Source organism: Streptomyces sp. NPDC059010 (genome assembly GCF_042740355.1).
Classification (GTDB): domain Bacteria; phylum Actinomycetota; class Actinomycetes; order Streptomycetales; family Streptomycetaceae; genus Streptomyces.
The window spans coordinates 54,821-111,368 of record NZ_JBHYJA010000032.1 but is presented as its reverse complement, the minus strand read 5'-3'; the positions used below and the strand labels follow the sequence as shown (position 1 = coordinate 111,368).

The following is a 56,548-nucleotide window of genomic DNA, read 5'->3' as shown; positions in this document are numbered from 1 at the left end:
AGGGCGTGTCCGCGCCCCTGTTACGCAGTGTCAGCTTGGACTGAAGCACCGCACGCGTTGTACTCAGGCGCCGGACGGGCTGGTTTTGTCACCCTGCGCCGCGAAGCGCGCCTTCGCCTCGTCGACCTTTCTTCCGAAATGCACCGACGCCCACCACAGCGCCGCGAAGATCACGCCCAGCACGAACATCGTGGGGACGATGAAGCCGGAGGCGATCAGCGCGATCTGCAGCGCCCAGCCGAGGGCGACACCGCCGGGGCGGGTCACCAGGCCGCACAGCAGCACGCACAGGAACATCGCGATTCCGCTGACCGTCCACACCTGCGCCATGGACAGGTCGGGGTCCTTCATGGCGACCAGACCGGCGAAGCCGATGACGAAGAACTCGCCGATCAGCGTCGAGGAACAGAGCGTACGCATTCTTCGGACTCAGCCCTTCCCCAGGAGCAGCCGGGCTTCGCCGACCGTGATGACCGACCCGGTGACCAGCACACCGCCGCCCGCGAACTCGCCCTCCTCCTCGGCCAGCGTGATCGCGGCCTCCAGGGCGTCCGGCAGCCGCGGCTCGACCTGCACCCGCTCGTCGCCGAACACCTCGACGGCGATGGCGGCGAGTTCGTCGGCGTCCATGGCGCGCTGGGTGGAGTTCTGCGTGACGACGACCTCGGCGAAAATCGGCTCGAAGGCCTCCAGCAGCCCCCGCACGTTCTTGTCGCCGCTCGCGCCCACGACCCCGATCAGCCGGCTGAAGTCGAACGCCTCCCCGATCGCGTCGGCGGTGACCCGCGCGCCGGCCGGGTTGTGAGCGGCGTCCAGCACGACGGTCGGAGAGCGTCGTACGACCTCCATCCGACCCGGCGAGGCGACGGCGGCGAACGCCTTGCGGACCGTGTCGATGTCCAGCTGCTCGGCCCGCGCGGCACCGACACCGAAGAACGCCTCCACCGCGGCGAGGGCGACGGCGGCGTTGTGCGCCTGGTGCGCGCCGTGCAGCGGCAGATACACCTCGGGGTACTCACCGCCCAGCCCGCGCAGCGTGACCAGCTGCCCACCGACGGCGACCTGACGTGCGACGACGCCGAACTCCAGCCCTTCACGGGCCACCGTGGCGTCGACCTCCACGGCCTTCTTCAGCAGCACCTGCGCCGCGTCCACCGGCTGCTGGGCCATGATCACGGTCGCGTCCTGCTTGACGATCCCGGCCTTCTCGGTGGCGATCTCACCCGGAGTGGAGCCCAGCCGGTCGGTGTGATCGAGGTCTATGGGGGTCACGACGGCGACATCACCGTCGATGACGTTGGTGGCGTCCCAGGAGCCGCCCATCCCGACCTCCACGACGGCGACGTCGACCGGCGCGTCGGCGAACGCCGCGTACGCCATGCCCGTCAGCACCTCGAAGAAGGACAGGCGGTACTCCTGCGAGGAGTCGACCATCTCGACGTACGGCTTGATGTCGTTGTACGTCTCGATGAAGCGCTCGGCGGAGATCGGGGCGCCGTCCAGGCTGATCCGCTCGGTGATCGACTGGACGTGCGGCGAGGTGTAGCGGCCGGTGCGGAGCTCGAAGCCGCCGAGAAGGGCCTCGATCATGCGGGCCGTCGACGTCTTGCCGTTGGTGCCGGTGATGTGGATCGAGGGGTACGCCCGCTGCGGCTCGCCCAGCACGTCCATGAGTGCGGCGATACGGCCGACCGAGGGCTCCAGCTTGGTCTCGCCCCAGCGCGTCGCCAGCTCCGCCTCGACCTCGCGCAGCGCCTTGTCGACCTCGGGGTCCTCGGGGCGCGCGGGTACGTCTGCCTGCGGCTGGCCGCCCTGGGTGCGCAGGGTTCGGCTGCCGGCCTCGATGACGGCGAGGTCGGGGTCGCGGTCGGTCTCGGCTTCGATGATCTCGTCGAAGGGGTCGTCGCTCTCACTCACGGGGTCAGTCTACGGAGGGGGACTGACAGTGCGCCCAGGGAGTGGGGTGGTGCGGGTTGACGGGCGGCCAACGGTCGGTGGGGGGCGGTCGCGCAGTTCCCCGCGCCCCTGAGTGGGCAAAGGCCCCCTGTGCCACATCGCACAGGGGGCCTTCAGTCACGTAAAGCGGCTCACGCTTCCGGCAGGCGCTCCAGCTGCGCCGCGATCCGCGCGATGTCCTCCTCGGCCTTCGCCAGACGGCCGCGGATCTTCTCCACGACGTTGTCCGGTGCCTTCGCCAGGAACGCCTCGTTGCCGAGCTTGGCCGTGGCCTGGGCCTTCTCCTTCTCGGCGGCGGCGAGGTCCTTCGCGAGGCGCTTGCGCTCCGCTGCCACGTCGATCGTGCCGGAGAGGTCGAGGGCGACCTCGGCGCCGGCGATCGGGAGGGTAGCCGTCGCCGTGAAGTTCTCACCCTCCGGCTGGAGGCGCAGCAGCTGGCGGATGGCCGGCTCGTGCGGGGCGAGAGCCGTGCCGTCGAGGGTCAGGCGGGCCGGGACGCGCTGGCCCGGCTGCAGGCCCTGGTCGGCACGGAAGCGGCGGACCTCGGTGATGACCGACTGGAGCGACTCGATCTCCTGCTCGGCGCCCTTGTCACGGAAGCCGCTGTCGCCCGGCCACTCGGCGATCACGATCGACTCGCCGCCGGTGAGGGTGGTCCACAGCGTCTCCGTGACGAACGGGACCACCGGGTGCAGCAGCTTGAGGGTGACGTCGAGGACCTCGCCGAGGACGCGCTTGGAGACTTCGGCCGCCTCGCCGCCCGCCTGGAACGTCGTCTTCGACAGCTCGACGTACCAGTCGAAGACCTCGTCCCACGCGAAGTGGAAGAGGGCGTCGGACAGCTTGGCGAACTGGAAGTCCTCGTAGAAGGCGTCGACTTCGGCGACGACCGAGTTGAGGCGGGAGAGAATCCAGCGGTCCGTGGACGACATCGCCGACGCGTCGGGCAGCGGGCCGTCCACCGTCGCGCCGTTCATCAGCGCGAAGCGGGTCGCGTTCCAGATCTTGTTGGCGAAGTTGCGGGAACCCTGGACCCAGTCCTCGCCGATCGGGACGTCGACACCGGGGTTCGCACCACGGGCGAGAGTGAACCTCAGCGCATCGCTGCCGTACTTGTCCATCCAGTCAAGGGGATTGACGGCGTTCCCGAAGGACTTCGACATCTTCTTGCCGAACTGGTCGCGGACCATGCCGTGCAGGGCGATGGTGTGGAACGGCGGGGTGCCGTCCATCGCGTACAGGCCGAACATCATCATCCGGGCGACCCAGAAGAAGAGGATGTCGTAGCCGGTGACCAGGACGGAGTTCGGGTAGAACTTCGCGAGCGACTCGGTCTGTTCCGGCCAGCCGAGGGTGGAGAAGGGCCACAGGCCGGAGGAGAACCAGGTGTCGAGGACGTCGGTGTCCTGACGCCAGCCCTCGCCGGTCGGGACCTCGTCGTCGGGTCCGACGCAGACGACTTCGCCGTTCGGGCCGTACCAGACCGGAATCCGGTGACCCCACCACAACTGCCGCGAAATACACCAGTCGTGGAGGTTGTCGACCCAGTCGAAGTACCGCTTCTCCATCTCCTGCGGATGGATCTTGACCTTGCCGTCGCGGACCGCGTCACCGGCGGCCTTGGCGAGCGGGCCGACCTTGACCCACCACTGCATGGACAGGCGCGGCTCGATGGTGGTCTTGCAGCGCGAGCAGTGGCCGACGGAGTGGACGTACGGCCGCTTCTCGGCGACGATCCGGCCCTCGGCGCGCAGCGCGGCGACGATGGCCGAGCGGGCCTCCAGGCGGTCCAGGCCCTGGAAGGGGCCGTGGGCGGTGATGACCGCGTGCTCGTCCATGATCGTGATGGCCGGCAGGTCGTGCCGCTGGCCGATCTCGAAGTCGTTCGGGTCGTGTGCCGGGGTGACCTTGACGGCGCCCGTGCCGAACTCGGGGTCGACGTGGGTGTCGGCGACGACCGGGATCGAGCGGTCGGTCAGCGGCAGCCTGATGAGCTTGCCGACCAGGTGCTTGTAGCGCTCGTCGTCCGGGTGGACGGCGACGGCGGTGTCACCGAGCATCGTCTCGGCACGGGTCGTGGCGACGACGATGGTCTCGTCGCCGTCGCCGTACTTCATGGAGACGAGCTCGCCGTCGTCGTCCTGGTACTCGACCTCGATGTCCGAGATGGCGGTGAGACACCGGGGACACCAGTTGATGATGCGCTCGGCGCGGTAGATCAGCTCGTCGTCGTAGAGGCGCTTGAAGATGGTCTGGACGGCCTGGGACAGCCCCTCGTCCATGGTGAAGCGCTCGCGCGACCAGGCGACGCCGTCACCGAGGCGCCGCATCTGGCCAGAGATCTGCCCGCCGGACTCGCCCTTCCACTGCCAGACCCGCTCGACGAAGGCCTCACGGCCCAGGTCGTGCCGGGACTTGCCCTCCTTGCCGAGCTCGCGCTCGACGACGTTCTGCGTGGCGATACCGGCGTGGTCCATGCCGGGCTGCCACAGCGTCTCGAACCCCTGCATACGCTTACGACGCGTCAGCGCGTCGATGAGGGTGTGCTCGAAGGCGTGCCCGAGGTGCAGGCTGCCCGTGACGTTCGGCGGCGGGATGACGACGGTGTACGGCGGCTTGTCGCTCTTCGCGTCCGCCTCGAAGTAACCCCGCTCTACCCAGCGCTCGTACAGCGGCCCCTCTACATCGGCCGGCGCGTACTGGGTCGGCAGTTCGGTGTGGGGCGCTGTTGGCTGCTGCTGAGCGTTCTCGGTCACCCGCTCAGTTTAGGGGTGCCGCAGCGGTGTCCCGAAACGCGTTTGTTCTGTAACGGTGCGCCCCCCGATGCAACGTGCTTCACCTGCCTGCGCCAGGATGTCGGGAACACATAAACATCTGGAGGGGAACCCAGAAATGAGCTACAACCAGCCGGGCCCGTACGGCGGGCAGCCCCAGCAGCCCGGTCCGTACGGCGGGCAGCCGCAGCAGCCCGGTCCATACGGCCAGCAGCCGCAGGCGCCCCAGCCCGGCTACGGCTACCCCCAGCAGGCTCCGCCTCCCCAGCCCCAGCCCGGCTACGGCTACCCTCAGCAGCCCCCGCAGGGCGCCCCGCCCCAGCCGCCGTACGGCCAGCAGCCCGGCTACGGCCAGCAGCCGCCGTACGGCCAGGCCCCGTACGGGGTGCCGCAGCCGCCGGCTCCCGGGGGCGGCGGCAAGAAGGCGGGCATCATCATCGGCTCGGTGGCCGTCGTGGCCGCGATCGCGGTCGGCGCGTACTTCGTGCTCGGCAGCGGCAGCGGCGGCGCGGGCAACCTTGAGGACGACGGCGCGCACAAGCTGGCCGCGCCGGAGAAGGTGCTCAGCGAGTACAAGCGGATCGGCGACGGCAACGAGGCGGCCGGTGCTGACGACTCGGCGTCGGAGCTGGAGAAGAGCGGCGTCAAGAACGCCAAGAGTGTTGTCGTTGCCTACTCGACCGCGGACCTCTCGGGCTACGACACCAGCGACCCGAGCTCCGCGCCCGACCTGACCGAGTTGGCGACTGCCAAGAGCATCTCCTACGCGGGCGCCTACGGCGAGATCTCCGACCCGGAGAAGGCTCTGGACGCGTTCTTCGCGAACTTCAAGAAGGGTGCCGAGGAGGGCTCCTCCTCCGGCAGCGGCGCCGGCAAGACCGAACTGGTCGGTGAGCCGGAGGCCGTCGACATCGACGGTGCGGTCATGAAGTGCCAGGCGGCCAAGGGCCAGAACCTGATGACCAAGAAGGAGCAGACCAACTGGTTCTGCGCCTGGGCCGACTACAGCACCCTGGCCCTGGTGTCGCCGGGTGATGCCGCGGGCGAGGTCAGCAAGGACACCGCGGTCGACCTCACCACGAAGCTGCGCGCCGAGATCCGCGTCAAGGCCTGACGCCCGGCACTCGGCAATGGCGAAGGGCCCCGGTCGGTCGACCGGGGCCCTTCGTGCGTCTTCGTCCGCGGTACTACGCCGTCTTCTGCTCGCCCGATCCCCGCCCCCGCGCATCCCGCGGAATCAGCGTCGGGTTGACGTTGGAGTGGACGACGTCGGCCGTGATGACGACCCGCGCGACGTCCTTGCGCGAAGGCACCTCGTACATCACCGACATCAGCACCTCCTCCATGATGGCGCGCAGGCCTCGCGCACCCGTCTGGCGGAGGATGGCCTGGTCGGCGATGGCCTCCAGGGCCTCGCGCTCGAAGTCGAGCTCCACGCCGTCGAGTTCGAAGAGGCGCTGGTACTGCTTCACCAGGGCGTTGCGCGGCTCGACCAGGATCTGGAGGAGCGCCTCGCGGTCGAGGTTGTGGACCGAGGTGATGACCGGGAGGCGGCCGATGAACTCGGGGATCATGCCGAACTTGACCAGGTCCTCCGGCATGACGTCCTCGAACTGGTCCTTGGCCTCCAGCTCGCGCTTGGAGCGGATCGTCGCGCCGAAGCCGATGCCCTTGGCGCCGGCCCGGGACTCGATGATCTTCTCCAGACCGGCGAACGCTCCGCCCACGATGAACAGGACGTTCGTCGTGTCGATCTGGATGAACTCCTGGTGCGGGTGCTTGCGGCCGCCCTGCGGCGGGACCGAGGCCGTGGTGCCTTCGAGGATCTTGAGCAGGGCCTGCTGGACGCCCTCGCCGGACACATCCCGGGTGATCGACGGATTTTCACTCTTCCGCGCGACCTTGTCGATCTCGTCGATGTAGATGATCCCGGTCTCGGCCTTCTTGACGTCGTAGTCGGCCGCCTGGATCAGCTTCAGCAGGATGTTCTCGACGTCCTCGCCGACGTAGCCCGCCTCCGTCAGCGCCGTGGCGTCGGCGATGGCGAACGGGACGTTCAGCATGCGGGCCAGGGTCTGCGCGAGCAGCGTCTTGCCGGAGCCCGTGGGGCCCAGGAGCAGGATGTTGGACTTCGCCAACTCGATGGCGTCCTCGCGGCTTTGACCGCCGCCGTTCTCGCCGGCCTGGACGCGCTTGTAGTGGTTGTAGACGGCGACGGACAGCGCCTTCTTGGCCGCTTCCTGGCCGACCACATAGCCCTCTAGGAACTCGTAGATCTCACGAGGCTTGGGGAGTTCCTCCCAGCGCACCTCGCTGGTCTCCGCGAGCTCTTCCTCGATGATCTCGTTGCAGAGATCGATGCACTCGTCGCAGATGTACACACCAGGGCCTGCGATGAGCTTCTTGACCTGCTTCTGGCTCTTGCCGCAGAACGAGCACTTGAGCAGATCGCCGCCGTCACCGATGCGTGCCACGGTGTGCTTCCCCTTCGCCTGGGAGACGCCTGGACGTTTTCGAATCCAGCGGCTCCTGGTGCTGCCTTATGTCGACGGTACCTTGCCTGGCCCCCCGTTCGGGCCCCCCTTGGCGCGGTTCACTTTGACGTGCACCATCCCAAACCGTGCCAAGGGGCAGCAGACAATACCGGTCCGCGTCAGCGAACGTCGGCGTTGTTCATCTTCCGCGTGGAGATGATCTGGTCGATCAGCCCGTACGACAGCGCGTCCTCGGCCGTGAGGATCTTGTCGCGCTCGATGTCCTCGCGGATCTTCTCGATCGGCGTGGTGGAGTGCTTGGCCAGCATCTCCTCCAGCTGCGAGCGCATCCGGAGGATCTCGTTGGCGGCGATCTCCAGGTCGGAGACCTGACCGCGGCCGGTCTCGCTGTACGGCTGGTGGATCAGCACGCGCGCGTTGGGCAGCGCCATGCGCTTGCCGGGCGAACCGGCGGCCAGCAGGACGGCCGCTGCGGAGGCGGCCTGGCCCATGCAGACCGTCTGGATGTCCGGCTTCACGAACTGCATCGTGTCGTAGATCGCCGTCAGCGCGGTGAAGGAGCCGCCCGGGCTGTTGATGTAGACCGAGATGTCCCGGTCGGGGTCCATCGACTCCAGGCACAGCAGCTGCGCCATGACGTCGTTGGCGGAGGCGTCGTCGATCTGCACGCCGAGGAAGATCACGCGCTCTTCGAAGAGCTTCGCGTACGGGTCGTACTCGCGGATGCCCTGCGAGGTGCGCTCGACGAAGCGGGGGATCACGTACCGGGACTCGGCGACGGGGCCCGCGTACTCGGCGCGCGTGCGGTCGTACAGGCCGCTGCCGGGGAAGTCGTTCACTGTCTGTCTCCTAGGGGCTGTGGCGGTCGGCTGAGGGCTGTCCTGGGGCTTCAGGCCCCGGTGCCGCCGCCGCCCGGGATACCGGCAGCCGTGGTGATGACGTCGTCGATGAGGCCGTACGCCTTGGCCTCCTCGGGGTCGAACCAGCGGTCGCGGTCCGAGTCACGGGTGACCTGCTCCACGGTCTGGCCGGTGTGCTGGGCCGTGAGCTCGGCCATGCGCTTCTTGGTGTGCAGCAGGCGCTCGGCGTGGATCTTGATGTCCGAGGCCGAACCGGCGAGGCCGGCGGAGGGCTGGTGGATCAGGATCTCGGCGTTCGGCAGCGCGAAGCGCTTGCCGGGGGTGCCCGCGCTGAGCAGGAACTGGCCCATCGAGGCGGCGAGGCCCATGGCGATCGTCATCACGTCGTTCTTGATGAACTGCATGGTGTCGTAGATCGCCATGCCGGCCGTGATCGAACCGCCTGGGCTGTTGATGTAGAGATTGATGTCCTTGTCGGGGTCGGCCGCGGCAAGGAGCAGCAACTGTGCGGTGATCTTGTTCGCGATGTCGTCGTCGACCGGCTGGCCGAGGAAGATGATCCGCTCGTTGAGCAGCCGGTTGTAGACCTGGTCGCCGAGACCACCGCCGATGGAGGGTTCGCCGGCGGCGGAGGGCATCAGATTCGTCACGTATCCACCTGCTCGTCTTACGACGGCGCCGGGCCGTCTCACGTGTTCTGCGTGGGCAACGGGGACTCCCCTGCCCTCATACTCATGGACCCTAACGCGGTGGTCCTGTGCTGCAATCCCGGTTCTGCGGGTGTTCGCCGGGGGCGTAGCGCCACAGGGGCGTCGGTGCACGGACGTACGAAAGAAGGGCCCCGGGGATTTCGCCTCCCCGGGGCCCTTCCTACGAGCTGTGCGGCGCCGTGGGCTCAGCCCTCGGACTTCTCCTCGGCGGCCTCGTCGGCGGTGCCCTCGGCGGCCTCGACCGTCTCGGTGGCCTGCTCGACCTCGTCCTCGTCGTCCAGGTCGATGACCTCGCCGTTGGTGTCCTTGACCGTGGCCTTCTCGACCACGACGGCCAGGGCCTTGCCGCGGGCGACCTCGCCGACCAGCAGCGGAACCTGGCCGCCCTCGACGACCGCCTGGGCGAACTGGTCGGGGGACATGCCGGAGGAGGCGGCGCGGCGCATGAGGTGCTCGGTGAGCTCCTCCTGGTTGACGTTCAGCTTCTCCTGCTTGACGAGCTCGTCGAGGACGAACTGCGTCTTGATGCCCTTGACCGCGGCTTCCTTGGTCTCGGCGTCGAACTCTTCCTCGGTCTTGCCCTGGATCTCCAGGTACTTCGCGAGGTCGAGGCCCATCTGGCCGAGCTGGTGGTGCTCAAGGTTGTGCTTGCGGGTGTTGATCTCGTCCTCAAGCAGCTTCTCGGGGACGGGCACCTCGACCAGCTCAAGCAGCTTCTCCAGGACGCGCTCCTGGGCCTGCGTGGCCTGGTCGTACTGCTTCATGTTCTCAAGGCGCTTGCGGCTGTCGGCCTTGAGCTCTTCGAGGGTGTCGAACTCGGAGGCGAGCTGCGCGAAGTCGTCGTCCAGCTCGGGGAGTTCGCGCGCGGCGACCTGGGTGACCTTGACGGTGACCTCGGCCTCCTTGCCGGCCGCGGAGCCGCCCTTGAGCTCGGAGGTGAAGGTGGCCTCGCCACCGGCCTCCACGCCCTTCACGGCGTCGTCGATGCCGTCCAGCAGCTCACCGGAGCCGATGGTGTAGGAGACGCCGGAAGCGACGCCGTCCTCCAGGACCTCGCCGTCGACCTTGGCCTCCAGGTCGATGGTGACGACGTCGCCGTCCTCGGCGGCACGCTCGACCGGGGAGGTGGACGCGAAGCGCTCACGCAGGTCGGAGACGGCCTTCTCGACGTCCTCCTCGCTGACCTCGACGGCGTCGACCTCGACCTCGATGCCGGAGTAGTCCGGGATCTCGATGGCGGGGCGGATGTCGACCTCGGCGGTGAAGTTCAGCGTCTCGCCGTCCTTCAGCTCGGTGATGTCGACCTCGGGCTGGCCCAGGACGTTGAGCTCGGCCTCGTTGACCGCCTCGGTGTAGAACTTCGGAAGCGCGTCGTTGACCGCCTCCTCCAGGACCGCACCGCGGCCGAACCGCTGGTCGATGACGCGGGCGGGGATCTTGCCCTTGCGGAAGCCCTTCACCGTGACCTGCTGGTTGATCTTCTTGTACGCCGCGTCGAGGCTGTCCTTGAGCTCCTCGAAGGGCACCTCGACAGTGAGCCGAACCCGGGTCGGGTTCAGGGTCTCCACGGCGCTCTTCACGGTTCGGTCTCCTTGTGGCTGACTTCTTGGGTTCTGCCGGAGCCAGACTGGTCCGGCGGATTCGCCGCCCGGAGAACTTCGTGACTTCAGTACGGAGAGACACACGGGCGTGCAGCTTGCATAGTAACGGCAGCGGCGACACGCCCCAAAGGCGATCACTGGACGCGATCACCCGAGGTCGTCACGCGTGTGGCCGGTGTTCACCGGTCGTGGTCGGGGTGGCGGGATTTGAACCCACGGCCTTCCGCTCCCAAAGCGGACGCGCTACCAAGCTGCGCCACACCCCGTGCTGGTGCGACACGTAGGGTACATGCCCGCAGGCAGTGGGGCCGCCGCATTTACGGGGTGTGCGACGAGGGGTGCCGACCCGCTACGATGCCTTCAGTGCCGCGGTCACCTGACCTGCGGCGCGTCACTGTGCGGGCGTAGCTCAATGGTAGAGCCCTAGTCTTCCAAACTAGCTACGCGGGTTCGATTCCCGTCGCCCGCTCTGAACGGCTCAGGGCCAGGTCAGAGGATGATTCCTCCGCCTGGCCCTGATCGTTTCCGGGGGCTCCGAGCACGGACCTGGGATCACACGAGGCAGCGGCCGAGCAGCCACCGGGCCCTGCGCGCGGAGAGGGTCAGCTCGTCCTCGTCACCGGCGTCGATCACCAGCACGACGTCATCATTCGGCCAGCGAGCGGCCAGGTCCCGCAGGGTGACAGGCCTGTAGCAAGGCACCTGAGGAAAGGCTCTGAGCAGCCGTTCCTCCGAGGTGAAGACCATGACCGCGCCGGCGTCATCGACACTTTCGATCACCGGCAGCACAAGCCGGACCAGTTCACTCTGGTCACGCGTGTACCGAATCCCGCCGATCGCGGGGATCAACACGTCACAGCCTGCCAGCGCTTCCAGCGCCGGCAGGTCCACGGCGGCGGACAGGTCGTGCAGCGCCTTCCGCGCGACCGATTCGAAGACCTCTGCCGGGATCTCAGTCATAGCGCCGCACCCTTTACACAGAGCCAGTCACCGACGACGGATCGTCAAGGTCCGACTACCCGCGATCGGTCCGATCATGCGGTGAGGCACGCCCCCGTGTGCGATCGAGGCCGAATCGACCTCATGGCAGGACTCCGCGAGTCGCGCTGGACCATCCGTGCGAACGAGATGGCCGAATTCGATGGGGCCGCAGCCGACCTACGTGCCGAGACCGCGCACGTCCACCGAGTACACCGAGCGGATGCCGTACGGGACGTAGAGGGCGTCGCCGCGCAGGATCGGGGTGGAGCCGGTGTAGACGAAGACCGGGTCGGTGCGGACGTCGCGGCCGGGGACGGTGTGGAGTTCCTTGCCGGTGCGGCGGTCCAGGACGGCGAGGCGGCCGCCCGGGGACGCGATGAAGACGTGGGTGTCGGAGACCGCCGGGGCGCCGGGGCGTTCCACGGAGGAGGGGGTGCTCCACAGGGTGCGGCCGGTGGCCGGGGCGATGGCGCGGACCTCGCCGCTGTTGAGCGTGAAGTAGAGGACGCCGTGGCTGAGCACGGTCCGGGAACCCGATGGCACGGCGAGGGCCAGGGGGACGTGGTGGTATCCGGCGCCGTCGGTGTCGAGGAGGGTGACGCGGCGCTGGGCGGGGAGGGATTCGTCGCCGTTCGGCTGTCCGAGCAGGACGAGGCGGTCGCCGCTGCGGCCGGCCAGCGTCAGCCCGCCGGGGATCCTGGCCGTCCAGCGTGGCTTGCCGGTGGCCGGGTCCAGTCGGGAGACGGTGGTGCGCTCGTCGTTGCTGTCGGTGCACTGGAGGTAGCCCACGCCGTCCACGGCACGTACCTCGCAGGCGTCCCGGGCGGGCCCGGAGCGCTTCCAGCGGGGCTTTCCGGTGGCCGGGTCCAGGAGGACGTACGTGTTCTCCTCCCCCTCGGACAGCAGGAGCAGGCCCTCGGGGAGGAGCTGGGCGCTGCCCTGCTCGGCGGAGGGCGCCATGCCGGGCAGGGTCCTGCTCCACCGCAGGGCTCCGGTACGGGCGTCGAGAGCCTGGACGGCGTACACGGACACGTCGCCGCCGTTGGGGTTGCGGGACCGGTTGGCGAAGGTGAAGATCCGGTGGTTCCCGGCCCCCAGCAGTTCGCCCTCGTAGCTGGAGGAGCTCGGATCGGGGTGGTCCTCGACCGGGCGGCTCCAGTCGACCTTCCCGGTGGCGAGTGAGAAGCGGGCGGCCTTGATGCTGTCGCCCGCGCAGATCAGCCCGCCGTCGAGGGCGGCGCAGGACGAGAAGGGGCCGCTGTCGCCGCCGTACTTGTTGTCGTCCTTGGCCTGCCAGGCATGCCATCCCGCGGGCAGGTCCCGCTCGGCCGGTGTCGGCTCGGCGTTGACGGCCACGAAGGTGACCGTGGTCGCGGCGGCCAGGAGCAGGGCGCTCAGGGCCGAGATGAGCAGCAGCCGTCCGCGGCGCCGGCGGCGGGGCGGGGGCTCTCCTTCGGTGGACGTGCCCGGTTCCGGGGCGGGGCGCGGGTCGGGGAGGCGGCCGTCGCGCAGGAGGGAGAGGAGTTCGCCGGTGGCGGGACGGGACTTTGGGTGCTTTTCCAGACAGAGGCGGATGAAGGGGAGCAATTCATCCGGTACGCCGTCGAGTTCCGCGTCTCCGTCGACGACCCGTACGGCCGTCTCGTAGGGGCTCGGGCTGTCGAAGGGGCCGCGTCCGGTCGCGGCGTAGGCGAGGACCGAGCCGAGGGAGAAGACGTCGGCGGCCGGGCCCACGTCCTGCGGGGAGGAGAACTGCTCGGGGGACATGAAGGGCGGGGTGCCCATCACCCGGCCGGTCTGGGTGAGGACGTCGGAGGCGGCGAACTCGGCGGCGCGGGAGATGCCGAAGTCGATGACGCGGGGGCCGTCCTCGGCGAGCATGACATTGGCCGGTTTCAGATCCCGGTGGACCATCCCGGCGCGGTGGATGTCCCGCAGCGCCTCCGAGAGACCCGCGGCGAGTTCGCGCAACTCGGGCAGCGGCAGGGGGCCGTGGCGGCGGACGTGGGTGCCGAGGTCCTCGCCGGGGATGTAGAGCGTGGCCATCCAGGGGCGCGGCGCGTCGGCGTCCGCGTCCACGACGGGGGCCGTGAAGGCACCGCTGACCTGACGGGCGGCGGCCACCTCGCGGCGGAAGCGGGTGCGGAACTCGTCGTCGTCGGCGTACTGCGCGTGCACGACCTTGAGGGCGAGGCGGCGGCCGGAGGCGGAGCGGGCCAGGTACACCACGCCCATGCCACCGGTGCCGAGGCGGTCCTCGATCCGGTAGCCGCCGACCTCCGCCGGGTCCGTTTCGCGCAGCGCCATCCCGTACGTCCCCCGTCCGCACCGTCGTTCCGTAACGTTCGACGATCACGAACGAGGGTATCCGTACCCCTCCGAGGCGCCCCGGAGACCCAGGAACCAGACCCTAGAACTGGATCGAGTTGATGGTCTCGGCTATCGAGTTGAGGAAGCGCTGGATGTCGTCGGCCATCCCGGTCGAGGCCAGGAAGAAGCCGAACAGCACGGCTACGACGGCGGGGCCGGCCTTCAGGGATCCGCCACGGATCAACACCACCAAGATGATCGCCAACAGCAGTACCACTGACAGCGAAATGGCCACAACAGATCACACCCTCGGTCGGTCCGCTCTCCCGGCCAGGGGATGCAACCCCACGCACCCCCGCCAGAACCATCGTGCCACCAACCGGGCCCCGCTATGCGGCACGTGACGTTTCGTTCGCCACACCTGTGCCGGATCTGTGCGGACCGTCGGCACGAACCGACCTCTCACCTTGTGCCCGTACAGCATTTCGGCGGCACACCCGCGTAGAGAATTCGGCGGGATCGTTTCCATCGCCACACAACATGTTCGCCGGTATTTCGAATTCTCAACACGGTGATCATTTAATCGGCGTCACCTCCTGGCCATATGCACTACTTAGTCCGGATGAATCCGGACAATGAGGATGACCAACAGGTGTCTGCCAGGTGCATGTTCGCTGTACATGCTTCGTCGAACGCAATAACCACGAACGACCTCGGGGGTTTTACGAAATCACACAGACAACGCTAGGGTGCCTCAGATGTTCCACGCTGCCTCGTCCCCCGCATGCGCAGCGACGTCCCGGATCGACTCCCCCGGCTTCCGGTGGGAGGGTCTGTGACGAACTCGCTGCGACCGCACGGCCACAACAGAGCGCCACTCCCCCCGGCACAGCAGTCGGCGGACGGAGTGCCGAGTCCGCGCTCGCCGCAGAACCAGCAGAACAAGAAGGCTCAGGCGGACAACAGACCCGCGTCCGGCGGTGCCACGCAGCGCGACGCGTTCTTCGACAACGCCAAGTACCTGGCGATCGTGCTGGTCGCCATAGGACACGCCTGGGAGCCGATCAAGGGCGACAGCCGCATCCTGGAGGCCGTGTACACCGTCGTGTACACCTTCCACATGCCGGCGTTCATCATCATCTCCGGCTTCTTCTCGCGCAGTTTCGACGCCAGCCCCAGCCGGATGAAGCGGCTGATCACCGGCGTCGCCGTGCCGTACATCGTCTTCGAGGCGGCGTATCCGCTCTTCAAGCGCTGGATCGACGACGACCCGAGCCAGGACATCAGCCTCCTGGACCCGTGGTACCTGACGTGGTTCCTGTGCGCGCTGTTCATCTGGCGGATGACGACCCCCATCTGGAAGATGGTGCGCTGGCCGCTGCCGATCGCGCTCGGCCTCGCCATGGCGGCGACGGTCACGCCGGAGATCGGTGACGACCTGGACCTCCAGCGGGTGCTGCAGTTCCTGCCGTACTTCGTGCTGGGTCTGATCATGAAGCCCGAGCACTTCCACATGGTGCGCACCCGCACGGTGCGGATCCTGTCGGTGCCGGTGTTCGCGATGGCGCTGGCCTTCGGCTGGTGGGCGGTGCCGCGGATGAACACCGCGTGGTTCTACCACCGGGACGCCGCGCAGGAGCTGCACGCGCCGTGGTGGAGCGGGCCGGTGATGGTGCTGGCGATGTTCGGCTGTTCGCTGCTGCTGACGGCCTGCTTCTTCGCCTGGGTGCCGCGTCGCCACATGTGGTTCACGGCGCTGGGTGCGGGCACGCTGTACGGCTATCTGCTGCACGGCTTCGTGGTGAAGGCCGGTGACTACCAGGGCTGGTTCGAGCCTGCGTGGCTGCACCGGCCGCTCGGCGAGATCTTCGTCACCGTCTGTGCGGCCGTGGGTGTCACGCTGCTGTGCACCAAGCCGGTGCAGCGGGTGTTCCGGTTCGCGATGGAGCCCAAGATGGAATGGGCGTTCAAGCGGGATGCGGCGGAGTTGGCCCGGGAGCGCGAGAAGCGTGAGGGGGCGGGGGCGCGCGAGAAGGTCAGCGCCTGACCGTGGCTCCGGCCCAGCTCCGGCTTCGGTCTGGCTCCGGCTCTGGCCCAGCCCCGGCTTCGGCTCTGCGCAGATCATTCACATCGAGGAGAGTCACTCTCCGGGCGGTTCGACCAGACCGAGAAGTGCGTGCATTCGTGCGTACTTCTCGGTCAGTCGTTTCCGGGTCGTCTCGTCCAGGGCCGCCAGGCGGGCCGGGTTGGCGTTGTGTGCCAGGTCCGACTGTTTGACCAGGAGGGCGCCGGGGGTGGCGAGGATGCGGGCCGCGTACGCCTCGGGGGGCTCGCCGGGTCGTTTGGTGAGCGCGCGGACGATGTCCTTCGTACGGCGGGTCAGCGCGGCGTCGTCCAGCCACTGCTCGGAGAGTGCGTCGTCCTCCACGGCGTCGTGCAGCCAGGCTGCCGCGATCTGGTCATCGTCGCCTCCGCGGGCGCGTACGCCGTCGGCTACGGCCCTGAGGTGCTCGGTGTAGGGGCGGCCCGCCTTGTCGGTCTGGGTGGCGTGGGCGGTGCGGGCGACGGCCTCCACGGCGGACAGGGGCATGGGGGTTCGGGGTGTCTCGGTCACCCGCACAGTGTCTCGCCCCCGCCGCCCCAGACCTCCGCTCCGGCCCTTGACAGGGTCAGCGGGTTGTTGTCTGGGCCGTTGGGCCCTCTCGGCAGATCAGGAGGAGGGCTCGGTCGTCGTTGACGTCCTTTGCCACCGCTTCGATCAGGTGCCAGGCCGCTCCGTGGAAGCCGCCGGCGACATAGCGGTCGGCCTCGCCGGTGAGGCGGTCTATGCCCTCGACGATGTCCCGGTCGGAGGTTTCCACCAGGCCGTCCGTGAAGAGCATCAGGACGTCGCCGGGGCGCAGTGAGCCCTTCACCGGGTCGAACTGGGCACCGTCGTAGACGCCGAGCAGCGGGCCCTCGGCCGCCTTCTCCTCCCAGCGGCCGCTGCCCGCGCTCAGTTGCAGGCCCGGCGGGTGGCCCGCCGAGTACAGCTCGTAGTCGCCCGAGTCCAGGTCCAGGACCAGGTGGATCGATGTCGCGAAGCCCTCGTCCCAGTCCTGGCGGAGCAGATAGCCGTTCGCCGCGGGGAGGAAGGCATGCGGGGGCAGGCTGCCCAGGAGGCCGCCGAAGGCCCCGGAGAGGAGCAGGGCGCGGGAGCCCGCGTCCATGCCCTTGCCCGACACGTCGGTCAGGACGACCTCCAGGGTGCGGCCGCCGTTCGTGCGGGCCGCCACCACGAAGTCGCCGGAGAAGGACTGCCCGCCCGCCGGACGCAGCGCCATCTCGCGGTGCCAACTGTGCGGCAGCTGGGGCAGCTTGCTCTGCACACGGATGCGTTCGCGCAGGTCGAAGAGCATCGTGCCGCCGCGCCGCCAGGGCACGCCCACCCGGCTGCGGAACTGCGCGATCAGCAGGCCGAAGAAGCCGCAGGCGGCCACGACCAGGACGACGCCCGGGGTGACGCGGGACGGACCCTCCGTGTACGGCCCGAGCTGCACCGACTCCACGATCAGGGCCGTCGCCGCCGCCGCGTACAGGCCCAGCAGGCTCGCCGGGCGCAGCAGCAGGCCGCCCGCCACGATCGGCAGGACCAGCGCGGCCGGTGAGAACCACACCGGGTTGGCCATCGTCACGGAGCAGATCAGCGGCACGGTCAGCAGCAGGCCGGCCAGCGCGATCCAGTCCGAGCCGTCGCCGCGGAAGTAGTCCACGGCGCTTCTGCGCACAGCGACACGGGCCCGGTGCCACTGCATCTTCAACCGGGCCATGAACGTCTCGGCCGCCGTGCGCCGCTCTCGTCCTGCTGCCATTAGTTCGGGACCCTATCCATCGGACCAGCTGCTTGGCACGGGAGGTCCCACTTGTCCCCCGTCCGAGGTTCAACTTCACAGTGAACTTCACGGAAAGCGGCCTCGCCGCCGCCACCGAGAAATTCCCTCGCTCGTCCCGCAATGCCCTGGTAGGCATGATTCATGGCGAATGACAGTACGAGCGAGACCGGTCGTCCCGAGCTACGCGTGGTACGGCAGGACGAGTGGAGCATTTGGTACGACTCCCTCATCCGCGCCTTCGGCGGGGTTCCGGAGTCTGCCGACGAGCAGGAGTTGTGGGACTCGCTCCTTGACCTCGACCGTTCTATCGGCGCCTGGGACGGAGACGTCTGCGTGGGCACGGCGGGGGTGTTCGCCTTCCGGCTCACCGTGCCGGGCGGCGCGTCGGTACGCGCGGCCGGGGTGACGATGGTCAGCGTCGCCGCCACGCATCGCCGGCGTGGCGTTCTGACGTCGATGATGCGTCGGCAGCTGGAGGATGTGCGGGGCTGGGGCTGGCCGCTGGCCGTCCTGACCGCCTCCGAGCCGGAGATCTACGGCCGGTTCGGGTACGGCATCGGCAGCTTCCAGGTGAACGCCGAGATCGACACGACGCACGCGCGGCTGTCCGTGCCGCCCGGCACCGATGACGTACGTCTGCGGTACGCCGTACCGGCCGACGTCCTCGACGTGTGCGAGTCGGTGTACGCGCGCAGGGTGTCCCGTCGGCCGGGGATGCTCGCGCGGCAGCCCGGCTGGGAGCGGCTCGGGCTGCTCGACCCGGAGAGCGAGCGGGAGGGCGCGTCGCCGCTTCAGTGTGTGCTGGCGGAGCGGGACGGTGAGGTCGTGGGGTACGCGCGCTTCCACGTCAAGCCGGAATGGGATGACAGCGGGCCGAAGGGTGTCGTGCGGTTGCGGGATGTCCAGGCCCTCGATCCGGCGGCGCAGGCCGCGCTGTGGCGGTTCCTGTTCGACATCGACCTGACGTCCACGGTGAAGGCGTACGCGCGGCCGATGGACGAGGCGTGGCAGTACCAGGTGTCCGACATCCGGCGCTGCGGTGTGCGGGTGCGGGACGCGCTTCACGTACGGCTGGTGGATGTGGGGGCCGCTCTGGAGGCGCGGACCTATCAGGCGCCGGTGGATGTGGTGTTCGAGGTGGAGGACGCCTTCTGTCCCTGGAACGCGGGGCGTTGGCGGCTGTCCGGGGATGCCAAGGGTGCGTCGTGCGAGCGTACGACGGAGGCGGCCGATCTCTCCCTGTCCGTACGGGAGTTGGGAGCGGCCTATCTCGGTGGGGTGAGCCTGGCGGCGCTGGGGGCTGCCGGGGGCGTGCGGGAGGTGCGGCAGGGGGCGTTGGCCGAGGCTTCGGTGGGGTTCGGGTCGGCTGTGGCGCCGTGGTTGCCGCACGGGTTCTGACGCGGGGGCGGCTTCCCTACGGTTGCTGGCAGTTCGGGCACCAGAAGAGGTTGCGGGCGGCGAGGTCGGCGGTGCGGATCTCGCTGTCGCAGATGTGGCAGGGCAGGGTGGCCCGTCGGTAGACGTAGACCTCGCCGCCGTGGTCGTCCACGCGCGGTGGGCGGCCCATCGCCTGCGGGGTGTGTTCGGGGCGGACGGTGTCGATGCGGTTGTTGCGGACGCCCTCGTGCATGAGGTCGACCAGGTCCGTCCAGATGGCGTCCCATTGCGCGGGGGTGATGTCCTTGCCGGCGCGGTACGGGTCGATGCGGTGGCGGAAGAGGACCTCGGCCCGGTAGACGTTGCCCACGCCCGCGATGATCTTCTGGTCCATGAGCAGGGCGGCGATGGTCGTGCGGCTGCGGGAGATCCGGCGGTATGCCTGGTGCGGGTCGGCGTCGTCGCGGAGGGGGTCCGGGCCGAGGCGGTCGTGTATCGCCTGCTTCTCGGTGGGGGTGATCAGGGCGCAGGTGGTGGGGCCGCGGAGGTCGACGTATGCGGTGCTGTTCGCCAGGCGGAGGCGGACGGTGTCGGTGGGTGGGGGTGCGGGGGTGGCGCCGAAGTTGACTTTGCCGAAGAGGCCCAGGTGGATGTGGATCCAGTCGGTGTCGCGGAAGCCGAGGAAGAGGTGTTTGCCGTGGGCCTCGGTGTGGGTGAGTTCCGCGGTGTCGAGGAGGTCTGCGGCGTCGGAGAACTTGCCCTGGGGGCTGGTGACGTGGGGGGTCGTGCCGAGGAATGCGGTGGCGTAGTCCTGGGCCAGCCGGTGGATGGTGTGGCCCTCGGGCACGGTGGCTCCCTTGTCGTGTGCGGGTGGGTCGGGGTGCGGACCGGTTTTTTCGCCCCCGCCGCCCCTACCCGTCCCATCCTCCAGGGGCTGCCGCCCCTTCGACCCCGCGCCCTCCTGGGGGCTGCGCCCCCAGACCCCCGCTCCGGCCCCCTGAGGGGCCTTGTCCTCAAACGCCGGACGGGCTGAATGGGCGCTGGCCGGCGTTGGGGAGTGGCCGCCTTGTTCCCAAACGCCGGACGGGCTGAAGGGTGCGCGGCCGTTGGTCCGGGCGGTGTCCGTGGCCGTTACTGCTGGGGGTGGTGCGGCGGGATCGGGGGGAGGGCGCCCGTCGTTTCGTAGTCGGCCAGCATGGTGATGCGGCGGGTGTGGCGGTCGTCACCCGAGTACGGGGTGTTGAGGAAGGTCTCGACGAACTTCGTCGCCTCCTCCGTCGTGTGCATGCGCGCGCCCACCGCGACGACGTTGGCGTTGTTGTGCTGCCGGCCCAGCCCGGCCGTCTCCTCGCTCCAGGCCAGCGCCGCGCGCACGCCCTTCACCTTGTTCGCGGCGATCTGCTCGCCGTTGCCGGAGCCGCCGATCACGATGCCGAGGGAGTCGGGGTCCGCGGCCGTCCGCTCCGCCGCGCGGAGGCAGAAGGGCGGGTAGTCGTCCTGGGCGTCGTAGATGTGGGGGCCGCAGTCGACCGGGTCGTGGCCCGCCGCCTTGAGCCACTCGACGAGGTGGTTCTTGAGTTCGAAGCCCGCATGGTCGGAGCCGAGATACACGCGCATGGAACGAGTGTGACACGGCTGTTTCCGGGCAGCAGCGTCGGGTGCCGATCGGGTCAATTGTGACGTGGACTATAGAAGCTCAAGGAAACCTCAAGTAACAATCCCGAATCAAAGGTTCCCGAATCCGTTCTCCTCCGATTCACTGGTCCGACTCGTACACCCCTCGTGCGACTCGTACATCGCTGGTACGGGATCCCCTCCCCAACGGCGCAAAGGAAATCCCTTCCATGACTTCGCAGCCGACCCAGAAGACGGCCGGACCGGCCGCAGGCGGACACGGCCTACAGGCCGGGCTCAAGAACCGCCACTTGTCCATGATCGCCATCGGTGGCGTCATCGGTGCCGGACTCTTCGTCGGGTCCAGTTCCGGGATCGCCACCGCAGGACCCGGCATCCTCCTGTCGTACGCCCTCGTCGGCACGCTCGTGGTGCTGGTGATGCGGATGCTCGGCGAGATGTCCGCCGCCAACCCGACCTCCGGCTCCTTCTCCGCCCACGCCGACCGCGCGCTCGGAAGCTGGGCCGGGTTCTCCATCGGCTGGCTCTACTGGTTCTTCTGGGTCGTCGTGCTGGCGGTCGAGGCGACCGCCGGTGCGAAGATCCTGGAGGGCTGGATACCGGCCGTCCCGCAGTGGGGCTGGGCCCTGATCGTGATGCTCGTCCTGACCGCCACCAACCTCGTCTCCGTCGGCTCCTACGGCGAGTTCGAGTTCTGGTTCGCCGGCATCAAGGTCGTCGCCATCGCCGCGTTCATCGTCATCGGCGGGCTGGCCGTCTTCGGGCTGCTCCCGGGCGTCGACAGCAGCCAGGCCGGACTGAGCAACCTCACCGACCACGGCGGCTTCCTGCCCAACGGCCCCGGCGCCATCCTCACCGGTGTCCTGCTGGTCGTCTTCTCCTTCATGGGCAGCGAGATCGCCACCCTGGCCGCCGGCGAGTCCGAGGACCCGCAGCGTGCCGTCACCAAGGCCACCAACAGCATCATCTGGCGAGTGGGCGTCTTCTACCTCGGCTCGATCCTCGTCGTGGTCACCCTGCTCCCCTGGGACAGCAAGGCCATCGCCGACGACGGCTCCTACGTCGCCGCGCTCAGTTCCCTGGGCATCCCGCACGCCGGTCAGATCATGAACTTCATCGTGCTGACCTCGGTGCTGTCCTGTCTCAACTCCGGCCTCTACACCGCCTCCCGCATGGCCTTCTCGCTCGGCCAGCGCGGTGACGCGCCGAAGGCCTTCGCGCGGACGACCGGCCGTGGCGTGCCGCGGACGGCGATCCTCGCCTCCGTCGTGTTCGGCTTCGTCGCCGTCTTCTTCAACTACAAGTTCCCGAACTCGGTCTTCCTCTTCCTCGTCAACTCCTCCGGCGCGGTCGCCCTGTTCGTCTGGCTGGTGATCTGCTTCTCCCAGCTGCGCATGCGCAAGATCATCCAGCGCGAGGCGCCCGAGAAGCTCGTCGTGAAGATGTGGCTGTACCCGTATCTGACCTGGGCGACGGCCGCGCTGATCGTGTTCGTCCTCGGCTACATGCTCACCGACACCGAGCACGACGGGCGCGAGACCGTGCTGCTGTCGCTCCTCGTGGCCGCGCTCGTGCTGATCGTCGCCTTCGTGAAGGAGAAGGTCGGCGGCGGGCGCCCGGTCGACGTCGAGGTGACCGCCTCGGCTCCGGCGCACGACGAGGTCAAGACCGGCTGATGCCCCGACCGGCGCGGTCGTTCTGACTCTTCGGGCCCTGAGGTGCGTGCCCGCGCACCTCAGGGCCCTGTCGTTTCCCGCCACCGCCGTGCCCGTCACAGCACGGTGAAGGTGTCCTTCACCTTCTCGTAGGTTCTGAGGGCCTCGTCCTCGATCTCCGGCCGGTACCACGTGTTGATCTGGTACGACTTGCCGTCCACCGTGAAGCCCAGCAGTTGGGCGTGCCAGGGGGCGCCCTGGAGGGTGAAGGTGTACTCCCAGACGACCGCCGGGTGCCCGCGGAACGTCGTCCGCTCCAGGCGGATCTTGCGGTACTGCCCCTGTCTGGCGTTCTCCTCCGACTTCTGCCAGGAGTCCATCAGGTCGTCGCGGGCCAGCGACGACTTGGCGGCGAGTTCCTGTTGGGCGTCCGGTGAGGTGTAGTGCACCTCCGAGCCCGTCTTGACGTCCCGCCGCCAGTCCTCGGGCGGCACCCACGCGAACCCGCCCGCCTCCCGGCGCGACCCGGGCGGCAGGCTCTTCGGCCTGGACGTGCCCTCGACCGTGGCCGACGGGCCCCCCGGGGAGGACGCTGCCGAGGAGCCCTGCGACGGTGAGGAACCCGCCTTGCCGTCCTTCGGCGCCCCGGAGTTGGTCGCCAGGACGACCGCCACGACGGCGCTCGCGGCGACCACACCGGCGGCTACGGCGATACGTCCCGTACGGCGACGGCTGCGGCGGGGCTCGGCCGGGAGCGGGGGGCCGGGGAGCTCGCCGGGCGGCATGGCGGTATTCGGCCTGGAGCCATCCGGTGCCAGTCCCGGTCCCGGGGCCGGTGTCGGTGTCGGTGTCGGTGTCGGCTCCAGTTCGGGCTCCGGGGTCGGCCTGCGTTCGGTCACCGCTTCGGCGCGGACCAGGGAGACGCCGGGGCGGCGGGGTGCCGGACCACCGGGGTGGGCGGCCGGGGTTTCGGAGCGGGGCTCCGAGTGGGACTCCGAACGGGACTCCACGCGGGGTTCGGAGGCCCGTTCCGTGGAGGAGGACGGGGTGGCGGCCGGGATCGGGGCCTGCGGGGTCGTATGGGCAGGGGGCGGCGAGGTGTGTCGTACGCCCTCGGCACGCAGGTCTTCGGTGTGGGTGTCCTCGGTGCGGGTGTCCTCGGTCGATGTCGAGGGGGGCGGATGCGGCGGTATCGCGTCTTGTACGGCGTCCGGCGCGGCATCCGGCTGACGGGGGTCGCGCGGGGTGCGGGCGGGGGGTGCCTCCAGGAGGGCGGGGGTGGGCGCCTCACCTGCGGAATCCAGCGGCATCTCCCCTGCCGAATCCGACGGCATCTCCCGTGCGGAATCCGGCGTCGCCTCTCCGGGCCCGGGCACCAGCGTCGTCGGTGTGGGCGCCGGGAAGGCGACCGGATGCAGGGCCGTTTCCAGGTCGTCCAGGCCGGGGCGGGACGACGGGTCCTTCTCCAGGAGGGCGGCGAGGAGGTCGTGCAACGGGCCTGCCGTCGGCGGGAGTTCGGGGTCCTCGTAGAGGACCGCGTGCAGGGTGGCGAGGGTCGTGTCGCGGGAGAACGGGGAGCGGCCGGCCAGGGCCGCGCTCAGCGTGGCGCCGAGGGACCAGAGGTCGGACGGCGGGCCCTGGGGGCGGCCGGAGACTCGCTCGGGGGCCATGTAGTCGGGCGAGCCGACCAGCATGCCGACCATGGTGAGGGCCTTGGCGTCCTGGATCGCGGCGATGCCGAAGTCGGTCAGGACCACCCGGCCCCGCCCGTTCGTCACCTCCGCCTCGACCAGGACGTTGCCCGGCTTGATGTCGCGGTGCAGGACGCCGCGGGCGTGGACCTGGCGCAGTGCCGCGACCAGGCCGATGCCGATGCGGGCCGCTTCGCCGGGGCCCAGGGGGCCCTCCTCGGCCATGATGCGTTCCAGGGAGCGGCCGGCCACCAACTCCATGACGATCCACAGGCGTTCGCCCTCGTCGACCACGTCGTAGACCCGGACGACGTTGGGGTGGTCGATCCGCGCGGTCGCCCGTGCCTCACGCAGGGTGCGTTCGCGGCGTGTGCGGGTGTCCTCCGGGTCGAGGCCGTCGATGCGCATTTCCTTGACGGCGACCAGGCGGTCGAGCACCTCGTCGACGGCTCGCCACACGCGTCCCATTCCCCCCTGGCCGATACTCTCGACCAGTCGGTAGCGCCCCGTCACCAGTAAACCCGGAACCCCACCGCTCCTCGTGTTTCCCGGGCTCCCCGCACTTCCCGAATTTCCCGCGTTTCCCGTATTCCCCGGCAATCCGCTGCACCCCCTCCGCCGTGTCTCAGCCATCCTCGACTGAAACACAATGGTCACACTTCATGCCGTACCAGCATAGTGCGGAGAAATCTTGTGGTAGCTCTTCAAGTACTGCGAATTCAGGCGCAGGCAAGGGGGGCGAACATGAGTTCTCGTCGCACGACGGCCATCGCGGGATCGCTGGTCGCGGCATCTTTCTCGGCAGTGCTGATCCTTTCCGCCACCGCGGGCGCGGACGACCAGGGACCCGGAAGTGACAAGGGGGGAAAGGTCATCGACGAGGCGCCGGCCGGGGTGGAACTGACCACTGAGCTGCCGGAGAAAATCTCGGTGGACAACAGTTCACAGAAGACCGACATCACCGCCACGGTGAAGAACGAAGGGACCAAGGAAAGCGGCGAGATCAAGCTTTTGGTCGTCGGTTTCGACGGCCTTACGGTGAAGAATGTCGAAGGCTGCTCGGCGATCGAGAAAAGCGGTCTTCCCGAGGGCTCGAACAGCGGTTTCGCCTGCTCGATCGACAATCTGCCGGCCGGTGAGTCGAAGTCGTACGCCGTCGACGCGACCTACGACGTGAGCAAGACCGGCAAGATCTGCCTCCCCGTCCAGACCGCCGACGGCAAGAAGACGTACTGGCAGCAGGGCCCGGTGCCGTTCGGTACGACGAACCCGTCGCCCGACGCCCCGGCCACCCCGCTGCTCCTCGGCACCGACAACAAGCCGGTCGCACCGGGCGCCGACGAGTTGCCCAAGACCGGTGTCGGCCGGGACGTCCTGCCGCTGGGCGCGGCCGGCGCGACGCTGATCGCGGTGGGCGCGGCCGGGCTGTGGTGGTCGCAACTGCGGCGGCCCCGGCGGGCGCAGGAGGGCTGAGCGGCACCGCCGGGACGCGGCGGGACGCGCCGGTACGTGCCGGTACGCAAAAGAGGCTCGCCGGGCTGGAGTCGTACAAGACGTACTACGACTGCCCGGCGAGCCTCTTCCGCAGGAACTACCGCTGCCTCAGCGGTTGATCAGCTTCCAGGCGGTGGGCAGCGCGCCCATCGCCAGGGCCGCCTTCAGGGCGTCGCCGATCAGGAACGGAGTGAGGCCGGCGGCGATGGCGGCGGAGGCGGACATGCCGGTTGCGAGGGCCAGGTAGGGGACGCCGACGGCGTAGATGATCGCCTCGCCCAGCAGCATCGCGCCCGCCGTGCGCAGCGCGGTGCGGTCGGCGCCGCGGCGGGCCAGGACGCCGACGACGGTGGACGCGAGGATCATGCCGAGGATGTAGCCGAAGGACGGGGCCGCGGCGCCGGAGGTGCCGTCCGCGAACCACGGCACGCCCGCGATGCCCGCCAGCGCGTACAGCGCGAGGGAGAGGAAGCCGCGGCCGGCGCCGAGGGCCGTGCCGACCAGCAGGACCGCGAGGGTCTGGCCGGTCACCGGCACCGGGGAGCCCGGCACGGGCACGGAGATCTGGGCCGCGAGGCCGGTGAACGCTGCGCCGCCGGCGACGAGCGCGATGTCGCGGACGCGGGAGGCCGGGAGCAGGTCGGCGAGGACCTGTCCGGGGCGAGCGGGGGCGACGGCAGCGGTGCTCATGGGGACTCCGCGAGGTGAGGGCAGTAGTACGGGACGCTGTGACGCTATACCGGCGTGTGCGGGCCGATCACCGTCAGTGGCCGACAAAGGCTCGCTCGCGGGCTTGGTGGGCTCCGGACAAAGGGTGGGGGTTACACCGGGTACGGGGTGATGCCGGTCACTGTGGCAGGGACGTCGGGCTCACATTTCGGACCGGGAGGCCGACTGTGGGGTCTCGCCAATCGCATGGCCCGCGTGTGCAGAGGCCGTCTCGCCCGTCGGTCGCCGTCTGGGCAGCGGGTGGCCGGTTTGCTAGCTTCGGGCGCATGGTCGCCCAGTCCCGGAACTTCTCGTCGCGTCGCCATGTCGACCTGCGACGCGTGGGCGCGGCCGCCTGTCGCCGTCCGGGGTGAGTCGGACTGCGGTGGATCCGGTCACGACTCGCCCGCTCCAGAGCCTGAACAGGCTCTCGACGGCGCAGTGTCGGACCGGCCCCGAGGAAGTTCCCCATGTCCCGTACCGCGGCACCCACTCTTTCGTCCCCCGTCCCCCGTGTCGCCGACCGTGACCGGCGCCGGACCAGCGCCAGCGTCGTCCTGCGGTCCGTGCTCGAACACGGGCCGGTCGCGCGCAGCACCATCGCCCGGCTGACCGGGCTGTCACCGGCGTCGGTGACGGACTACTGCGCCCGCTTCACCGAGCTCGGGCTCATTCGGGAGGCCGCCGTGCCCCGGCGGTCCAAGGGCGTCGGCCGGCCTCATGTGCCCGTCGATCTGGACGACTCGCGGTTCGTGGTGGGCGGCGTGCACGTGGCGGTGCCGTACACGACCGTGGCGCTGCTCGATCTGCGCGGCCGGGTCGTCGCCGAGCGGGAGTTGAAGCACTCGGGGGCCACCGAGCCGTACGGCGTTCTGGCCCGGGCCGCCGACGGACTGGACGCGCTGCTCGACGCGGCGCCGGGCTGCCGGCCGCTCGGCGTCGGCTTCGCCGCGGGCGGCTGGGTGGACCGGGACTCGGGGACCGTGGTCGAGCACCCGCTGCTGGGCTGGAGCGAGGTGACGGTGCGGGAGGTGCTCGGCGCGCGTACCGGGCTGCCGGTCCATGTGGACGGCCACGCACGGGCGTTGGTGAACGCCGAGCGGCTCTTCGGGCGGGCGCGGGGCAGCGGGAGTGTGCTGCACCTGTTCGTCGGCAACGTGGTCGACGCGGCGTTCGCCACCCACGACGAGGTGCACCACGGTCCCCGCTCCCAGGCCGGCGCCATCGCCCATCTGCCGGTGCCGGGCGGCACGGAGACCTGCGAATGCGGACGGGTCGGCTGCCTCCAGGCCGAGCTGAGCGAGCGGACGTTGTGCCGGCGGGCACGTGCGGCCGGGGTGATCGACGGCGTCAATCCGATGCATGTGGTCGCCGCGGCTGCGAGCGGACATCCGCAGGCCGTCCGGCTGCTGGTGGAGCGGGCACGAGCGGTGGGGCGGGCGGTTGGGCTGCTGCTGGACGTGCTCAACCCGGAGAGCGTCGTCGTCACCGAGGTCGGGACGATCTTCCGCGAGGACTGCCTGCACGCGCTGCGGGAATCGGTCGGACCGGGCCGGGCGGCCGCCGTCGCAGCGACGAGCTTTCCGGATTCCGTACTGGCCGTGGCGGGCGGTGCGGTAGCGCTGGACGTCCTCTATCGGGACCCGTTGGGCACACCCACCTGAGGCGATTTAATTCAGAAACTCGGAATGTTGACAGGAGGCGTGGATGGCCGGGAACATCCTGGTCATGAGCCCGCACACATGCTGTCGCACCCTTTGTTGCTGACGCGTTGCCCCGCGTGAAGCGCTCATTTCCTGCTGCGTGAATTCCTCTTCCCCGGCTTTCTCCTGCCCGGAATTACGCATGCCTTCTTGCTCTGCACCCATGTGAAATCAGGGAGTCCTCCCATGCCTTCTTCCCCTGCGTCCGGCGTCGACCGGCGACTGTTCCTCACCTCACTGCTCGGCGTCACGGCCGCGGCCGCCGGACTCAGCGGCTGCGCCGAGTCCGACGCCGCGACCGGCACCAAGGGCGCCTCGACCGCCCCGCTCGCCGACAAGGTGCCCGCCGGTACGAGCCTGAAGATCGCCTCGTTCTCGAACTCCCAGCAACTCCAGTTCAGACTGGCCAAGTTGGGCGACCCGCCCTTCAAGGTCAGCAACTGGCTGAACATCGGCGCCGGTCCCGATGTCATCAACGCCTTCCGCGCCAAGTCCCTGGACCTCGCCAACAACGCGGGCATCCCGCCGATCCAGGCGCACTATCAGGGCTTCGAAGCGAAGATCGTCGCGATCAACATCACCCGCAGGCCCAACTACCTGTTCGCCACCAAGCCGGGCAGCGACATCCGGTCGGTCGACGACTTCAAGGGCAAGCGGCTCGCCTTCTCGCAGGGCCAGGCGCAGGGTGTCGTCCTGCTCCGCGCGCTGAAGAAGGCCGGCCTGAAGTACGACGAGGTGGAGCTGGTCCCGCTGACCAGCAACCAGTTCCTCACCGCCCTGCAGTCCGGGCAGGTCGACATCGCCCCGCTCGGCAACACCCAGGCGCCCGCCTATCTGTCGCAGTACGAGTCCAAGGGCGCCCGCACCATCACCACCGACGTGGTCGACCTGCTCAACCTGCTGTGGGCGCCGGTCTCCGTGCTGAACGACCCGGCGAAGGCCGCCGCGGTCGCCGCGTACATCCCGTACTGGACCAAGGGCCAGGTGTGGACGTACGAGAACCCCAACATCTGGAACGAGGAGTTCTACGTCAAGACGCAGAACCTGACCCTCGCACAGGCGAAGTCCATCTCCGAGCTCGCCAACAAGCCGCTGTTCCCGCCGAGTTGGGACGAGGCGATCAAGTGGGAGCAGGAGACCGCGGATCTGCTCGCGGAGGGCGGGTTCGTGAAGAAGTTCGACGTCGGTGAGCTCTTCGACCACCGCTTCGAGGGCATCGCCGCGAAGTCCGTACCGGCCGAGTACCGGAAGTGACCGCCATGACCACGACCACCCTGCACAAGGCCGCCGCCGTCGTCACCGCCGACGAGCGGCCCCGTAAACGCCGCCGCGGGCTCGCCCCCGGCAAACGCCTGCCCGCCGCCCCGCTCGCCGGGCCCCTGCTGGTGCTCGCCCTGTGGGCCGCCGCGTCCGCCGCCGAGGCGCTCGATCCCGCCGCGATCCCCGCACCCTGGACGGTGGTGGAGACCGGCGCCCAGCTGTGGACCGACGGGACCCTGATCACCGACATCCTGACCTCGTTGCAGCGGGCCGCGTCCGGTTTCGTGATCGGTCTGGCCGCCGGCGTCGTGCTGGCACTGGCCTCCGGGCTCACCCGCACCGGAGAGGCGCTGATCGACGGCACGGTCAACCTGAACCGGGCCATCCCGACCCTGGGCCTGATCCCGCTGTTCATCCTCTGGCTGGGCATCGGCGAGACCTTCAAGATCGCGATCATCGCCATCGTCGTCTACATCCCGATCTACCTCAACACACATGCCGCGCTGTCCGGCATCGACCACCGGTTCGTCGAGCTCGCCGAGGTGCAGGGCCTGTCGAAGCTGCGCTTCATCCGGGAGATCGTCATCCCCGGCGCGCTGCCCGGGTTCTTCGTGGGACTCCGGCTCGGTGTGACCGGCTCCTGGCTGGGCCTGGTGGTCCTGGAGCAGATCAACGCCACCAGCGGCCTCGGCTACATGATGTTCCAGGCCACGAACTACGGCCAGTCGGACGTCATCCTCGTCGGCCTGGTCGTCTACGGCATCTTCGGCCTCGCCTCCGACAGCACGGTCCGTCTCATCGAACGGAGGGTGCTGTCGTGGCGCCGCACACTGAGCAGCTGACCCGTCCCGCGGTCCAACTCCGCGCCCTGACCCGCTCGTTCGACGGTCGCAGCGTCCTCGACGGCATCGACCTGGACATCCCCGCCGGCCAGTTCGTGGCCCTGCTGGGGCACAGCGGCTCCGGCAAGAGCACCCTGCTGAGGGCGGTCGCCGGACTCGACCACGAGGTCACCGGCAGCGGGCAGCTCACCGCCCCGGACCGGGTGTCGGTCGTCTTCCAGGACTCCCGGCTGCTGCCCTGGCGTCGCGTCCTCGCCAACGTCCTCCTCGGGCTCGACGGCAAGGACGCGGAGCACAAGGGCCGCGAGGCCCTGGCCGAGGTCGGGCTGAAGGGCCGCGAGCGCGCCTGGCCCAACGAGCTGTCCGGCGGCGAGCAGCAGCGCGCCGCACTGGCCCGCTCGCTCGTCCGCGAGCCCGAACTGCTGCTGGCCGACGAGCCGTTCGGGGCGCTGGACGCGCTCACCCGGATCAAGATGCACAACCTGCTGCGGGAGCTGTGGGAACGCCACCGCCCCTCCGTGCTCCTCGTCACCCACGACGTCGACGAGGCGATCGTGCTCGCCGACCGGGTGCTCGTGCTCGACCGGGGCCGTATCGGTCTCGACCTGGCCATCGACCGCGATGCGCAGGCGCGCGGCGAGTACCGGTCACGGCTGCTCGCGGCGCTGGGCGTGACCGAGGACATCAGGTGACCGCCGGTTGCCGTGCGCTCGGGCGGCCTTCGCCCCCGCCGCCCCTACCCGTCCCGTCCCGTCCCCGAGGGCTGCCGCCCCCGGACCCCCGCTTCGGCCCGAAGGGCCTCGTCCTCGAACGCCGGACGGGCTGAAGTACCTGGATCGGCGCTCGTAAGGCCTCCCCGACTGTCACCGTGAAGGACACGCATGCCCCGGCAACTCCACCTCAACGCCTTCCTCATGAACACCGGCCACCACGAAGCCTCCTGGCGGCTGCCCGAGAGCGACCCGTACGCGCACGTGGATCTGGCCCACTACGTCGAGCTGGCCCGGATCGCCGAACGCGGCACCTTCGACTCCCTCTTCCTCGCCGACGGCCCCCAGCTGTGGAGCAACCTCGCGCAGCGGCCCGCGGGTGCCCTGGAGCCGCTCACGCTGCTGACCGCGCTGGCGACGGCCACCGAGCACATCGGCCTCATCGCGACCGCGTCCACCTCCTACAACTCCCCCTACAACCTGGCCCGCAAGTTCGCCTCGCTCGACATCATCAGCGGCGGCCGGGCGGGCTGGAACATCGTCACCACGGCCGGCGCCGAGGCCGCCCGCAACTTCGGTCTGGACGCGGAGCCCGCACACGCCGAGCGATACGCCCGGGCCGCCGAGTTCCTGGACGTCGCCCTGAAGCTCTGGGACAGCTGGGAGGACGACGCGGTCGTCGCCGACAAGGCGGCCGGTGTGTGGGGCGACGACGCCAAGATCCATCCGCCCCGGCACAGGGGGACGTTCTTCAGCGTCGAGGGCGCCCTCAACGTCCCGCGCACCCCGCAGGGCTATCCGCTGCTCGTGCAGGCGGGGTCGAGCGAGGACGGCAAGCGGTTCGCCGCCCAGTACGCGGAGGCGGTGTTCACCGCGCAGCAGACGATCGAGGACGCGCGGGCCTTCTACGCCGACCTCAAAGCACGTACCGCCGATGAGGGCCGTGACCCCGACCACATCAAGGTGCTGCCCGGCATCGTCCCGGTGATCGGCTCCACGGAGGCCGAGGCGCGGGCGCACGAGCAGGCGCTGGAGGACCACATCGTGCACGTGCACGGGGTGGCCAATCTCGAACGCCTTCTCCAACTTCCTGCCGGATCACTGGAGTTGGACGCCCAGCTTCCCGCCGACCTGCCATCCGAGGACGCCGTCGAGGGCGCCAAGAGCCGCTACACGCTCGTCGTCGAACTGGCCCGGCGTGAGCGCCTCACCGTCCGGCAGCTCATCGGCCGGCTGGGCGGCGGCCGCGGTCACCTCACCTTCGCCGGTACGCCCGAGCAGATCGCCGACGCCATCGAGACCTGGTTCACCCAGGGCGCCGCCGACGGATTCAACATCATGCCGCCGGTTCTGCCGTCCGGCCTCGACGCCTTCGTCGACCACGTCGTCCCGATCCTCCGCGCCCGCGGCCTGCTCCGCAGCGAGTACGGCCCGCGCCGCACCCTGCGCGAGCGCTACGGCCTCCCGCGCCCCGCCAACCAGTACACCCTCCGGGAATCCGCCCTCGTCTGAAAGGACCCACCCATGTCCGGTATCGAGATCCACAAGGTCACCGCGAACATCGGCGCCCGCGTGTCCGGCGTCGACATCTCCCAGCCGCTCGGCGGGGAGACGGTCGCCGCCCTGCGCGAGGCCCTCAACGTCCACAAGGCCCTCGTCTTCGACGACGTGAACCTGGACGACGAGACCCAGCAGGCCTTCGTGCGCCACTTCGGCGACGTGACCACCGCGCACCCGACGGTCTCCTCCGTCTCGGGCGTCCCAAACGTGCTGCCCGTCGACAGCGAGCGCGGCCGTGCCGCCAACCACTGGCACACCGACGTCACCTTCGTCCTCAACCCGCCGCAGGCCAGCACCCTGCGCAGCATCACGATCCCGCCCTACGGCGGCGAGACCCTGATCGCCAGCTCGGCGGCCGCCTACCGCCAGTTGCCCGAGCCGCTGCGGCAGCTGGCCGACACCCTGTGGGCGGAGCACACCAACGACTACGACTACGCGGTGCCGGACGAGGAGGTGGACGACGACCAGGCCGCCCGGCGTGCCGAGTTCACGTCGATCAAGTACCGCACGGTCCACCCGGTCGTCCGTGTCCATCCGCTGACCGGTGAGCGCGGCCTGTTCATCGGCGGGTTCGCCCAGCGGATCGTGGGCCTCTCGCCGGGCGAGTCCCGCAGGATCCTCGACCTGCTCCAGGCGTACGTCACCCGGCCGGAGAACATCCTGCGGCACCGCTGGTCGGAGAACCAGCTGGTCCTCTTCGACAACCGCATCACCCAGCACTACGCCATCGACAACTACGACGGCCGGCCGCGCCGCCTGCACCGGGTGACGGTCGCGGGTGACGTGCCCGTCGGCATCGAGGGCAAGGAGAGCTACTCGATCGAGGGGGACGCGTCGCACTACACCCCTGTCGCCGCATGATCGTCGCGTGATCGTTTCGTCACCTACAGTGCGGCGAGTGTCCGCATAGTGAGCAGCCTCTCCTTCTGAGCGGAGAGGCTGCTCACATGGTGGGCGTTTTTTGCCCTCTCACGCATTGGACGAGCCGCGCCCATGCAGCACAGCAGCACCGAGACACCCGCTCAGGCGGACGACGTCTCCCCGGGACTGAACCACGGCCTCAAGCAGCGCCACCTGTCGATGATCGCCCTCGGCGGTGTCATCGGTGCGGGCCTGTTCGTCGGGTCCGGCGCCGGTATCGCCGCCGCAGGCCCCTCGATCGTCGTCGCCTACGTCCTCTCCGGCCTCCTCGTGATGCTGGTGATGCGGATGCTGGGCGAGATGTCGGCCGCGCACCCCTCCTCCGGCTCCTTCTCGGCACACGCCGAGCGGGCGATCGGGCCGTGGGCGGGCTTCACCGCCGGCTGGTCCTTCTGGGTCCTGCTCTGCACGGCCGTCGGCCTGGAGGGCATCGGCGCCGCGAAGATCGTCACGACCTGGCTGCCGCACACGCCCGAGTGGGCCTGGGTGGCCCTCTTCATGGTCGTCTTCTGCGGCGCGAACCTGGCCGCCGTGAAGAACTTCGGCGAGTTCGAGTTCTGGTTCGCGGCCCTGAAGGTCGGCGCGATCGGCCTGTTCCTCGTCCTGGGCGGGCTGGCCATCGCGGGCGTCCTGCCGGGCACTAACGCGCCGGGCACCGCGAACCTCACCGGCGCGGGCGGTTTCCTCCCGCACGGCAGCGAGGGCCTCATCATCGGCCTGCTCGCCTCGGTCTTCGCCTACGGCGGCATGGAGACGGTCACCATCGCGGCGGCCGAGTCGGAGAACCCGGTCAGCGGTGTCGCGAGCGCGGTCCGCACGGCCATGTGGCGCATCGCCCTCTTCTACATCGGCTCGATGGCCGTCGTCGTGACCCTGGTCCCCTGGGACTCCAAGGACATCGTCGAGGTCGGCCCCTACGTCGCCACCCTCAACCACCTGGGCATCCCCGGCGCCGGCCAGCTCATGAACGTGGTCGTCCTGGTCGCCCTGCTGAGCGCCATGAACGCCAACATCTACGGCTCCTCGCGCATCGCCTACTCCCTCGTCCAGCGCGGGCAGGGCCCGGCGGCGCTGGGCCGGGTGTCCGGCGGGGTCCCGAGGATCGCGGTCCTCGCCTCCTCGGTCTTCGGCTTCGTCTGCGTGGTCCTGAGCTACTGGCGCCCGGACGACGTCTTCCCCTGGCTGCTGAACATGATCGGCGCGGTCATCCTCGTCGTCTGGATCTTCATCGCCGTCTCCCAACTGCGGCTGCGCCGCCGCCTGGAGCGCGAGGCACCGGAGAAGCTGGTCGTGCGGATGTGGGCGTTTCCGGTGCTGACGTGGGTCGCACTGGCGGGGATGGCCGCGATCTTCGTACTGATGGCCCGGGAGCCGGACACGCGGGTGCAGTTGTACTCGACGGGCGGCATGACGGTGGCCCTGGCGGCCGTGGGCTACCTCTGGCAGCGGGCTCGGACCAAGGGCTGATCAGGGCTCTGACAGGGCTCTGATCAGGGATGATCAGAGCCCGTCAGGGACAAACAGAGCCCTCGGGACCGGGCCGGTTCAGCGCTCGGTGATGTGCTGGTCGCGTCCGGCCTGGTAGACGCGGCCGCTGCCGGAGGCCTCCGCGTTCAGCCGGATCTCCACCGAGGGCCGCTGCTCCGGGAGCTCGGGGCTCAACTCCGCCAGGATGCGGCGCAGTTCGTCGGCGACCTCGGGCTGGGCGACGAGCAGGCGGCGGACCCGTGCCTGCCACTCGGCGGTCAGCTCGGCCTCGGTGTCGGTGTCGCCCGACTGGCGGGCGAGGAGCAGGTCGTCGCGGGTGGCTTCGAGTTCGCCGCTGACGGCGTCGGCGCGGGCGGGCTGGAAGCGCTGCCAGAGGGCGACGACGCCGTCACGGGCCGACTCCCACGCCTGACCGGCCATCAGCGCCACGACCGTGGTGCCCGCAGTGCGGGCGAGTTCGGCGATCTCGGGACCCATGGCATTCCTCCCTGACACCCGTAACACCCCTGGCTACGACTGCCGATAGTAGATCGCGCCGCACCCTCCGCCGCACACTCCTCCCCCCTTCCCTCCCTCTCCCTCCTCTTGCTGCTAGCTTGTTGTTGCAAGCTACTTGCAACAAGAGCTCTGAGGGGACCCTTCATGCCCGTCTACACACTCCCGGACCTGCCCTACGACTACTCCGCGCTCGCGCCCGTGATCAGCCCCGAGATCATCGAGCTGCACCACGACAAGCACCACGCGGCCTATGTGAAGGGCGCCAACGACACGCTGGAGCAGCTCGCGGAGGCACGGGACAAGGAGCAGTGGGGGTCGGTCAACGGGCTGGAGAAGAACCTGGCGTTCCATCTGTCCGGGCACATCCTGCACAGCATCTACTGGCACAACATGACCGGTGACGGCGGTGGCGAGCCGCTCGCCGCCGACGGTGTGGGTGAGCTGGCGGACGCCATCGCCGAGTCCTTCGGGTCCTACGCCGGCTTCAAGGCGCAGCTGTCCAAGGCCGCCGCGACCACGCAGGGTTCGGGCTGGGGTGTGCTGGCGTACGAGCCGCTGAGCGGGCGGCTGATCGTCGAGCAGGTCTACGACCACCAGGGCAACGTCGGCCAGGGCGCCACGCCGATCCTCGTGTTCGACGCCTGGGAGCACGCCTTCTACCTCCAGTACCGCAACCAGAAGGTCGACTTCATCGAGGCCATGTGGCAGGTCGTCAACTGGCAGGACGTGGCCCGGCGTTACGAGGCCGCCAAGTCCCGTGCGGACGTGCTGCTGCTCGCCCCTTGAGCCACCCCTGAGCCACCCTGAGTCACCCCTCAGTCGTCCTGCCTCGTGATCGTCTTCTCACCCTTCACGAACGGCAGGCGGAATGAAGGAAGCCCCCGCAAGGACCTGACTCGCGGGGGCTTCCCATGTCTCCCACCGCGCCCGGCCACGCTTCACCGGAATTTCACGCGCCCCGGCAACCGTACGGCCATGACCTTCGGCACACGCACCTGGCTGCGCGCCCTCACGGCGCTGCTGCTGGCCCTCTTCATCTCGGTCGGCGCCATGCCCGCCGGGGTCGCCGACGACAAGCGGCCCCCTGGTGCGGCGGACGGCCGCGACCTCTCGGCGGAGTCCGACGCCAACCCGCTGCTCAGCGCGCCGCTCCGGCCGGTGGAAGAACTGCGCCTGGCGCTCGGCATCATCCTGGACGACCACGAGTCGGCCTTCGACGCGAACCGCAACGGCGCCGTCGACTACCTCAACCCGCTCCTGATGACGGACAAGCAGATCACCGAACTCCTGAACGACCCCACCAGCATCGTCCACGAGAACGGCGAGTTGTGGTTCCCCTCCATGGTCGCGCTGGAGCCGCTGAAGGGCTATCTGAAACCCGCACTCGTGGAACAGCTGGAGCAGGCGGGCGTCACACGCCTCGTCGCCGTCACCGCGCTGAACAACCCGGGCGGAGACCATTCCGAGCAGCAGATACAAAAGAAGCTGGACAAACACGGCATCGGCCGGGAAGTCAGAGCCCTTGGCGGTTCCGAGCGCCAGCAGTGTGCGGGCAGATGCACGCCGCTGTACAGCCGCGACACCCCGACCGTCTACGGGCGCAGTTACGACCTCAGTTCAAAGGAAGTCGCCAAGCGGGAGGAGGACGTCAAACGGGCTGGGGAGAAGGCCGCACATCTGGGGCCCAAGGCGCGGAAAAGCGCGGAGCAGCGTGCGGACGAGCCGTTCAAACTGCTGCGGGAGGAACGTAACAAGAGCGCTGTTGTCCAATTGGGCGTCGACCTCGGCCACGTGCGGGAGGCCTCCAAGACATGGACCAACTATGTGCTGCACCCCCTCTTCACCCGCCTCCAGTCGGACTGCCCGCCCCCTCAGGCGCAGTCCCGGCGTCTCCCCGCCCCGGCACCGCGCACCATGGCGCTCGCGGTGCAGGCCAAGGCGGCGAACCCCTGCGGCGACGACGAGGGCTCCGCGAAGACGAGCGGGCTGGGCGCCACCCTCACCGTCCCCGGCCTGGGCAACGGCGGCATCGACTTCTCCACCATGGAGCTGCGCTACCTCGCGGACCCCGGTGACGGCAGCGGCCTGCAGTACTCGTTCAGCGCCGAACTGGACCCCCTGAAGGGGGACATGCGCCCGGCCACCGGAATCGCGGGCGCCACCCAGAGCTCCGACGCCTTCTTCGTCTGGCTCTCCCTCACCCCCCGGGACTTCTGGGTCAACCTCAACCCCGACGAGCCGGACCGCATCGTCGACGACCGGCTCGGGCGGACGGACGCCGGTCGTGTTCTGCTGGAAGCCGATCTCCGGATGAAGAAGACCGTCGGCAAGCTCATCCATCCCCACGGCGCGCTCGGCCGGAAGTTCTGGGACAGGGTCCGGGGCGACTGCATGTCGTTCCGCAACTGGATCCTGCCGGCGCCCGCGTCGGTCCGCCAGGACGGGGACAGGCTCTACATCCTCGACGCGCCTCTCGACGTCCAGATGGAGACCCAGTACCTGAAGGCCAACGGCGGCTCGTCCGCGCGCTCCTGTCCCGAGCAGGACAAGGCCACCGAAGACCACAACGAGGAGCTCTTCCGCAGCCAGATCCTCCCCGAGCTCAAGAAGGCCATCAACACCGCCCCCGAGTACGCCGCACTGCGCCGCGTCTATCTCGCCCGGGTCGCCGCCGAGTGGTACCGGGAGCTGAGCCTGACCAGGAGGACGACGTACGGCGACCTCATCGACAGCGGCGACATCGACGCCTGGCGGAACACCGACGGCTGGCAGCCCAGGGACACATTCGACCGGTACGTCGACTCGTACACCAAGGGCGAGTACAAGGTCACCGACAGGACCACCCGCGGTGACACCACCTACGTACGCAGCTACGTCTACGGCGGCGTCGACCTCACCGACATCCCCGTCAAGGAAGTCACGGACGAGCGTTTCACCGCGGACTTTGCCGGGCTCCCCCAGCGCGTCGGCCGTTCGCTGAACGCGCCGTCGGCGGGCGACGGGGACGAGACCGTCTGGCTCGGCTCAACGACCCCACGCCAGGCGGCGCACCCGAGGTCCGGCGCACCCGAGGAGCGGCCCTCGCCCGTTTCCACGAACTCGGGGTCGCTGCGTCTGCTGCCCGCACTTCTGGTCCCGCTGCTCGCCCTGCTGTGGTGGCGCCGGCACCGCCTGAACTCCCGCCCCCGGGCACGTTCCTAGGGCTTGCGGCCCAGGCCGCCGTGCTGGCCGATGGGGCGCGGCTGCTCGTCGTTCGGGTCGGGGTGCCACAGAGGGACGGAGACGATGCCCGGCTCCACGAGGTCCAGGCCGTCGAAGTAGGCGGTGATCTGGTCGACCGGGCGCAGGAAGTAGGGGACGGCGCCCGTCTCGTTGTAGGCGTCCTGGGCCTGTTCGTAGGTCGGGTCGGTGCCGCGGGAGCCCTCGTTGAGGGAGAGGTAGCTGCCGGAGGTGAGGCCGGCCAGCAGGCGGCGGACGATGTCGCGGGCCTGGTCGTAGTCGGCGATGTGACCGAGGATGCCGCTGAGGATCAGGGCCGTGGGGCGGGTGAGGTCGAGGGTGCCCGAGGCCGCCTCAAGGATCTTCTCCGGCTCGTACACGCTCAGGTCCTCGTACGCCGTCACGCCCTCCGGCGTCGAGGTGAGCAGGGCGCGGGCGTGGGCCAGGACCAGGGGGTCGTTGTCGACGTAGACGATCCTCGACTCCGGGGCGAGGCCCTGGGCCACCTCGTGGGTGTTGTCGACGGTCGGGAGCCCGGTGCCGACGTCGAGGAACTGGCGTATGCCCGCCTCCGACACCAGGTACCGGATGCTGCGGCCCAGGAACGAGCGGCTGCTGCGGGCGATGGTGACGATGCCGGGGAAGACGGCGGTGTAGGCGTCGCCGGCCGCCTCGTCCACCGGGTAGTTGTCCTTGCCGCCCAGCCAGTAGTTCCAGATGCGGGCCGAGTGCGGTACCGAGGTGTCGATCTCCGTCATGGGCACATGGTGCTACGAGACGTCCGGCTCGCAGGGCACATTGAGGGAGAGAAGTGCGGCGGATCCGCCGGATTTCACGAGGAGTTCGCTGATCGCCGCGTTGCGCAACCGGGGGAACACTCTGCGGTACTCCCGGGCCGGGATCGACAGCAGTGTGCACAGCACCAGACGGAAGAGCGTGTTGTGGGCGACCACGAGGACCCGTTCGCCGGGGTGGGCGGCGGCGATCCGGCGCAGGGCGGCGGCGCCGCGCTCGGCCGCGTCGGCCGGGTTCTCGGCGTCCGGGAAGGGGTGCGCCACCGGGTCCCTGCGGAACGCCTCCGCCGCCGCGGGGTCCTCGGCCGCGAACTCCGCGAGCGTACGGCCCTCCAGCACGCCGAAGTCGCATTCGCGCAGGTCGGGTTCGCGTCGCGGGGTGAGTCCGAGGGCCCGGCAGGCCGGGTCGGCGGTGATGACCGCGCGGGACACGGGTGACGTCCAGATCGCGTCGACCGGGTGGGCGCCGGCCCACCGGCCGAGGGCGTCGGCCTGGGCACGCCCGGTGTCGGTGAGGGGCACGTCGCTGACGCCTGCGTAGCGGTTCTCGGCGTGCCAGATCGTCTGCCCGTGCCGCGCCAGCAGCAGCGTCGTACCCGTGCTTGTCCCGGTGCCTGTGCTCGTGCCTGTGCCTGTGCCTGTGCCTGTGCCTGTGCCTGTGCCTGTGCCTGTGCCTGTGCCTGTGCTCATGATTGCGCAGTATCTCCGTCCAGGCGGGCACGCGCGTGCGCCGCGACCGGGGGCGGGAGCCAGCCTCGGGTGGTGAGCTCGTCGACGAGGCGGGCGTAGGGCTCGGCGAAGCGGGCGGTGCGGTCGGGGCGGGGTTCGACGGTCGTGCCGATGCGGACCATGCCCTCCGCGGCCTCCGGCAGGTCGGCCACGGCCCCGGTGCCGAACGCCGCCAACGCGGCCATCCCCAGGGCCGGTTCCGTCTGCCGTGGAACGCGGGCCGGGCGGCCCAGGATGTCGGCGCGCAGTTGGTTCCAGTACGGGCTGCGGGCGCCGCCGCCCGTGAAGGTGAGGGGGCCGTCGAGCGGGGCGCCGAGGTGGTGCAGATAGTCCAGGCACAGGCGTTCCGTGAAGGCGACTCCCTGGAGGAGGGAGGCCCACAGGTCGGCGTCGGACTCCGGTTCGCCGAGGACGAGCGCGAAGGCGTCCGGTGCGAGGAACGGGAAGCGCTCGCCGGGTGAGACGAGGGGGTAGGTGATGGCGCCGGACGGCTCGTAGGCGGCGGCCAGCGTGTCCATGTCCGCCGGGTCGGCGCCCGCGAACGCCGCCGTGAGCACGCCCGCGCCCACGCTGGAGGCGCCGCCCGGCAGCCAACTCCCGTCCGGCGCACGGTGGTTGTAGACCACGCCGGTCGGGTCACGGACCGGTGTCGGGGCGGCGCCCTTGAGGACCAGGGTGGTGCCGAGCACCGAGTTCCAGGAGCCGGGGCGCAGGGCGGCGGAGGCGATCTGGGCCGCGCAGCCGTCGGTCATCCCGGCGATGACGGGGGTGCCGGCGGGGATGCCGGTGGCGTCGGCGGCGGACGCGCAGACCTCGCCGAGGGGGGTGCCGGGGCGTACGACGTCCGGGATGGCCGGGCCGGGCAGGCCGAGGCGGGACAGCATGGCCGGCCAGGCGTCGCGCTCCAGGTCGTAGCCGGTCTTGAGGGCGTGGCTGGAGTCGGCCGGGGGGAGCTCGCCGGTGAGGAGGGAGACGATCAGGTCGGGCTGGTGGGTGACCCGGCCGTGGCCGTACTTCTCGGTCAGCCACAGCGCCTTGGGCAGGGCCCAGGTGTCCTGCACCCCGAGCCCCGCCATCCGCGCCCGCGCCCCCTGCACCGTGGCGCGCCCGTCGTCGTACATCAGCGCGGGGCTCATCGGCCGCCCCGCCCCGTCCGTCAGCAGCACGGTTCCGGACGTCCCGCACACCGCGAGCCCGCCGACCGTGTCCTTCGGCCGCCCGTGCAGCGCGGTCCGGGACGCCGCGCACAGCCCGTCCCACCACTCCGCCGGATCCTGCTCGTGCCGCACTCCGTCCCGCCGTCCGGCGAGGGGGGCCGAGCCGCTGCCGAGGACCGTGCCGTCCCCGGTGACCAGCAGGACCCTGACGCTCTGGGTCCCCAGGTCGATCCCGAGCCATGCGTCGTGTTCATGCGTCATCCGGACCTCCCGCACATCTCGATCCGTGAACTTCACACTCTGCCCTGAGATTTTCCCCTGCGCGAGGGATTGACGCCCAACTTCCGCCGTTCCACCCTCTGTTAACGAGTCGACTCGCCGCGTTAACCACGAGCAACCCGGATGGCCGAACCCCACGTGGAGGTCACGGATGGACATGCACGTGCACGACCGCCGCCGCTTCCTGGCGCTGAGCGCCGCCCTGGCCGCCACGCCGCTGCTGACCGCCTGCGGTGCCGGATTCGGCGGTGACGACGACAAGAGCGACGGCTCGGCGGCGGACGACGTCACCGGCTCCTTCGACTGGCGGCGCGAGAAGGGCACGACCGTCAAGGCGCTGCTGAACAAGCACCCGTACACGGACGCGCTGATAGCCGATCTCAAGTCCTTCACCGAGAAGACCGGCATCAAGGTCGAGTACGACGTCTTCCCCGAGGACAACTACTTCGACAAGCTCACCGTCGACCTGTCCAGCGGACGCGCCTCGTACGACGTCTTCATGCTCGGCGCGTACATGGTCTGGCAGTACGGCCCGCCGGGCTGGCTGGAGGACCTCGGGCCCTGGATGCGCAACTCCTCGGCCACCGGCGCCGAATGGGACCAGGCCGACTTCTTCCCGAACCTCCTCCAGGCCGACCAGTGGTCGCTGAAGGCGGGTGCGCCGCTCGGACAGGGCGGGCAGTACGCGCTGCCGTGGGGCTGGGAGACCAACGTCGTCGCCTACAACACGGACGTCTTCAAAAAGCTCGGCCTCAAGCCCGCCGAGACCTTCGACGAGCTGCGCGAGATCGCCGGGGCCATCAAGAAGAAGGCGCCGGGCGCCGGTTTCGACGGCATGTACGGGATCGCCGTACGGGGATCGAGAAGCTGGGCGACCATCCACCCGGGCTTCATGACGATGTACGCCCGTAACGGGCTCAAGGACTTCACAGTCCAGGGCGGGAAGCTCACACCCGCCATGAACACCCCGGAGGCGGTCGCGTTCACCGAGGACTGGGCGGGCATGGTCAAGCAGGGCGGGCCGCCGTCCTGGACGTCGTACACCTGGTACCAGTGCTCCAGCGACCTCGGGGCGAAGAAGGCCGGGATGCTGTTCGACGCGGACACGGCGGCCTACTTCCAGGCGGTGGAGGGGGCGAGCCCCGCCTCCGGGAAGATCGCCTTCCATCCCGGTCCGAAGGGTCCGGACGGTTCTCTCGCCACCAACATGTGGATCTGGTCGCTCGGCATGAACGCCAAGAGCAAGAAGAAGAGCGCCAGTTGGCTGTTCCTGCAGTGGGCGACCGGCAAGCAGCACCTGCTCAAGAGCGCGATCACGCACAACCACATCGACCCGGTGCGCAAATCGATCGCCGACGCCGCCGCCTACAAGGACAAGATGAGGCATCTGCCCGGCTTCATCGAGACCTTCGAGACCGTCGTGGACCAGACGAAGATCCAGTTCACCCCGCAGGCCCAGTTCTTCGACGCGACCACCAGCTGGGCCGCCGCCCTCCAGGAGATCTACGGCGGCAAGGGCGCCGAGTCGGTGCTGGACGGGCTGGCGGGCGACCTCGCCGACAAGGTGGGCTAGCGCGATGGGATGGCGGTTCGCCCTTCGCCCCTACGTCCTGATCGTCCCCGCCCTGCTGCTGACCTGCGGAATCCTCTACCCCTTCGGACTCGGCCTCTACTACACGCTGTTCGACTTCTCGGCGAGCAAGCCGCAGCCGGACATGGTGCGGTTCGAGAACTACGAGACCGTCTTCACGCAGGAGGCCTTCTGGAACTCGGCGTGGGTGACTGTGCTGTACGCGGTGGGGGCGGCCGCCGTGGAGACCGTGCTCGGGGTCGCCGTCGCCCTGCTGCTGCACCGGTCGTCCGTCGTCGGGCGGGTGCTGGAGAAGATCCTCATCCTGCCGCTGATGATCGCGCCGGTGATCGCGGCGATCATCTGGAAGCTGATGCTCCAGCCGTCCGTCGGCGTCGTGAACCACCTGCTCAGACCCTTCGGGCTGGGCGGGGTGCAGTGGACGGACACCCCGACCGGCGCGCTGCTGTCGTCCATCGCCGTGGACGTGTGGGTGTACACGCCGTTCGTGGCGATCCTCGCGCTCGCCGGGCTGCGCTCGCTGCCCACCTCCCCCTTCGAGGCGGCGGCGGTCGACGGTGCGGGCTGGTGGTACACCTTCCGGCGGCTGACGCTGCCGATGCTGTGGCCGTACGTCCTGGTCGCGGTGATCTTCCGGTTCATGGACTCGCTGAAGGTGTTCGACATCATCTACGCCCTGACGGAGGGCGGACCGGGTGACTCGACGGTCGTCCTCCAGATCCGCGCCTACCTGGAGGCGATCCGCTTCCAGCGGTACTCGTTCGGCATCAGCTACACGATCGTGCTCTGGGCCGTGGTGTATCTCGCCGCGATGGTGCTGGTGAAGCACCTGGGGAAGATCCAGCGGAAGGCGGCGGAGGTGGCTGCCAAGTGACGTTCAGGAAACGGCTGCTGGGGTGGCTGGCGGATGCCGCCCTCATCCTCTACTTCGTCTTCGCGCTGTTTCCGATCGCCTGGATGGTGATCCTCTCCCTGAAGCCGGCCAACGAGCTCTTCTCCACCTACTTCTCCTTCTCCCCCACCCTCGACGGCTACCGCACGGTCCTCGGCGACAGCGAGGGCATCCCGTTCGTGCGGTTCTTCGTCAACAGCCTGGTCGTGTCGGTGGGCGCGGTGGTCCTGTCGCTCCTGGTGGGGCTCCCGGCGGCGTACGCCTCGGCGCGCTGGCGGTTCAAGGGCTCGGAGAACCTGATGTTCACGCTGCTGTCGTTCCGGTTCGCGCCCGAACTCACCGTGATCATCCCGCTGTTCGTGCTCTACCAGAAGCTCGGCCTGTTCGACACGTACGTCGGCATGGTGTGGGTGCTCCAGCTGGTCACGCTGCCGCTGATCGTATGGATCATGCGGTCCTACTTCGCGGACCTCACCCCCGAACTGGAGCAGGCGGCGCTGCTGGACGGCTACACCCGCAAGCAGGCGTTCCTGCGGGTGGCGCTGCCGCTGGTGAAGCCGGGGGTCGCGGCGGTCTCCCTGCTGGCCTTCATCTTCGCGTGGAACAACTTCGTCTTCCCGCTCATCCTGACCTCCAACGAGGCCCAGACCGTGACCGTGGGCGCCCTGTCCTTCCTCGGCGGCGACCGCCCCAAGTACAACCTCACGGCCGCCGCCGCCCTCGTCTCCGTGGTCCCGCCCCTGCTGCTGGCCCTCACCATCCAGCGGTATCTGGTGCGGGGCCTGTCCTTCGGGGCGGTGAAGTCGTGATCCGGCTGTCGGGCGTCCGCAAGACATACGGCAAGGTCACCGCACTCGACGACCTGGAACTGGACGTCCGGGAAGGCGAGTTCTTCTGCCTCCTCGGCCCCTCGGGCGCCGGCAAGACCACGACCCTGAAGACGATCGCCGGGCTGGAGACCCCCGAAGCCGGCACGGTCGAGCTCGACGGCGAGGACATGCGCGGCGTGGAGCCGTACGACCGTGGAGTGGCGATGTGCTTCGAGAGCTACGCCCTCTACCCGCACAAGTCGGCCTACGACAACCTGGCCTCGCCGCTCCGCTCCCCACGCCACCGCCTCCCCGCGGACCGGGCCAGGGAGCGGATCGGCGAGGTCGCCGAACTCCTGGGAATCTCCGCCTTGTTGGACCGCCCGGTCGGCCGGCTCTCCAACGGCCAGCGACAGCGCGTGGCCCTCGGCCGGGTCCTGGTCCGCCCGGCCCGCGCCTTCCTCCTCGACGAGCCCCTCTCCCACCTGGACGCCAAACTGCGCCAGCAGATGAGGGCCGAGCTGAAGGCGATCGGCGCGGTACGGCACACGACCACCCTCTACGTCACCCACGACTCCGTGGAGGCACTGGCGCTGGGCGACCGGATCGGGGTCATCCGGGAGGGGCGGATCGTGCAGACGGGGACCCGGGAGGAGATCTGGTACCGGCCCTACGACACGGAGGTGGCGCGGGCCTTCGGCCGTCCCCGCATCAATCTCCTCCCGGGAGCGGTGACATCCGACGGCGGTTTCCGTTCCCCGGACGGCAAGGTCGAGCTGCCGCTCCGGACCGAGGCGGCCACGACCCCGGCCGCGGCCCCCGGCACGAAGGTGCTGATCGGCGTACGCCCCCGCGACCTCACCCTCGGCGAGGGCCCCGGCCACGAGCTCTCCGGCACCGTCTACGTCACCGAGGTGCTCGGCCGGTCGGTGGAGGTCACGGTCCGGCTCGGCGAGCAGCATGTCTCGCTGGTCGTGCCGCGCGGCGAGGCGACAAGCCTTCGGCCCGACGATCCGGTACGCCTGTCGGTCCGGCCTGAGAACCTGCTGCTGTTCGAGGCCGACCGGCCGCAGCGTCCAGGACGACGGATCGAGACACGATGAGCAATCACAGCAGCGGTCCGCAGGGCCCCGCCGCCCGGCAGGCCGCCATGGCCGAGCTGGTCCTCGCCGACGGTTCGGCGACGGCCGCCGAGCTGGCCGAGCGGTTCGGGGTCAGCCTGATGACCATCCACCGGGACCTGGACGAGCTCGAACGGCAGGGCATCGTGCGCAAGTCCAGGGGCGGTGTGACCGCGCAGCCCTCCGGGGTCTTCGAGTCCAACGTGCAGTACCGGCTGAAGACCATGCGCGCCGAGAAGGCCGCCGTGGCCGACCGCGCCCTGAGGCTGATCGAGCCCGGCATGGCGATCATGCTGGACGACTCGACCTCCACCCTGGAGATAGCCCGCAGGCTGCGCGCCGGCGAGGTGACCCCGCTGACGGTCGTCACCAACTTCCTGGAGGCCATCAACGTCCTCTCCGACCAGCGCGGCATCCATCTGATGGCCCTCGGCGGCGACTACGACCCGCTGCACTCCTCCTTCCTCGGCGTGTCCTGCGTAGAGGCGATCGAGCAGCTGCGGGTGGACGTGTGCTTCGCGTCGACGTCGGCCGTGCACGGGGGTTACGCCTACCACCAGGAGCAGCACATCGTGTCGGTGAAGCGGGCCATGCTCGACGCGGCCGCCCGCAATGTGCTGCTGATCGACCACACCAAGCTCGCCCGGGTCGCCCTGCACCGGGTGGTCCCCCTCTCCCGCTTCGACCTGCTCCTCGTGGACGACGGGGCGTCGGCGGAGGCGCTGCGGGACCTGGACGAGCACAAGGTCACCTACGAAGTCTGCGCCCGGACAGGTCCTGGGGCACCGATCGTGACGAAGGGCAGCGATGACCGAGCTGGAGCTACGTGATCTGCGCAAGACCTTCTCGGCGCGGGGCCGCCCGCCGGTGGCTGCCGTACGCGGCCTGGACCTGGCCCTCCACTCCGGCGAGCTGCTCGGTCTGCTGGGCCCCTCGGGCTGCGGAAAGTCCACGACCCTGCGGATGATCGCCGGCCTTGAGACGGTGACCGGCGGCGACATCCTGGTCGGCGGTTCGTCGGTGACCGCCCGCCCGGCGCAGCAGCGCAACATCGGGGTCGCCTTCGAGAACTACGCCCTCTACCCGCCCCTCACGGTGGCGGAGAACCTGGCCTTCGGCCTGAAGGCACGCAGGAGGGCCGACCGGGGAGACGTCGACCGCAAGGTCAGGGAGATCGCCGAGCGCGTCGACCTCACCGACATCCTCGACGCCCGCCCGGCGGGCCTGTCCAGCGGCCAGAAGCAACGGGTCTCCCTGGCCCGGGCGCTGATCCGGGAACCGGACGTGCTCCTCCTCGACGAGCCCCTCTCCCATCTGGACGCGGCCCAACGCGACACGACCCGCCGCGAACTCAAGCGCATCCAGCGCGACCTGGGCCACACCACCATCCTCGTCACCCACGACCAGGAGGAGGCCCTCTCCCTGGCCGACCGGATCGCCGTGATGAAGGACGGCGTGATCCAGCAGCTCGGCACCCCGTACGAGATCTACGACAGCCCCGCCAACGTCTTCGTCGCGGACTTCGTGGGCGAGCCCGCGATCAACCTCCTCCCCGGCGTGACGACGACCGACGGCCACGCCCGCCTGTCGGAGACGGCACGGCTCGCGCTGCCGGTGCCGGTGGAGGCGGGCCGGGAGGTGGTGGTCGGCATCCGCCCGGAGGACCTGACGCTGACGGGCGAGGACGACGGACTGTCTGCCCGCGTGGTGGCCCACGAACCCCTCCTGGAGTCGGGCATCGCGACCCTCGCGCTCGACGGCGTCGACAGCCCCCTCGTCGTCCTCACCGCCCCCGAGGTACGCCTCGTCCACGACGACCGCGTCCATGTCACCGCCGACCCTCACCTCACCCATGTCTTCGACGCCGAGACGGGAGACTCCCTCCGATGACCAACGGGAACAGCGTGCGCGTGGTGGCCGCCGGCGACCACTTCATCCTGCCGACGCTCATCAGGGAGGCACTCGCCCGTGAACTCGCCTGTGAGATGGGCGAGTTGACACTCGGCTGGCCGCTGGACCCCTTCGGTCCGGTGGCCGAGGTGACCGAGGCGAGTGACGCCGAGGACGAGCTGATCGAGGCCCTCGCCGGGGCGCAGGTGCTGGTCACGCAGATGGGCCCGGTGACGGAGCGCGTCCTCGACGCCTGCCCGGACCTGCGACTGGTGGTGGTGTGCCGGGGCGGCCCGGTGAACGTCAACCTGGACGCGGCCAAACGGCATGACGTGCGGGTGTGTTACGCCCCCGGGCGCAACGCCGCCGCCACGGCCGAGTTCACGGTGGGCCTGATGCTGGCGGCGCTGCGCCGGATTCCCCAGGCGCACAACCTCCTTGCGCTGCAGGGCAGTTGGGAGGGGGCGACGTACTACACCTACGACCACAGCGGCCTGGAACTGGAGGACCTGCCCGTCGGGCTCATCGGCTACGGCGCCGTGGGCAGCCGGGTCGCCCGCGTGCTCTGCGCCTTCGGCGCGCAGGTGATGGTCTACGACCCCTACGCCCGCGGCGAGATCCACGGCCTGCGTGTCGCGTCCCTGGACGAACTCCTGCGCATCTCCCGGGTGATCACACTGCACGCCCGTCTCACCCCCGAGACCCGGGGGCTGATCGGTGCCCGCGAACTGGCCCTGCTGCCACAGGGGGCGGTGGTCGTGAACGCGGCGAGGGGCCCGCTGCTGGACGAGGACGCCCTGTGCGGGGCCCTGGAGAACGGCCACGTCTCGGCGGCGGCCCTGGACACCTACGCACAGGAGCCGCTGCCCCCGGCCTCCCGGCTGCACGCCCTCGCCGACCGCGTCGTACTGACCCCACACCTGGGCGGCGCGTCCCGCGCGGTGGCGGAGAAGGCGGCAGCGATCGCAGCGGCGGAGGTGGGCCGCTGGGCGCGAGGGGAGCCACTGGCACACGCCCTGACCTGAGGCACGAGAGGTGGGTTGGAATGTACATCGGCATCGACGTGGGCACTTCCACGGTAAAAGCCGCCGCGTTCGACGACACCGGCCGCGAACTGGCCGTAGAGGCCCGCCCGGTGGCCCTGTCCCTGCACGGCGGTCATGTCGAGCAGGACATGGAGGAGGTGTACACAGCGGTCATAGGCGTACTCGACGCTCTGACCTCCCGCCTCCCGGGCCCGGTCGAGCTGGCCGGTCTCACCGGACAGGGCGACGGTGTCTGGCTGGTCGACAAGGACGGCCGACCCGTCCGACCCGCCGCCTCCTGGATGGACGGCCGGGCGCACGAGCTGCTCGACCAGTGGCTGGCGGACGGCACGTTCGAGACGGTGTTCCGCCGCACCGGAAGCGCGATGTTCCCCGGGTGTCCGGGCCCGCTGCTCGCCTGGCTCGACCGCTATGAGCCCGCGTCGCTCGACGCCGCGGCCACCGCGCTCTACTGCAAGGACATGGTCTTCCGCCGTCTGACCGGCGCCCCGGCGACGACGGACGTCTCGGACGCGTCGATGCCGTTCCTCGACCCGCGCACCCGGGCGTACGACAACCGGGTCGTGGAGCTGCTGGGTCTGACGCACCGCCGGGGCCTGCTCGCGCCGATCGGCGATCCGATCACGACGGCCGAGGCGCGCGAGGGGCTGCCCTCGGGGACGCGGCTGGCGAACGGCCCGTACGATCTGCCGTCCTGTGCGCTCGGCGCGGGTGTGAAGGCCCCCGGCGACGGTCTGCTGATCGTCGGTACCTGCCTGGCCAGCCTGGTCGCCACGACGGACCTGGATCTGAAGGGCGAGCCGGCCGGGCTGTACATCTCCACCGACCGTCCCGGCCACTGGCTGCGCGCGATGCCCGCGATGGTCGGCACGGCGGCCCTGGACTGGGTGCTGTCCACGACCGGTGTCCACCACGACGAGGTCGACGCCCTGCTCGCCGAGACACCGCCCGGTGCGAACGGGGTCCGTGTGCTGCCGTACTTCGCCCCGTCGGGCGAGCGGGCCCCGTTCGTGGAACCCCGGCTGCGCGCCGAACTCACCGGTGTCTCCCTGGAGTCCACGAAGGCCGATCTGATCCGCGCGACCTGCGAGGGCATCGGCTACGCCGCCCGCCACTGTCTGGCGGCGGCGGGGCTGACGGGCACCCTCGCGGTGTGCGGCGGGGGCACGCGCAGCCCCGCCTGGATGCGGCTGCTCGCCGATGTGCTGGGCCGTCCGCTGAGGGTGGTCGAGGGTGAAGTGGGGGCGCGGGGCGCGGTGCTGGCGGCGGCGGAACGGTACGGGGTGGCGCTGGACGCGGCGGCCTGGACGGAGCCGACGGCGGTCGTGGAGCCGGACGCGGCCCGGGCGGCGTACTACGCGGACGCCTACGACGACCATCTGGCCCGGCTGGCTCAGGCGCGGGACCGGGCGCGGGCGTGAACGACCCGCCGAGACAAGGGAGTCATATGCACCTCATGCATCTCAGACGCCGCTCTCTGCTGCTCGCGGCCGCCGCGGCACCCGCGGCCACGGCGGCCACGGCCGTCCCCGCACGGGCACACGCGACCGAGCCGGCCTCGAAGAACACGCGGCACCCGCTCGTCATCGGCCACCGGGGTGCCGCGGGCTGGCGCCCCGAACACACGGCGGTCTCCTACACCTACGCCGTGCAGACCGGCGCCGACTGGATCGAACCGGACCTCGTCCCGACGAAGGACCACGTCCTGGTCGTCCGGCACGAGAACGAGATCTCGCAGACGACGGACGTGGCGTCGCATCCGGAGTTCGCGGACCGCCGTACCACCAGGACCGTGGACGGGCGTCCGGTGACCGGCTGGTTCACCGAGGACTTCACGCTGGCGGAGCTGAAGACGCTGCGCGCGGTGGAGCGGCTGCCGCTGGTCCGCAACCGCAACACGGTGTTCGACGGCCGCGAGGAAGTGCTCACCTTCCAGGAGGTGGTGGACCTGGCGCGCCGGCTGTCCAGGACGTACGGCCGCACGATCGCCGTCTTCCCCGAGACCAAGCACCCGACCTACTTCCGCTCGCTGGGCCTGCCGTTGGAACCGAAGCTGGCGGCGGCGATCCGGCGGAACCGGCTCGGCCGGCGCGAGTGTGTCGTGCAGTCCTTCGAGCCGACGAGCCTGAAGCGGATCGCGGCCGAGCGGCTGGGGGTGCCGCTGTGGCAGGCGCTGGGGACGACGGGCGGACCGTACGACCTGGTCTCGTCCGGTGATCCGACGACGTACCAGGACATGATGACCGCGGCGGGGCTGGCGCGGATCGCCGAGTACGCGGACTGGATCGGGCCGGACAAGTCCTCGCTCGCCGGTACGCCGGTCCTCGCGGACGCGCATGCGGCGGGGCTGCGGGTGGGGCCGTACACCTTCCGGGCGGAGAACCAGTTCCTTCCGGTGGAATTCCGGCGCGATGGCGGAGCGAACGATTTCGGGGACGCGTTCGCCGAGTACGCGCTGTACTACGGGATGGGGGTCGACGCGGTGGTGACCGACTTCCCGGATCTGGCGGTGATGGCTAGGAGGGGCTGATGAGGACGTTCCGGCTGGCGTGCCCTACCTGTGGGGGCATGCAGGTGTTCCGGCCGCTCAATGCCGAGGAGAAGGCGGCGGTCCGGGCGGAGAAGGGGGATCCCCGCCATTACGTGGACTGGTACTGGCGCTGCACCGCGAAGAGCTGCCTGACCTACTACCGGCACCTGAACATGAGCGACCGCGGCGTCCTCCCCGAGAGGTTCCGCGAGGAGGAGACCGCGGCCGGGGCGTGACGTCCGGAATCCGCCCTGGCAGGACGGATTCCGGGCTGATGCCACGGCCCCGCGCGGGCCTACGCTCCCGTCACCGTATTGCGCACGGGATGGGGGGATTTCAGATGGTGTCGAAGCGATGCCCGAACTGCGGCGACCGTATGGAGGAGTTCAGCCCGGTCACCGAAGAGGAGTGGGGGCAGGTCAAGGGCCAGATACCGAAGCATGTCCGCAAGGCGGCCGTGCTCCGCTGCACCAACGGGAAGTGCCGGCGGGTCCAGCAGCGGGGCAACCGCCATGTCGGCGGCAACCTCCCCGAGCCCGAGTCCGACTAGCCCCAGCCCTGCCCCAGGCCCAGCCCTGGCCCTACAGGTTGCTGAAGTCCGGCCCCTTCGTGCGGGTCCGCTTGATCTCGTAGAAGCCCGGTACGGAGGCCACGGCGAGGGTGCCGTCCCAGAGCTTCGCGGCCTCCTCGCCCTGGGGGGCCGGCGTGACGACGGGGCCGAAGAAGGCGATCTGCTCGCCGTCGGCGCCGGGGACGGCGATGACGGGGGTGCCCACCTCCTGGCCGACCAGCTCGATGCCCTCCTTGTGGGAGGCGCGCAGCTGCGGCTCGTAGGGGGTGCCGTCCCAGTGGTCCATGAGGGAGTCGGGCAGGCCCACGTCCTTCAGGGCGGCGGCGACGGTCTCCTTCTCGGGGCCCTCGCCCTTGTTGTGGATGCGGGTGCCGAGCGCGGTGTAGAGGTCGCCGAGCACCTCGGCGCCATGCTCCTCCTGCGCGGCGATGACGACCCGGACGGGACCCCACGCCTTGGTCTCCAGCAGCTCGCGGTACTGCTCGGGGAGTTCGTCGAGCCTGTCCTCGTTGAGGACGGCCAGGCTCATCAGATGCCAGCGGACCTCGATGTCGCGGACCTTCTCCACCTCCAGCACCCAGCGCGAGGTCATCCAGGCCCACGGGCACAGGGGGTCGAACCAGAAGTCGACGGGGGTCTTGTCCGACATGTCTCTCCTCAGAGGGAAGCGTTTACCCCGGGGAACACTCCTGGCCGGTCCGCCCATTCCCGGCTGCCCGCCGTCGGGCGCGCATGGCAGGATCAGGGCTGTCCGCATACTGAACACCACCCGAGGGAGTGCCGCCCGTGCCCGGTGAGAATCTGTCCCGCGACGAGGCCCGGGAGCGGGCCGCCCTGCTGTCCGTCGACGGCTACGACGTGTCCCTCGACGTGCGGTCCGCCGTCGGTGACCCCGTCGGCGACACGGCCGCGGAGGACGGGGCACCGCGCACCTTCCGCTCGGTCACCACGATCCGCTTCCGCTGCGCGGAGCCCGGCGCGAGCAGCTTCGCGGATCTGATCGCGCCGAGTGTGACGGCCGTCTCCCTCAACGGCAGGGACCTGGACCCGAGCGAGGTCTTCGACGGTTCGCGGATCACACTGGAGGACCTGGCCGCCGACAACGAGCTCGTGGTGGACGCCCAGTGCGCGTACTCCCGCACGGGTGAGGGCCTGCACCGGTTCGTCGACCCGGAGGACGGCGAGGTCTACCTCTACACGCAGTACGAGCCGGCCGACTCGCGCCGGGTGTTCGCGGGCTTCGAGCAGCCGGACCTCAAGGCGCCGTTCCGCTTCGAGGTGCGGGCGCCTGAGGAGTGGACGGTGTGGAGCAACGGGGCCGGTGAACTCGCGGACGGCATCTGGAGGTTCGCCGAGACGAAGCCGATCTCGACGTACATCACGTGTGTCGTGGCCGGCCCGTACCACTACGTCACGGACTCCTACGAGCGCACCCTCGCCGACGGCACGACGCTGCGGATCCCGCTCGGCGCCATGTGCCGCAAGGGTCTCGCGCCCTACTTCGACTCCGACGACGTCTTCCTGATCACCAAGCAGGGCCTGGACTTCTTCCACAACCACTTCGACTACCCGTACCCCTTCGGGAAGTACGACCAGGCGTTCGTGCCGGAGTACAACCTCGGCGCGATGGAGAACCCGGGGCTGGTGACCTTCCGGGAGGAGTACATCTTCCGCGGCAAGGTGACGCGGTCGTCGTACGAGGGCCGGGCGAACGTCATCCTGCACGAGATGGCGCACATGTGGTTCGGCGATCTGGTCACCATGGTGTGGTGGGACGACCTGTGGCTGAAGGAGTCCTTCGCGGACTTCATGGGCACCTTCGCGAACGTCGGCGCGACCCGCTTCAAGGACGCCTGGATCACCTTCGCCAACCGTCGCAAGTCGTGGGCGTACCGCGCCGACCAGCTGCCCTCCACCCACCCGATCACCGCCGACATCCGCGACCTGCAGGACGCGAAGCTCAACTTCGACGGCATCACCTACGCCAAGGGCGCTTCCGTGCTGAAGCAGCTCGTGGCGTACGTCGGACAGGACGCGTTCCTCGAAGGCGCGCGGCGCTACTTCAAGCGGAACGCGTACGGCAACACGCGTCTCGGTGATCTGCTGTCGGTGCTGGAGGAGACCAGCGGGCGGGACATGGGCGCATGGGCGCGGTCCTGGCTGCAGACGGCGGGCGTGAACTCGCTGACCCCGCAGGTGCTGCTGGACGCCGAGGGCCGGGTGAGCGAGCTGGCGGTGCTTCAGGAGGCGGCCGAGTCCCACCCGGAGCTGCGCCCGCACCGGGTCGCGGTCGGTCTGTACCGGCGGGGCGAGGGCGGGGCGCTGGAGCGGTACACGCGGGCCGAGGTGGACGTCGACGGTCCGCGGACGGTCGTGGCGGAGCTGGCGGGTGCCGAGGCGCCGGAGCTGGTGCTGGTCAACGACGACGATCTGACGTACTGCAAGACCCGCTTCGACGCCGGGTCCCTGGCGACGCTGCGGGAGCACCTGGGTGCGGTGACCGACCCGCTGGCGCGTGCCTTGTGCTGGTCGGCGCTGTGGAACATGACGCGGGACGCGCTGCTGCCGGCCCGGGACTTCGTGGACCTGGTACTGCGGTTCGCGGGGCGCGAGTCCGACATCGGTGTGCTGCAGATGCTGCAGGCGTGGGCGGACTCGTCGCTGGTCCACTATGTGGCGCCGCAGTGGCGGCCGACCGGCGAGCGGCTGGTCGCCGAGGGCGCGCTGCGGGAGCTGCGGGCCGCCGAGCCGGGCAGCGAGCAGCAGCTGGCGTGGGCGCGGTTCTTCGCCTCGGTGACGTCGGGTGCGGAGGATCTGGCGTTGCTGCGGGGTCTGCTGGAGGGTACGGAGAAGATCGAGGGGCTGGACGTCGACCAGGAGCTGCGCTGGGCGTTCCTGGAGCCGCTGGCCGCGCACGGGGTGGCGGACGAGTCGGTGCTGGCGGCCGAACTGGCCCGGGACGACACGGCGTCCGGCAAGCGCCACCAGGTGCGCTGCCTGGCCGCGCGGCCTTCCGGGGCTGTGAAGGCGCAGGCGTGGGCGCAGGTCGTGGAGTCGGACGCGTTGTCGAACGCGCTGGTCGAGGCGACCATCTCGGGCTGGGGCCGGCCGTCGCAGCGGGAGCTGCTGGCGCCGTACACCGAGAAGTACTTCGCTGCCATCGAGCGGGTGTGGGCCGAGCGGTCGATCCAGATCGGGATGGACGTGGTGCGGGGCCTGTTCCCGGCGCTCCAGCAGTCGCAGGCCACCCTGGACGCGACGGACGCCTGGCTCACGGCCCACGAGGACGCGGCACCGGCGCTGCGGCGGCTGGTACTGGAGGCGCGGGACGATCTGGCGCGGGGGCTGCGGGGGCAGGCGTGCGACGCGGGGGCCGCTTCCGAGTCGGCGCCGGGGTCAGGATCGGCGTCAACCTCATAAGACCTTTGGCCAACGATCACGGCCGTCCGTGACCGTTACGGAATTCAGGCAATAGCAGCCGTAACCCCTGGTCCAACCCGAACGGACCAGGGGTTTTGCCTGCCTACTCGGCACCCGAACACCCGTCCTTTAGTGCCAGGTTGTCCGGTTTTGTCGACGGACATGTAACAGCGGTTAGCGAGCGGATCGGACGCGGGAACCTCCGGGGCATGAACCACAACACCCCGGTCCCCCCGCTCTCCCCCCGCCCCCTGCGTCATCTCTCCGAGGTGCACCGCCGTGTCATGACCGCCGCGCAGCTGAAGTCGCACGGCGTCCCCACCGCCGACGTGAACGAGCAGTGCCGCCCCGGCGGCCCCTGGCAGCAGTTCCTCCCCGGTGTCTTCCTGCTCCACCCCGGCCCGCCGACCAGCGAGGAGCGCCTGCACGCGGTGCTGATGTACGCGGCGCGGGAACGCTCGCCGGGAGTGCCGTCCCAGCCGAACCCGGGTGAGGGGCACGCCCCCGCCTACCCCGAGGCGGTCATCACGGGCCTCGCGGCGCTGACCCTGCACGGCTTCTCGGCCACGCCGCCGCTGACCGCCCTGGACACGATCGACGTCCTGGTCCCCCGGATGCGGCGCCTGCGCTCGACGGGCTGCGCCCGCATCCTGCGCACCCCCGCGCTCCCCGCCCCGCACCAGGTGACGGGCCTGCCGGTCGCGCCGGTCCCGCGCGCCCTGGCCGACGCGGTGGCCGAACTGACGGACGCGAGCGCCGTACGCCGGCTGCTGACCGAGGCCGTCCGCGGCGGGCACTGCGAACCGGCGTCGGTGGTACGGGAATTGAACCAGGCGAAGCTGCTGAACCGCCCGCACGTGGTGGACGCGGTGGACTCCCTGCTCGCCGAGGGCCGCGCGATCGCCGAGGACCGCCTCTACGAGATGGTCCACGTGTACGGCCTCCCCGACCCCGTCTGGAACGTCGACCTGCGGCTGCCCGGCGGCCCGCATCTCGGCGGCCTGGACGCCTACTGGCCGGAGCAGGCGGTGGCGGTGGAACTGGACACCCGGGCGCCCCGCCACGACGAGGACGCCCTGTGGTCCGAGTACGCCCGCAAGCGGGAGCACTTGGAGCGCCTGGGCATCACGGTCGTCTACATCACCCCGAAGAAGCTCCGCGACGCCATGGAGCAGCAGGCGGCGGTGGTCCGTACGGCCCTGATGGCGGCGGCGGACCGCGAACCGGCCGCGTATGTCGTGGTGCTGCCCCGATAGTCCCCGGTAGTGACGGACCGGGACGCGCAGCACCAGGAGGGGAGAGGAGGGGCCGCCGGGGCCAGTCCCGGCGGCCCCCCCGCGGGGCGCGCCGGGGTTGGTGTGGAGCGGCGGGGGGGGGGGGGGGTTTTTATAGGGGGCCC

General features: G+C 69.9%; 48 protein-coding genes and 2 tRNA genes. 28 read left to right on the top strand and 22 right to left on the bottom strand.

Annotated features, from left to right (window positions below):
* Positions 1-63 precede the first annotated feature (63 nt).
* The 3 genes from ACFWYS_RS30585 to ACFWYS_RS30575 all read right to left on the bottom strand — a co-directional run bounded on the left by ACFWYS_RS30585 (position 64) and on the right by ACFWYS_RS30575 (position 4,712).
* Positions 64-420, bottom strand: a complete 357-nt coding sequence (locus ACFWYS_RS30585) for a DUF4233 domain-containing protein (protein ID WP_272124974.1) — start codon at positions 418-420, stop codon at positions 64-66.
* A gap of 9 nt (positions 421-429) precedes the next feature.
* On the bottom strand, positions 430-1,917 hold the full coding sequence (locus ACFWYS_RS30580) for a bifunctional folylpolyglutamate synthase/dihydrofolate synthase (protein WP_384775805.1): 1,488 nt from the start codon (positions 1,915-1,917) through the stop codon (positions 430-432).
* Positions 1,918-2,087: 170 nt separating this feature from the next.
* A complete protein-coding gene (locus tag ACFWYS_RS30575; RefSeq protein ID WP_384775803.1) occupies positions 2,088-4,712 on the bottom strand; it encodes a valine--tRNA ligase in 2,625 nt (874 codons plus the stop codon).
* Between the two features lie 136 nt (positions 4,713-4,848).
* Between ACFWYS_RS30575 and ACFWYS_RS30570 the strand changes: the two genes are divergently transcribed.
* Positions 4,849-5,844, top strand: a complete 996-nt coding sequence (locus tag ACFWYS_RS30570) for a hypothetical protein (RefSeq protein WP_384775801.1) — start codon at positions 4,849-4,851, stop codon at positions 5,842-5,844.
* Positions 5,845-5,917: 73 nt separating this feature from the next.
* Here the strand turns inward: ACFWYS_RS30570 and clpX are convergent, their stop codons facing one another.
* From clpX to ACFWYS_RS30545, 5 genes are all read right to left on the bottom strand, one after another.
* The gene (gene clpX / locus ACFWYS_RS30565) at positions 5,918-7,204 is read right to left on the bottom strand and encodes an ATP-dependent Clp protease ATP-binding subunit ClpX (protein WP_004001291.1); all 1,287 of its coding nucleotides are present in this window, start codon (positions 7,202-7,204) and stop codon (positions 5,918-5,920) included.
* 179 nt (positions 7,205-7,383) lie between these two features.
* Positions 7,384-8,064: an ATP-dependent Clp protease proteolytic subunit gene (locus tag ACFWYS_RS30560; protein ID WP_308437638.1), complete on the bottom strand. Its 681-nt coding sequence runs from the start codon at positions 8,062-8,064 to the stop codon at positions 7,384-7,386.
* Positions 8,065-8,114: 50 nt separating this feature from the next.
* The gene (locus ACFWYS_RS30555; RefSeq protein ID WP_187284805.1) at positions 8,115-8,723 is read right to left on the bottom strand and encodes an ATP-dependent Clp protease proteolytic subunit; all 609 of its coding nucleotides are present in this window, start codon (positions 8,721-8,723) and stop codon (positions 8,115-8,117) included.
* Between the two features lie 257 nt (positions 8,724-8,980).
* Positions 8,981-10,375 (bottom strand): trigger factor, encoded by a 1,395-nt coding sequence (tig, locus tag ACFWYS_RS30550; protein WP_384775799.1) that lies wholly within the window; start codon positions 10,373-10,375, stop codon positions 8,981-8,983.
* A gap of 210 nt (positions 10,376-10,585) precedes the next feature.
* Positions 10,586-10,662: transfer RNA gene (locus tag ACFWYS_RS30545), tRNA-Pro, on the bottom strand.
* 132 nt (positions 10,663-10,794) lie between these two features.
* Here ACFWYS_RS30545 and ACFWYS_RS30540 point away from each other — a divergent pair.
* Positions 10,795-10,865 (top strand) — tRNA-Gly (locus ACFWYS_RS30540).
* 83 nt (positions 10,866-10,948) lie between these two features.
* On the opposite strand, the gene ACFWYS_RS30535 is transcribed toward ACFWYS_RS30540, so the two are convergent.
* From ACFWYS_RS30535 to ACFWYS_RS30525, 3 genes are all read right to left on the bottom strand, one after another.
* Positions 10,949-11,356, bottom strand: a complete 408-nt coding sequence (locus ACFWYS_RS30535; RefSeq protein ID WP_384775797.1) for an SseB family protein — start codon at positions 11,354-11,356, stop codon at positions 10,949-10,951.
* A gap of 198 nt (positions 11,357-11,554) precedes the next feature.
* Positions 11,555-13,684, bottom strand: a complete 2,130-nt coding sequence (locus ACFWYS_RS30530; RefSeq protein ID WP_384775795.1) for a PQQ-binding-like beta-propeller repeat protein — start codon at positions 13,682-13,684, stop codon at positions 11,555-11,557.
* A 103-nt stretch (positions 13,685-13,787) separates the two neighbouring features.
* A complete protein-coding gene (locus ACFWYS_RS30525) occupies positions 13,788-13,982 on the bottom strand; it encodes a hypothetical protein (protein WP_030044846.1) in 195 nt (64 codons plus the stop codon).
* Positions 13,983-14,522: 540 nt separating this feature from the next.
* Here ACFWYS_RS30525 and ACFWYS_RS30520 point away from each other — a divergent pair.
* On the top strand, positions 14,523-15,734 hold the full coding sequence (locus tag ACFWYS_RS30520) for an acyltransferase family protein (RefSeq protein ID WP_384775792.1): 1,212 nt from the start codon (positions 14,523-14,525) through the stop codon (positions 15,732-15,734).
* Between the two features lie 93 nt (positions 15,735-15,827).
* Here the strand turns inward: ACFWYS_RS30520 and ACFWYS_RS30515 are convergent, their stop codons facing one another.
* Both ACFWYS_RS30515 and ACFWYS_RS30510 read right to left on the bottom strand, forming a co-directional pair.
* Positions 15,828-16,277, bottom strand: a complete 450-nt coding sequence (locus ACFWYS_RS30515) for an HD domain-containing protein (RefSeq protein ID WP_384775821.1) — start codon at positions 16,275-16,277, stop codon at positions 15,828-15,830.
* Between the two features lie 79 nt (positions 16,278-16,356).
* Positions 16,357-17,538 (bottom strand): PP2C family protein-serine/threonine phosphatase, encoded by a 1,182-nt coding sequence (locus ACFWYS_RS30510; RefSeq protein WP_384775790.1) that lies wholly within the window; start codon positions 17,536-17,538, stop codon positions 16,357-16,359.
* A 162-nt stretch (positions 17,539-17,700) separates the two neighbouring features.
* On the opposite strand from ACFWYS_RS30510, the gene ACFWYS_RS30505 reads away from it, so the two are divergent.
* A complete protein-coding gene (locus ACFWYS_RS30505) occupies positions 17,701-18,957 on the top strand; it encodes a GNAT family N-acetyltransferase (protein ID WP_384775788.1) in 1,257 nt (418 codons plus the stop codon).
* Between the two features lie 16 nt (positions 18,958-18,973).
* Here the strand turns inward: ACFWYS_RS30505 and ACFWYS_RS30500 are convergent, their stop codons facing one another.
* Together ACFWYS_RS30500 and ACFWYS_RS30495 are read right to left on the bottom strand one after the other, a co-directional pair.
* Entirely contained in the window at positions 18,974-19,783 is an 810-nt protein-coding gene (locus ACFWYS_RS30500) for an Fpg/Nei family DNA glycosylase (RefSeq protein WP_384775786.1), read from the bottom strand.
* A 284-nt stretch (positions 19,784-20,067) separates the two neighbouring features.
* The gene (locus ACFWYS_RS30495) at positions 20,068-20,553 is read right to left on the bottom strand and encodes a ribose-5-phosphate isomerase (protein ID WP_384775784.1); all 486 of its coding nucleotides are present in this window, start codon (positions 20,551-20,553) and stop codon (positions 20,068-20,070) included.
* 227 nt (positions 20,554-20,780) lie between these two features.
* Between ACFWYS_RS30495 and ACFWYS_RS30490 the strand changes: the two genes are divergently transcribed.
* Positions 20,781-22,247, top strand: coding sequence for an amino acid permease (locus tag ACFWYS_RS30490; protein ID WP_384775782.1), 1,467 nt, complete (start codon positions 20,781-20,783; stop codon positions 22,245-22,247).
* Between the two features lie 95 nt (positions 22,248-22,342).
* Here ACFWYS_RS30490 and ACFWYS_RS30485 read toward each other — a convergent pair whose 3' ends face one another.
* The gene (locus ACFWYS_RS30485; RefSeq protein ID WP_384775780.1) at positions 22,343-24,385 is read right to left on the bottom strand and encodes a protein kinase; all 2,043 of its coding nucleotides are present in this window, start codon (positions 24,383-24,385) and stop codon (positions 22,343-22,345) included.
* Between the two features lie 276 nt (positions 24,386-24,661).
* Here ACFWYS_RS30485 and ACFWYS_RS30480 point away from each other — a divergent pair, with 276 nt between their 5' ends.
* Positions 24,662-25,390 (top strand): hypothetical protein, encoded by a 729-nt coding sequence (locus ACFWYS_RS30480; RefSeq protein ID WP_384775778.1) that lies wholly within the window; start codon positions 24,662-24,664, stop codon positions 25,388-25,390.
* 129 nt (positions 25,391-25,519) lie between these two features.
* Here ACFWYS_RS30480 and ACFWYS_RS30475 read toward each other — a convergent pair whose 3' ends face one another.
* On the bottom strand, positions 25,520-26,101 hold the full coding sequence (locus ACFWYS_RS30475; protein WP_384775776.1) for a biotin transporter BioY: 582 nt from the start codon (positions 26,099-26,101) through the stop codon (positions 25,520-25,522).
* A gap of 488 nt (positions 26,102-26,589) precedes the next feature.
* Between ACFWYS_RS30475 and ACFWYS_RS30470 the strand changes: the two genes are divergently transcribed.
* From ACFWYS_RS30470 to ACFWYS_RS30440, 7 genes are all read left to right on the top strand, one after another.
* Positions 26,590-27,783, top strand: a complete 1,194-nt coding sequence (locus tag ACFWYS_RS30470; RefSeq protein WP_384775774.1) for an ROK family protein — start codon at positions 26,590-26,592, stop codon at positions 27,781-27,783.
* A 225-nt stretch (positions 27,784-28,008) separates the two neighbouring features.
* A complete protein-coding gene (locus tag ACFWYS_RS30465; protein WP_384775772.1) occupies positions 28,009-29,076 on the top strand; it encodes an ABC transporter substrate-binding protein in 1,068 nt (355 codons plus the stop codon).
* A gap of 5 nt (positions 29,077-29,081) precedes the next feature.
* Positions 29,082-29,924, top strand: coding sequence for an ABC transporter permease (locus ACFWYS_RS30460; protein ID WP_384775770.1), 843 nt, complete (start codon positions 29,082-29,084; stop codon positions 29,922-29,924).
* Positions 29,900-30,616, top strand: coding sequence for an ABC transporter ATP-binding protein (locus ACFWYS_RS30455; protein WP_384775768.1), 717 nt, complete (start codon positions 29,900-29,902; stop codon positions 30,614-30,616). The genes ACFWYS_RS30460 and ACFWYS_RS30455 overlap by 25 nt, the downstream gene beginning before the upstream one ends.
* 189 nt (positions 30,617-30,805) lie before the next feature.
* Positions 30,806-32,146, top strand: a complete 1,341-nt coding sequence (locus tag ACFWYS_RS30450; RefSeq protein WP_384775766.1) for an LLM class flavin-dependent oxidoreductase — start codon at positions 30,806-30,808, stop codon at positions 32,144-32,146.
* A gap of 12 nt (positions 32,147-32,158) precedes the next feature.
* Positions 32,159-33,055, top strand: a complete 897-nt coding sequence (locus ACFWYS_RS30445) for a TauD/TfdA dioxygenase family protein (RefSeq protein WP_384775764.1) — start codon at positions 32,159-32,161, stop codon at positions 33,053-33,055.
* A gap of 132 nt (positions 33,056-33,187) precedes the next feature.
* The gene (locus ACFWYS_RS30440) at positions 33,188-34,582 is read left to right on the top strand and encodes an amino acid permease (RefSeq protein WP_384775762.1); all 1,395 of its coding nucleotides are present in this window, start codon (positions 33,188-33,190) and stop codon (positions 34,580-34,582) included.
* A gap of 78 nt (positions 34,583-34,660) precedes the next feature.
* On the opposite strand, the gene ACFWYS_RS30435 is transcribed toward ACFWYS_RS30440, so the two are convergent.
* Positions 34,661-35,080: a hypothetical protein gene (locus ACFWYS_RS30435; protein WP_384775761.1), complete on the bottom strand. Its 420-nt coding sequence runs from the start codon at positions 35,078-35,080 to the stop codon at positions 34,661-34,663.
* Positions 35,081-35,245: 165 nt separating this feature from the next.
* Here ACFWYS_RS30435 and ACFWYS_RS30430 point away from each other — a divergent pair, with 165 nt between their 5' ends.
* Both ACFWYS_RS30430 and ACFWYS_RS30425 read left to right on the top strand, forming a co-directional pair.
* Positions 35,246-35,887, top strand: a complete 642-nt coding sequence (locus ACFWYS_RS30430) for a superoxide dismutase (RefSeq protein WP_384775759.1) — start codon at positions 35,246-35,248, stop codon at positions 35,885-35,887.
* Between the two features lie 189 nt (positions 35,888-36,076).
* The gene (locus ACFWYS_RS30425) at positions 36,077-38,302 is read left to right on the top strand and encodes a hypothetical protein (RefSeq protein ID WP_384775757.1); all 2,226 of its coding nucleotides are present in this window, start codon (positions 36,077-36,079) and stop codon (positions 38,300-38,302) included.
* On the opposite strand, the gene ACFWYS_RS30420 is transcribed toward ACFWYS_RS30425, so the two are convergent.
* From ACFWYS_RS30420 to ACFWYS_RS30410, 3 genes are all read right to left on the bottom strand, one after another.
* Positions 38,299-39,078 carry an SAM-dependent methyltransferase gene (locus ACFWYS_RS30420; RefSeq protein ID WP_384775755.1) on the bottom strand — a complete coding sequence of 260 codons (780 nt, stop codon included), beginning with the start codon at positions 39,076-39,078 and terminating at the stop codon, positions 38,299-38,301. The two genes, ACFWYS_RS30425 and ACFWYS_RS30420, sit on opposite strands and share 4 nt — an antisense overlap.
* A 12-nt stretch (positions 39,079-39,090) precedes the next feature.
* Positions 39,091-39,702, bottom strand: a complete 612-nt coding sequence (locus ACFWYS_RS30415) for a histidine phosphatase family protein (RefSeq protein ID WP_384775820.1) — start codon at positions 39,700-39,702, stop codon at positions 39,091-39,093.
* A gap of 98 nt (positions 39,703-39,800) precedes the next feature.
* The gene (locus ACFWYS_RS30410) at positions 39,801-41,261 is read right to left on the bottom strand and encodes an FGGY-family carbohydrate kinase (RefSeq protein ID WP_384775753.1); all 1,461 of its coding nucleotides are present in this window, start codon (positions 41,259-41,261) and stop codon (positions 39,801-39,803) included.
* Positions 41,262-41,430: 169 nt separating this feature from the next.
* Here ACFWYS_RS30410 and ACFWYS_RS30405 point away from each other — a divergent pair, with 169 nt between their 5' ends.
* From ACFWYS_RS30405 to ACFWYS_RS30355, 11 genes are all read left to right on the top strand, one after another.
* Positions 41,431-42,852 carry an ABC transporter substrate-binding protein gene (locus ACFWYS_RS30405; RefSeq protein WP_384775751.1) on the top strand — a complete coding sequence of 474 codons (1,422 nt, stop codon included), beginning with the start codon at positions 41,431-41,433 and terminating at the stop codon, positions 42,850-42,852.
* Between the two features lie 4 nt (positions 42,853-42,856).
* The gene (locus ACFWYS_RS30400; RefSeq protein WP_384775749.1) at positions 42,857-43,744 is read left to right on the top strand and encodes a carbohydrate ABC transporter permease; all 888 of its coding nucleotides are present in this window, start codon (positions 42,857-42,859) and stop codon (positions 43,742-43,744) included.
* Entirely contained in the window at positions 43,741-44,571 is an 831-nt protein-coding gene (locus ACFWYS_RS30395; protein ID WP_384775747.1) for a carbohydrate ABC transporter permease, read from the top strand. Before ACFWYS_RS30400 ends, ACFWYS_RS30395 begins: the two co-directional genes overlap by 4 nt.
* Complete coding sequence (locus ACFWYS_RS30390) at positions 44,568-45,674, top strand: ABC transporter ATP-binding protein (protein ID WP_384775745.1); 1,107 nt, start codon at positions 44,568-44,570, stop codon at positions 45,672-45,674. Before ACFWYS_RS30395 ends, ACFWYS_RS30390 begins: the two co-directional genes overlap by 4 nt.
* Positions 45,671-46,522, top strand: coding sequence for a DeoR/GlpR family DNA-binding transcription regulator (locus ACFWYS_RS30385; RefSeq protein WP_384775743.1), 852 nt, complete (start codon positions 45,671-45,673; stop codon positions 46,520-46,522). Before ACFWYS_RS30390 ends, ACFWYS_RS30385 begins: the two co-directional genes overlap by 4 nt.
* Positions 46,500-47,582 carry an ABC transporter ATP-binding protein gene (locus ACFWYS_RS30380; protein WP_384775741.1) on the top strand — a complete coding sequence of 361 codons (1,083 nt, stop codon included), beginning with the start codon at positions 46,500-46,502 and terminating at the stop codon, positions 47,580-47,582. The genes ACFWYS_RS30385 and ACFWYS_RS30380 overlap by 23 nt, the downstream gene beginning before the upstream one ends.
* Positions 47,579-48,607, top strand: a complete 1,029-nt coding sequence (locus tag ACFWYS_RS30375; RefSeq protein ID WP_384775739.1) for a 2-hydroxyacid dehydrogenase — start codon at positions 47,579-47,581, stop codon at positions 48,605-48,607. Before ACFWYS_RS30380 ends, ACFWYS_RS30375 begins: the two co-directional genes overlap by 4 nt.
* A 20-nt stretch (positions 48,608-48,627) precedes the next feature.
* Complete coding sequence (locus tag ACFWYS_RS30370; RefSeq protein WP_384775737.1) at positions 48,628-50,049, top strand: FGGY family carbohydrate kinase; 1,422 nt, start codon at positions 48,628-48,630, stop codon at positions 50,047-50,049.
* Between the two features lie 35 nt (positions 50,050-50,084).
* The gene (locus ACFWYS_RS30365) at positions 50,085-51,158 is read left to right on the top strand and encodes a glycerophosphodiester phosphodiesterase family protein (protein WP_384775735.1); all 1,074 of its coding nucleotides are present in this window, start codon (positions 50,085-50,087) and stop codon (positions 51,156-51,158) included.
* Between the two features lie 38 nt (positions 51,159-51,196).
* On the top strand, positions 51,197-51,394 hold the full coding sequence (locus ACFWYS_RS30360) for a hypothetical protein (protein ID WP_384775733.1): 198 nt from the start codon (positions 51,197-51,199) through the stop codon (positions 51,392-51,394).
* Between the two features lie 104 nt (positions 51,395-51,498).
* A complete protein-coding gene (locus ACFWYS_RS30355; protein ID WP_384775731.1) occupies positions 51,499-51,708 on the top strand; it encodes a hypothetical protein in 210 nt (69 codons plus the stop codon).
* A gap of 31 nt (positions 51,709-51,739) precedes the next feature.
* Here ACFWYS_RS30355 and ACFWYS_RS30350 read toward each other — a convergent pair whose 3' ends face one another.
* The gene (locus tag ACFWYS_RS30350) at positions 51,740-52,378 is read right to left on the bottom strand and encodes a DsbA family protein (RefSeq protein WP_384775729.1); all 639 of its coding nucleotides are present in this window, start codon (positions 52,376-52,378) and stop codon (positions 51,740-51,742) included.
* 137 nt (positions 52,379-52,515) lie between these two features.
* Between ACFWYS_RS30350 and pepN the strand changes: the two genes are divergently transcribed.
* Positions 52,516-55,149 (top strand): aminopeptidase N, encoded by a 2,634-nt coding sequence (gene pepN, locus ACFWYS_RS30345; RefSeq protein WP_384775727.1) that lies wholly within the window; start codon positions 52,516-52,518, stop codon positions 55,147-55,149.
* Between the two features lie 209 nt (positions 55,150-55,358).
* Complete coding sequence (locus ACFWYS_RS30340; protein ID WP_384775726.1) at positions 55,359-56,405, top strand: hypothetical protein; 1,047 nt, start codon at positions 55,359-55,361, stop codon at positions 56,403-56,405.
* The last annotated feature ends 143 nt before the right edge of the window (positions 56,406-56,548 follow it).

Bases quoted from the DNA above. Each gene is read 5' to 3' on its own strand.
- ACFWYS_RS30410 (WP_384775753.1), bottom strand. From the start codon at position 41,261: ATGACGCATGAACACGACGCATGGCTCGGGATCGACCTGGGGACCCAG.
- ACFWYS_RS30505 (WP_384775788.1), top strand. From the start codon at position 17,701: ATGGCGAATGACAGTACGAGCGAGACCGGTCGTCCCGAGCTACGCGTG.
- ACFWYS_RS30400 (WP_384775749.1), top strand. From the start codon at position 42,857: ATGGGATGGCGGTTCGCCCTTCGCCCCTACGTCCTGATCGTCCCCGCC.
- ACFWYS_RS30460 (WP_384775770.1), top strand. From the start codon at position 29,082: ATGACCACGACCACCCTGCACAAGGCCGCCGCCGTCGTCACCGCCGAC.
- ACFWYS_RS30510 (WP_384775790.1), bottom strand. From the start codon at position 17,538: ATGGCAGCAGGACGAGAGCGGCGCACGGCGGCCGAGACGTTCATGGCC.
- ACFWYS_RS30530 (WP_384775795.1), bottom strand. From the start codon at position 13,684: ATGGCGCTGCGCGAAACGGACCCGGCGGAGGTCGGCGGCTACCGGATC.
- ACFWYS_RS30555 (WP_187284805.1), bottom strand. From the start codon at position 8,723: ATGCCCTCCGCCGCCGGCGAACCCTCCATCGGCGGTGGTCTCGGCGAC.
- ACFWYS_RS30385 (WP_384775743.1), top strand. From the start codon at position 45,671: ATGAGCAATCACAGCAGCGGTCCGCAGGGCCCCGCCGCCCGGCAGGCC.
- ACFWYS_RS30420 (WP_384775755.1), bottom strand. From the start codon at position 39,078: ATGACGGAGATCGACACCTCGGTACCGCACTCGGCCCGCATCTGGAAC.
- ACFWYS_RS30375 (WP_384775739.1), top strand. From the start codon at position 47,579: ATGACCAACGGGAACAGCGTGCGCGTGGTGGCCGCCGGCGACCACTTC.
- ACFWYS_RS30350 (WP_384775729.1), bottom strand. From the start codon at position 52,378: ATGTCGGACAAGACCCCCGTCGACTTCTGGTTCGACCCCCTGTGCCCG.
- ACFWYS_RS30480 (WP_384775778.1), top strand. From the start codon at position 24,662: ATGAGTTCTCGTCGCACGACGGCCATCGCGGGATCGCTGGTCGCGGCA.
- ACFWYS_RS30340 (WP_384775726.1), top strand. From the start codon at position 55,359: ATGAACCACAACACCCCGGTCCCCCCGCTCTCCCCCCGCCCCCTGCGT.
- ACFWYS_RS30405 (WP_384775751.1), top strand. From the start codon at position 41,431: ATGGACATGCACGTGCACGACCGCCGCCGCTTCCTGGCGCTGAGCGCC.
- ACFWYS_RS30430 (WP_384775759.1), top strand. From the start codon at position 35,246: ATGCCCGTCTACACACTCCCGGACCTGCCCTACGACTACTCCGCGCTC.
- ACFWYS_RS30570 (WP_384775801.1), top strand. From the start codon at position 4,849: ATGAGCTACAACCAGCCGGGCCCGTACGGCGGGCAGCCCCAGCAGCCC.
- ACFWYS_RS30425 (WP_384775757.1), top strand. From the start codon at position 36,077: ATGACCTTCGGCACACGCACCTGGCTGCGCGCCCTCACGGCGCTGCTG.
- ACFWYS_RS30355 (WP_384775731.1), top strand. From the start codon at position 51,499: ATGGTGTCGAAGCGATGCCCGAACTGCGGCGACCGTATGGAGGAGTTC.
- ACFWYS_RS30490 (WP_384775782.1), top strand. From the start codon at position 20,781: ATGACTTCGCAGCCGACCCAGAAGACGGCCGGACCGGCCGCAGGCGGA.
- ACFWYS_RS30380 (WP_384775741.1), top strand. From the start codon at position 46,500: ATGACCGAGCTGGAGCTACGTGATCTGCGCAAGACCTTCTCGGCGCGG.
- ACFWYS_RS30470 (WP_384775774.1), top strand. From the start codon at position 26,590: ATGTCCCGTACCGCGGCACCCACTCTTTCGTCCCCCGTCCCCCGTGTC.
- ACFWYS_RS30370 (WP_384775737.1), top strand. From the start codon at position 48,628: ATGTACATCGGCATCGACGTGGGCACTTCCACGGTAAAAGCCGCCGCG.
- ACFWYS_RS30515 (WP_384775821.1), bottom strand. From the start codon at position 16,277: ATGCCCCTGTCCGCCGTGGAGGCCGTCGCCCGCACCGCCCACGCCACC.
- ACFWYS_RS30495 (WP_384775784.1), bottom strand. From the start codon at position 20,553: ATGCGCGTGTATCTCGGCTCCGACCATGCGGGCTTCGAACTCAAGAAC.
- ACFWYS_RS30365 (WP_384775735.1), top strand. From the start codon at position 50,085: ATGCATCTCAGACGCCGCTCTCTGCTGCTCGCGGCCGCCGCGGCACCC.
- ACFWYS_RS30445 (WP_384775764.1), top strand. From the start codon at position 32,159: ATGTCCGGTATCGAGATCCACAAGGTCACCGCGAACATCGGCGCCCGC.
- ACFWYS_RS30585 (WP_272124974.1), bottom strand. From the start codon at position 420: ATGCGTACGCTCTGTTCCTCGACGCTGATCGGCGAGTTCTTCGTCATC.
- ACFWYS_RS30465 (WP_384775772.1), top strand. From the start codon at position 28,009: ATGCCTTCTTCCCCTGCGTCCGGCGTCGACCGGCGACTGTTCCTCACC.
- ACFWYS_RS30435 (WP_384775761.1), bottom strand. From the start codon at position 35,080: ATGGGTCCCGAGATCGCCGAACTCGCCCGCACTGCGGGCACCACGGTC.
- ACFWYS_RS30485 (WP_384775780.1), bottom strand. From the start codon at position 24,385: ATGGGACGCGTGTGGCGAGCCGTCGACGAGGTGCTCGACCGCCTGGTC.
- ACFWYS_RS30360 (WP_384775733.1), top strand. From the start codon at position 51,197: ATGCAGGTGTTCCGGCCGCTCAATGCCGAGGAGAAGGCGGCGGTCCGG.
- ACFWYS_RS30475 (WP_384775776.1), bottom strand. From the start codon at position 26,101: ATGAGCACCGCTGCCGTCGCCCCCGCTCGCCCCGGACAGGTCCTCGCC.
- ACFWYS_RS30535 (WP_384775797.1), bottom strand. From the start codon at position 11,356: ATGACTGAGATCCCGGCAGAGGTCTTCGAATCGGTCGCGCGGAAGGCG.
- ACFWYS_RS30450 (WP_384775766.1), top strand. From the start codon at position 30,806: ATGCCCCGGCAACTCCACCTCAACGCCTTCCTCATGAACACCGGCCAC.
- ACFWYS_RS30440 (WP_384775762.1), top strand. From the start codon at position 33,188: ATGCAGCACAGCAGCACCGAGACACCCGCTCAGGCGGACGACGTCTCC.